General features: G+C 35.8%; 59 protein-coding genes (1 of these 59 running past the window's edge). 12 read left to right on the forward strand and 47 right to left on the reverse strand.

All coding sequences use genetic code 11. The features are described from left to right. Window positions 1-333: 333 nt before the first annotated feature. The 32 genes from DFR58_RS16935 to DFR58_RS17090 form a co-directional block, all read right to left on the reverse strand. Window positions 334-675, reverse strand: a complete 342-nt coding sequence (locus DFR58_RS16935) for a DUF2310 family Zn-ribbon-containing protein (protein ID WP_114299045.1) — start codon at window positions 673-675, stop codon at window positions 334-336. A 112-nt stretch (window positions 676-787) separates the two neighbouring features. Beyond that, window positions 788-1,273 (reverse strand): hypothetical protein, encoded by a 486-nt coding sequence (locus DFR58_RS16940; protein WP_114299046.1) that lies wholly within the window; start codon window positions 1,271-1,273, stop codon window positions 788-790. An 83-nt stretch (window positions 1,274-1,356) separates the two neighbouring features. Then, a complete protein-coding gene (locus DFR58_RS16945) occupies window positions 1,357-2,295 on the reverse strand; it encodes a metallophosphoesterase (protein WP_114299047.1) in 939 nt (312 codons plus the stop codon). Window positions 2,296-2,358: 63 nt separating this feature from the next. Next, window positions 2,359-2,616 carry a hypothetical protein gene (locus tag DFR58_RS16950; protein WP_114299048.1) on the reverse strand — a complete coding sequence of 86 codons (258 nt, stop codon included), beginning with the start codon at window positions 2,614-2,616 and terminating at the stop codon, window positions 2,359-2,361. Next, entirely contained in the window at window positions 2,595-2,978 is a 384-nt protein-coding gene (locus DFR58_RS16955) for a DUF3592 domain-containing protein (RefSeq protein WP_114299049.1), read from the reverse strand. Before DFR58_RS16955 ends, DFR58_RS16950 begins: the two co-directional genes overlap by 22 nt. Window positions 2,979-2,989: 11 nt before the next feature. Further along, a complete protein-coding gene (locus DFR58_RS16960; protein ID WP_114299050.1) occupies window positions 2,990-3,739 on the reverse strand; it encodes a glycoside hydrolase family 25 protein in 750 nt (249 codons plus the stop codon). Between the two features lie 92 nt (window positions 3,740-3,831). Next, complete coding sequence (locus tag DFR58_RS16965; protein WP_114299051.1) at window positions 3,832-4,113, reverse strand: macro domain-containing protein; 282 nt, start codon at window positions 4,111-4,113, stop codon at window positions 3,832-3,834. 15 nt (window positions 4,114-4,128) lie between these two features. Continuing rightward, on the reverse strand, window positions 4,129-4,497 hold the full coding sequence (locus DFR58_RS16970; RefSeq protein WP_114299052.1) for an ADP-ribosylation/crystallin J1: 369 nt from the start codon (window positions 4,495-4,497) through the stop codon (window positions 4,129-4,131). A gap of 33 nt (window positions 4,498-4,530) precedes the next feature. Next, the gene (locus DFR58_RS16975; protein ID WP_114299053.1) at window positions 4,531-5,085 is read right to left on the reverse strand and encodes a hypothetical protein; all 555 of its coding nucleotides are present in this window, start codon (window positions 5,083-5,085) and stop codon (window positions 4,531-4,533) included. A gap of 30 nt (window positions 5,086-5,115) precedes the next feature. Beyond that, entirely contained in the window at window positions 5,116-6,039 is a 924-nt protein-coding gene (locus DFR58_RS16980) for a DUF7638 domain-containing protein (protein ID WP_114299054.1), read from the reverse strand. 60 nt (window positions 6,040-6,099) lie between these two features. Next, window positions 6,100-6,639 carry an RNA 2'-phosphotransferase gene (locus tag DFR58_RS16985; protein WP_114299055.1) on the reverse strand — a complete coding sequence of 180 codons (540 nt, stop codon included), beginning with the start codon at window positions 6,637-6,639 and terminating at the stop codon, window positions 6,100-6,102. A gap of 59 nt (window positions 6,640-6,698) precedes the next feature. Beyond that, the gene (locus DFR58_RS16990) at window positions 6,699-7,367 is read right to left on the reverse strand and encodes an ADP-ribosylglycohydrolase family protein (protein WP_114299056.1); all 669 of its coding nucleotides are present in this window, start codon (window positions 7,365-7,367) and stop codon (window positions 6,699-6,701) included. Window positions 7,368-7,403: 36 nt separating this feature from the next. After that, window positions 7,404-8,267: a TIGR02452 family protein gene (locus tag DFR58_RS16995; RefSeq protein ID WP_114299057.1), complete on the reverse strand. Its 864-nt coding sequence runs from the start codon at window positions 8,265-8,267 to the stop codon at window positions 7,404-7,406. Between the two features lie 23 nt (window positions 8,268-8,290). Next, window positions 8,291-8,851: an NADAR family protein gene (locus DFR58_RS17000; RefSeq protein ID WP_242987692.1), complete on the reverse strand. Its 561-nt coding sequence runs from the start codon at window positions 8,849-8,851 to the stop codon at window positions 8,291-8,293. Then, entirely contained in the window at window positions 8,793-9,695 is a 903-nt protein-coding gene (locus tag DFR58_RS17005; protein ID WP_242987693.1) for an NUDIX hydrolase, read from the reverse strand. The genes DFR58_RS17000 and DFR58_RS17005 overlap by 59 nt, the downstream gene beginning before the upstream one ends. Before the next feature lie 272 nt (window positions 9,696-9,967). Continuing rightward, window positions 9,968-11,113: a hypothetical protein gene (locus DFR58_RS17010; protein ID WP_114299059.1), complete on the reverse strand. Its 1,146-nt coding sequence runs from the start codon at window positions 11,111-11,113 to the stop codon at window positions 9,968-9,970. Beyond that, a complete protein-coding gene (locus DFR58_RS17015; protein WP_242987706.1) occupies window positions 11,114-12,304 on the reverse strand; it encodes a radical SAM/SPASM domain-containing protein in 1,191 nt (396 codons plus the stop codon). 64 nt (window positions 12,305-12,368) lie between these two features. Then, entirely contained in the window at window positions 12,369-12,794 is a 426-nt protein-coding gene (locus DFR58_RS17020) for a hypothetical protein (RefSeq protein WP_114299061.1), read from the reverse strand. A gap of 43 nt (window positions 12,795-12,837) precedes the next feature. Next, window positions 12,838-13,281, reverse strand: coding sequence for a hypothetical protein (locus tag DFR58_RS17025; protein ID WP_114299062.1), 444 nt, complete (start codon window positions 13,279-13,281; stop codon window positions 12,838-12,840). Window positions 13,282-13,425: 144 nt separating this feature from the next. Next, on the reverse strand, window positions 13,426-14,721 hold the full coding sequence (locus DFR58_RS17030) for a hypothetical protein (RefSeq protein WP_114299063.1): 1,296 nt from the start codon (window positions 14,719-14,721) through the stop codon (window positions 13,426-13,428). 171 nt (window positions 14,722-14,892) lie between these two features. Further along, complete coding sequence (locus DFR58_RS17035) at window positions 14,893-16,077, reverse strand: RtcB family protein (RefSeq protein ID WP_114299064.1); 1,185 nt, start codon at window positions 16,075-16,077, stop codon at window positions 14,893-14,895. Between the two features lie 88 nt (window positions 16,078-16,165). Further along, window positions 16,166-17,218 (reverse strand): slipin family protein, encoded by a 1,053-nt coding sequence (locus DFR58_RS17040; RefSeq protein ID WP_242987695.1) that lies wholly within the window; start codon window positions 17,216-17,218, stop codon window positions 16,166-16,168. Between the two features lie 650 nt (window positions 17,219-17,868). After that, complete coding sequence (locus DFR58_RS17045) at window positions 17,869-18,741, reverse strand: WYL domain-containing protein (protein WP_242987697.1); 873 nt, start codon at window positions 18,739-18,741, stop codon at window positions 17,869-17,871. 208 nt (window positions 18,742-18,949) lie between these two features. Beyond that, entirely contained in the window at window positions 18,950-20,239 is a 1,290-nt protein-coding gene (locus tag DFR58_RS17050; protein WP_114299065.1) for a WYL domain-containing protein, read from the reverse strand. Between the two features lie 117 nt (window positions 20,240-20,356). After that, the gene (locus DFR58_RS17055) at window positions 20,357-21,295 is read right to left on the reverse strand and encodes a diacylglycerol kinase catalytic domain-containing protein (RefSeq protein ID WP_207659265.1); all 939 of its coding nucleotides are present in this window, start codon (window positions 21,293-21,295) and stop codon (window positions 20,357-20,359) included. Between the two features lie 2 nt (window positions 21,296-21,297). Continuing rightward, window positions 21,298-22,314, reverse strand: coding sequence for an SPFH domain-containing protein (locus tag DFR58_RS17060; protein ID WP_114299066.1), 1,017 nt, complete (start codon window positions 22,312-22,314; stop codon window positions 21,298-21,300). Window positions 22,315-22,330: 16 nt separating this feature from the next. Next, on the reverse strand, window positions 22,331-24,403 hold the full coding sequence (locus DFR58_RS17065) for a class I SAM-dependent methyltransferase (protein ID WP_114299067.1): 2,073 nt from the start codon (window positions 24,401-24,403) through the stop codon (window positions 22,331-22,333). Beyond that, a complete protein-coding gene (locus tag DFR58_RS17070) occupies window positions 24,400-26,415 on the reverse strand; it encodes a radical SAM protein (protein ID WP_114299068.1) in 2,016 nt (671 codons plus the stop codon). Before DFR58_RS17070 ends, DFR58_RS17065 begins: the two co-directional genes overlap by 4 nt. Before the next feature lie 45 nt (window positions 26,416-26,460). Further along, window positions 26,461-26,970, reverse strand: coding sequence for an O-acetyl-ADP-ribose deacetylase (locus DFR58_RS17075; protein ID WP_114299107.1), 510 nt, complete (start codon window positions 26,968-26,970; stop codon window positions 26,461-26,463). Between the two features lie 19 nt (window positions 26,971-26,989). Further along, on the reverse strand, window positions 26,990-28,432 hold the full coding sequence (locus DFR58_RS17080) for a nicotinate phosphoribosyltransferase (protein WP_114299069.1): 1,443 nt from the start codon (window positions 28,430-28,432) through the stop codon (window positions 26,990-26,992). Continuing rightward, window positions 28,433-29,104 (reverse strand): cysteine hydrolase family protein, encoded by a 672-nt coding sequence (locus DFR58_RS17085; RefSeq protein ID WP_114299070.1) that lies wholly within the window; start codon window positions 29,102-29,104, stop codon window positions 28,433-28,435. A 15-nt stretch (window positions 29,105-29,119) separates the two neighbouring features. Next, window positions 29,120-30,031, reverse strand: coding sequence for an NUDIX hydrolase (locus tag DFR58_RS17090; RefSeq protein WP_114299071.1), 912 nt, complete (start codon window positions 30,029-30,031; stop codon window positions 29,120-29,122). A gap of 161 nt (window positions 30,032-30,192) precedes the next feature. Here DFR58_RS17090 and DFR58_RS17095 point away from each other — a divergent pair, with 161 nt between their 5' ends. The 6 genes from DFR58_RS17095 to DFR58_RS17120 all read left to right on the forward strand — a co-directional run bounded on the left by DFR58_RS17095 (window position 30,193) and on the right by DFR58_RS17120 (window position 37,237). After that, complete coding sequence (locus DFR58_RS17095; protein ID WP_114299072.1) at window positions 30,193-30,966, forward strand: nucleotidyltransferase domain-containing protein; 774 nt, start codon at window positions 30,193-30,195, stop codon at window positions 30,964-30,966. Window positions 30,967-31,047: 81 nt separating this feature from the next. After that, entirely contained in the window at window positions 31,048-32,049 is a 1,002-nt protein-coding gene (locus DFR58_RS17100; RefSeq protein ID WP_114299073.1) for a nucleotidyltransferase domain-containing protein, read from the forward strand. A 432-nt stretch (window positions 32,050-32,481) separates the two neighbouring features. After that, window positions 32,482-33,606: an RNA ligase RtcB family protein gene (locus DFR58_RS17105; protein WP_114299074.1), complete on the forward strand. Its 1,125-nt coding sequence runs from the start codon at window positions 32,482-32,484 to the stop codon at window positions 33,604-33,606. An 8-nt stretch (window positions 33,607-33,614) separates the two neighbouring features. Then, window positions 33,615-34,256, forward strand: a complete 642-nt coding sequence (gene prfH, locus DFR58_RS17110) for a peptide chain release factor H (RefSeq protein ID WP_114299075.1) — start codon at window positions 33,615-33,617, stop codon at window positions 34,254-34,256. 109 nt (window positions 34,257-34,365) lie between these two features. Beyond that, window positions 34,366-35,427, forward strand: coding sequence for an AAA family ATPase (locus DFR58_RS17115; RefSeq protein ID WP_114299076.1), 1,062 nt, complete (start codon window positions 34,366-34,368; stop codon window positions 35,425-35,427). Between the two features lie 4 nt (window positions 35,428-35,431). Next, a complete protein-coding gene (locus DFR58_RS17120) occupies window positions 35,432-37,237 on the forward strand; it encodes a vWA domain-containing protein (protein WP_114299077.1) in 1,806 nt (601 codons plus the stop codon). A 98-nt stretch (window positions 37,238-37,335) separates the two neighbouring features. On the opposite strand, the gene DFR58_RS17125 is transcribed toward DFR58_RS17120, so the two are convergent. The 8 genes from DFR58_RS17125 to DFR58_RS17155 all read right to left on the reverse strand — a co-directional run bounded on the left by DFR58_RS17125 (window position 37,336) and on the right by DFR58_RS17155 (window position 42,794). Further along, window positions 37,336-37,935 carry a hypothetical protein gene (locus DFR58_RS17125; protein WP_114299078.1) on the reverse strand — a complete coding sequence of 200 codons (600 nt, stop codon included), beginning with the start codon at window positions 37,933-37,935 and terminating at the stop codon, window positions 37,336-37,338. A gap of 161 nt (window positions 37,936-38,096) precedes the next feature. After that, a complete protein-coding gene (locus tag DFR58_RS17130; protein ID WP_114299079.1) occupies window positions 38,097-39,089 on the reverse strand; it encodes a hypothetical protein in 993 nt (330 codons plus the stop codon). A gap of 162 nt (window positions 39,090-39,251) precedes the next feature. Then, entirely contained in the window at window positions 39,252-39,986 is a 735-nt protein-coding gene (locus tag DFR58_RS17135) for a hypothetical protein (protein ID WP_147273199.1), read from the reverse strand. Beyond that, window positions 39,932-40,297 (reverse strand): hypothetical protein, encoded by a 366-nt coding sequence (locus tag DFR58_RS17140; RefSeq protein ID WP_114299081.1) that lies wholly within the window; start codon window positions 40,295-40,297, stop codon window positions 39,932-39,934. The genes DFR58_RS17135 and DFR58_RS17140 overlap by 55 nt, the downstream gene beginning before the upstream one ends. A 99-nt stretch (window positions 40,298-40,396) precedes the next feature. Continuing rightward, window positions 40,397-40,972 (reverse strand): HD domain-containing protein, encoded by a 576-nt coding sequence (locus DFR58_RS17145; RefSeq protein ID WP_114299082.1) that lies wholly within the window; start codon window positions 40,970-40,972, stop codon window positions 40,397-40,399. Between the two features lie 238 nt (window positions 40,973-41,210). Continuing rightward, the gene (locus DFR58_RS17150) at window positions 41,211-42,302 is read right to left on the reverse strand and encodes a DUF4139 domain-containing protein (RefSeq protein WP_242987699.1); all 1,092 of its coding nucleotides are present in this window, start codon (window positions 42,300-42,302) and stop codon (window positions 41,211-41,213) included. Window positions 42,303-42,488: 186 nt separating this feature from the next. Beyond that, complete coding sequence (locus DFR58_RS22535) at window positions 42,489-42,617, reverse strand: hypothetical protein (protein ID WP_278278819.1); 129 nt, start codon at window positions 42,615-42,617, stop codon at window positions 42,489-42,491. 12 nt (window positions 42,618-42,629) lie between these two features. Beyond that, on the reverse strand, window positions 42,630-42,794 hold the full coding sequence (locus DFR58_RS17155) for a Spo0E family sporulation regulatory protein-aspartic acid phosphatase (protein ID WP_114299083.1): 165 nt from the start codon (window positions 42,792-42,794) through the stop codon (window positions 42,630-42,632). Window positions 42,795-42,941: 147 nt separating this feature from the next. Between DFR58_RS17155 and DFR58_RS17160 the strand changes: the two genes are divergently transcribed. Continuing rightward, window positions 42,942-43,193 carry a helix-turn-helix domain-containing protein gene (locus tag DFR58_RS17160; protein ID WP_114299084.1) on the forward strand — a complete coding sequence of 84 codons (252 nt, stop codon included), beginning with the start codon at window positions 42,942-42,944 and terminating at the stop codon, window positions 43,191-43,193. Between the two features lie 80 nt (window positions 43,194-43,273). On the opposite strand, the gene DFR58_RS17165 is transcribed toward DFR58_RS17160, so the two are convergent. Genes DFR58_RS17165 through DFR58_RS17175 form a run of 3 tightly spaced genes read right to left on the reverse strand, consistent with a single transcriptional unit; the run spans window position 43,274 to window position 45,823 of the window. Then, entirely contained in the window at window positions 43,274-43,513 is a 240-nt protein-coding gene (locus tag DFR58_RS17165) for a hypothetical protein (RefSeq protein ID WP_114299085.1), read from the reverse strand. 36 nt (window positions 43,514-43,549) lie between these two features. Continuing rightward, window positions 43,550-44,815, reverse strand: coding sequence for a DUF429 domain-containing protein (locus DFR58_RS22570; RefSeq protein WP_114299086.1), 1,266 nt, complete (start codon window positions 44,813-44,815; stop codon window positions 43,550-43,552). A gap of 15 nt (window positions 44,816-44,830) precedes the next feature. Beyond that, complete coding sequence (locus tag DFR58_RS17175; protein ID WP_114299087.1) at window positions 44,831-45,823, reverse strand: helix-turn-helix transcriptional regulator; 993 nt, start codon at window positions 45,821-45,823, stop codon at window positions 44,831-44,833. Between the two features lie 218 nt (window positions 45,824-46,041). On the opposite strand from DFR58_RS17175, the gene dndB reads away from it, so the two are divergent. From dndB to DFR58_RS17200, 5 genes are read left to right on the forward strand one after another with little or no spacing between them, the layout of a single operon-like run. Continuing rightward, window positions 46,042-47,157, forward strand: coding sequence for a DNA sulfur modification protein DndB (gene dndB, locus DFR58_RS17180; RefSeq protein ID WP_242987701.1), 1,116 nt, complete (start codon window positions 46,042-46,044; stop codon window positions 47,155-47,157). A gap of 5 nt (window positions 47,158-47,162) precedes the next feature. After that, window positions 47,163-48,545, forward strand: coding sequence for a DNA phosphorothioation system sulfurtransferase DndC (gene dndC, locus DFR58_RS17185; protein WP_114299088.1), 1,383 nt, complete (start codon window positions 47,163-47,165; stop codon window positions 48,543-48,545). A 1-nt stretch (window position 48,546) separates the two neighbouring features. Then, entirely contained in the window at window positions 48,547-50,571 is a 2,025-nt protein-coding gene (dndD, locus tag DFR58_RS17190) for a DNA sulfur modification protein DndD (protein ID WP_170138204.1), read from the forward strand. Beyond that, complete coding sequence (locus DFR58_RS17195; RefSeq protein WP_114299090.1) at window positions 50,561-50,947, forward strand: DndE family protein; 387 nt, start codon at window positions 50,561-50,563, stop codon at window positions 50,945-50,947. Before dndD ends, DFR58_RS17195 begins: the two co-directional genes overlap by 11 nt. After that, window positions 50,944-52,080 (forward strand): cysteine desulfurase family protein, encoded by a 1,137-nt coding sequence (locus DFR58_RS17200; RefSeq protein WP_114299091.1) that lies wholly within the window; start codon window positions 50,944-50,946, stop codon window positions 52,078-52,080. The genes DFR58_RS17195 and DFR58_RS17200 overlap by 4 nt, the downstream gene beginning before the upstream one ends. Before the next feature lie 4 nt (window positions 52,081-52,084). On the opposite strand, the gene DFR58_RS17205 is transcribed toward DFR58_RS17200, so the two are convergent. The 4 genes from DFR58_RS17205 to dptH all read right to left on the reverse strand — a co-directional run. Further along, window positions 52,085-53,035, reverse strand: coding sequence for an HTH domain-containing protein (locus DFR58_RS17205; protein WP_114299092.1), 951 nt, complete (start codon window positions 53,033-53,035; stop codon window positions 52,085-52,087). 80 nt (window positions 53,036-53,115) lie between these two features. Next, the gene (locus DFR58_RS17210; RefSeq protein ID WP_114299093.1) at window positions 53,116-54,081 is read right to left on the reverse strand and encodes an O-methyltransferase; all 966 of its coding nucleotides are present in this window, start codon (window positions 54,079-54,081) and stop codon (window positions 53,116-53,118) included. Then, a complete protein-coding gene (locus tag DFR58_RS17215) occupies window positions 54,081-55,409 on the reverse strand; it encodes an ATP-binding protein (RefSeq protein WP_114299094.1) in 1,329 nt (442 codons plus the stop codon). Before DFR58_RS17215 ends, DFR58_RS17210 begins: the two co-directional genes overlap by 1 nt. 28 nt (window positions 55,410-55,437) lie before the next feature. Continuing rightward, on the reverse strand, window positions 55,438-57,671 hold the final stretch of the coding sequence (dptH, locus tag DFR58_RS17220; protein WP_242987703.1) for a DNA phosphorothioation-dependent restriction protein DptH. 2,929 nt of this gene lie beyond the right edge of the window; 2,234 of the gene's 5,163 nt are visible here — the last part of the coding sequence; its start codon lies off the right edge, out of view — the gene reads right to left on this strand; the stop codon is at window positions 55,438-55,440.

A 57,671-nucleotide genomic window follows, 5' to 3' on the forward strand; every position in this document is an offset into this window, starting at 1 on the left:
CCGAGGTTTATCCGCTTGGAGCTTACCGATGAATAGAAAAACGGCGAACAATAAAGTCCGCCATTCATCGTATAAGCTGCAGCAAGCGTTGGGTCACTCCTCAGCGTCGCCCGATTTATGCTGCATTAAAATTATTAACACAAATTTGGTGGATTATTCCATTTACACTAAAAAATATTCACACCCTATTACAGCTATCAATTTTCTTCCCAGAGAAGGTTAAATCGCATTTGCGATAAACCTTGGGGAGCCCTCCGCGGTGGCTCCCCAAACCCCTCATCCGCGGTACTTGCTGAGGATTTTGGGCAAAAACCACCCAAAATCCTCAGCAAGTCAGTTTTGATGGTGAATGGAAGGAAAAAGCACAAAATTATTGACAGACCCTAATCTACCTACAATTCTTATCTCAGGCTCACGTATACATAAGTTCATCAACTTCATATAGAACTCGTCAACATATTTATTTGCGTACTTACTATCTAGCGAATCCTGTTCAGGAGCCAATAGGAAGGTCTTATATTTATCGTCTTCAAATATAGTATTGCAACTACTAATAAGAATTTGACCATTCTTTGATAAAGCACCGAAGTACCAATCCTGCTCTCCTTCAAATTCTTCATAGCCATCTTTTTTATATTGCTCGTTTGGAAACATTGTTACTGTAAATAAATACATAATACTCCCCCGTAAAATTTTTATTCTTCATTAAAATACTCTTTATAGGCTTTTCTATCTTCCTGGTTTAAGCCTTCAGTATCACAGATGAAATAAAATCATGGTATACACTCTATTTTTCCACTAACCTACTTATCATGAACCTACCATTTCCTAAGTATGTAACAAATGCTTTCGATCCGAAGTGGTACAAATTTGGAGATATCTCCGCTTCATGCAACAACTCATGGCCATTAAATACATCCCAAACACTTATTCCTCTTCTTTCAAAATGCTTTTCGTAACCCCTAAGCCCACAAACATCTGGAATCTTTGAAGGAACAATAGAAAATAAGTATTTATCAAATACTAAAAATCCACTAATCCCGTTAAGTCGCTTTATCTCTTTACAAGTATCTATATCAAATATAGACAATGATGGTTCAAACGGAATTTCATCGTCGTTTCCAAATCCCCACACTATTAACTGTGTATCACTTATCCAACAAATAGGCCTATCCCATAATCCATCACACCACGTAATCTCCTTCTTAGATAACCCATTCTCCGACTCCCATATGTTCTCTGAAAGCCATTTTCTAGCATCCCATCTGTACAATACTCCAGCAGGATGCCAAACCCAACCATTATCTATAATCCATCTACTATTTGGTGAAATGCTAAGGCTAGAGTGAAAGTAATCTAAGTATCTATCATCTCTGTTCTTAATATCAAACTTTGGGAGCGTTCTCTTTGTGTATAGTTCCCCGGTAATGGTTGCTTATCTTTCCTGAATTCAGTTTTGTTTCCCAACCCTTTAATAGCTTCTGACTTCAGATGAATTAAAACAATCTCTGGTCTGGCGAAAAATCTGACCGGCGGAGTTATTGTTCCCACGCCATTAGTCACCAGCACTTTTGTGTAATCAGTCTCAATAATTCCAGTTCTATATTTCTGACCATATTTTGACGGTATTAACGGAGCCCATAATCCAAATAACGTAACCTGCCCACCGTGAGTATGTCCACTTAGAACCAGATCAATTTTCTTGGTCTTTATCTTCTCAGCATAATCTGGACTGTGGGACAGAAGCATTACAAAATCATTTTCCTTTACATCATTTATAGTTGGGTTGATGTCCTGTCTGTCTTCAAACATATCGCCAACACCGCCGATTTTAATTCTATCGATACTTTTATTAATCCATGCTGCCCTGTTATCCATGATTTCAATTCCTGCATTTTCCATACACTGCCTTGTTAACTCAGCACTTTCCCAGTGATCATGGTTTCCAAGCACTCCATATTTGCCTATGGCAGCTTTTAAGTTACTAAGTTCCTCAAAGCACGGCTCAATATACTTTGGTTCTCTATGAACGTAGTCTCCACCCAAAAGAACTATATCAGGATTCAGTGCATTAATCCTCTCAACTAAATTATGAACTCTGCTCCTTGAAAAATAAGGCCCATGGTGAATATCAGCTACAAATACAAGCCTGACATCATTGAATGAAGCCGGGATATCTTTGCTAGATATTGTTACTTCTTTAGTCTGGAGCCAGAAAGGCTCAATAAAACTGTAAATCAGTGCTGCAAATCCAAGGATAAAAATATATAAAATAATCCTTTTAGTTTTCCTCACAAAATACCTCACATTCTGTTCATATTTCAATCTATATCTGGAATAAGTTTACCCATTAAATGTCTATTTTCTTTCAGCCAATTCCTTTATTGAGTAAGCCTTACTGCACTTTTCGCAGTTAAAATAATACTTTACCTTGTACCTATTCCCATACATATAAGATACCCCATCCACGCCTCCCCATCTGGAGTAACCTACACCTAGGTTTTTTACTTTCTTTTCTTTCTTCATTTTTTCCCCACAAACAGGACATATCTTCTTTCTAAAGAGAAGGTATATCATTTCAGCACCGGAAAATTTCACACTATATGATTTCCCCATTGGTTCACCTCGTTTGGATATTCAGGATTGTAAACTACTTCTATAATTCTGCCAACACTGAATGAAGGGGGATTTGACCCTACTTTCGAAACAAAAGTAATGACCTCTCCACTTTTCGTCTGAAACTTTACTTCAGGCTTATATATTATGCTCGTATGATTATTATTGTCTTTTGTAATATCTTTTTGTAGGCTTATGACTTCTCCCTGTACTGTAATTGCATTATTCAGAAATAATATTCTATTAAAAGCCATGACTATACCGGACAGAACAAAAATAATGCCAAAAACAAAAAATGCTTTAAATATAATTTTTCTAAAAAGTTTAATATTCTTATCCCGTTTTAATGAGACCCTCACCATTTAAGTCCTCCCTACTTGTCTAAAATCAGGCTTTCAAAGTCCTTTTCACTACCTCTAAAGACATTCAAATCAACAAATCCGGTTATCCCGTCAACTCTACCCCTGTTGTTATACTGCCAGATAACCCATACCCTCTTACCCTGTAGCTTAGGATACTTGAAAATATCTCTAATCCAGATTTTATATTCTTTGAAATCCCCTTGAATATACTTCTCATACGCTTCATAAGTCACATATAAAATAGGTTCTTGCTTATAAGCGTCCGTTATTTGCTGAATAAATACCTTGAGTTCCTTCTGAAAAGGCTCCTTTTCAGGGACGCTTTTAGAATTTCCTCCGAACTCAACATCAATGACAGGAGGAAGGTCACCTCTATCGTTTGGAACAGTATTTATAAAGTTACTTGCCTGGTCTAACCCAGAGCTTCCAAAGGTATAAAAGTGATATGCCCCTCTTTTGAGGCCTACCTTTTTTGCATTTACCCAGTTGTCATTGAAGTACTTGTCCTTATAATCATTGCCCTCGGTTGCCTTGATGTACACGAATTTTAAGGTCTCACCTTTCAGCGCCTCCCAGTTTATGGCTCCCTGATGATTGGATAGATCAATGCCCCGTACTGGGAACTCCTTTATGCTTGGGTTGTTGAACCAAATGTACCCATTATAAATCAAGAATGCTACTATGAATGCAACGATAACCACCGCAGCAGTGATAACAGTTAATTGCTTTTTCATTTCATCACCTTTACCTCTTACCTGCATATTTTACTGCCATATCTCTAATCTCTTCTACGCAATCATACTGGCATTCTTCTGCAATGTCATCTGGGAGAATGTTGTTTTCGCACATAACTTCAACTATGTGACTTCTGCAATATGAGCAGGTCGTGTTTTGTATTTGCTACAAAGATGTCCTCCCGCACCTGTACAAACTGAACTCCACCGAGGTGAAAATCCTTCCCTTCCTTAAACCATTTTCTATATTCCTTTTCGGGCTGCTGCCACCTCTTTGAAAGTGCAAGGATAAATCCCTTACCCCATCCTCCGATATCGTTGCAAATATGAGCAATTATTTTTGTACCTTCCTTATTAAGAGAAGTTGCATCACCTTTTAAAAATACTATGTTTTGATTCATAAAAACTCACTCCACTTAACAATCCTTTTCACCAACGTAATTCTCGCCATAATGGGCTTCAACAACTCGGATTTCTCCAAGAAGATGCCTATTAAATTCATCTAGTTCTTCTGCAGGAATCCATAACTCTTTATGAAGTGATGAACCAACAGTTTTCACTTCAAACCTTGTTATATATACATCATCAACATCAAATTCAGTAACAAAACCAGCATATTCAGGAGGACTTTTGACATTCCACTCCAGGGCTATTTGACGTGCATATTCTATATTTAGAACTGGGTAAAAAATTGGTTGTTCAGCAAGCCTGGGTGGAAATTTAATCATTCCGGATTCCTTTATAAGATTGAGTTCTTTAATTCCAACAGGCCTAAAAAGTTTCATATTCTGCAACCTCACTAATTAAATATTTCTTCACTAAATTTTTTTAAAAACTTCTTCTCTTTTATTTAGATAGTTCTCTATCTCTGCAATATCGTCTAATTCAGATAAAAATCCCCATCCCCAGTCAACAAAAATAAGTTTACAAATTCCAGATAGAGCCTTCAATATTTGTTTTGCAGAATCTATCTGCGCTTCATTACGGATATCTAAAGTCATCCAGATATTCTTAACGAAATTTTGTTCTTTATCAAAATCAAAAAACACAACCACATCGTCAGTATCACCATATGCAAAGGTACTTTTGCAAACTTCCCTGTAACTACTATACCCTGTGTAAACAGAATCAAATTTACTTACTACACCTTTAAGAGATGCAGACAACTTTTCGATGGGAATTTTCAATACATCAAGTGTAATAGGAGATTCGTTCCTAATGTACATATCCGTCCAGCCAATCCCATCCGCTACCTGATGTTTCTCACTAAAGTCATTAATCTTTTCTATTTCTTGTTTACAGTAGTTGTAATTCCGAACAGGTAAAATCTCTATTTGACAATAATCATCTTCATGAAAATAAATACTTTTCATTAATAACTCCTTTACTGAGGCACTAAGCCCTCATACTTCTCTTTTAACTTCCGAGTGATAAATTATTCTTTGATAGTCTGTATCTCTTGTGTCCATATCCCCTAAATAAATCCGCTCATGCTCTGGAACTGCTTCATAAGCTTGTTTAAGCTGCTCTCTAGTTTCATCATCCGGATATATAAGGTACTGATAATAAGCATTTCTGCATTTTTCTAAAGAAGTCTCATTTCCACTTAACTCATTGTAAAAGTCCACAAGCTGTTTGTACTTTTCATTAATGTTCACATGACATTGCAATTCATCTGATAATGTGACTTCACCAAAATTATCAAGTATAATAGTTGTCGGGTTATCAAAACCTGTAAAAAAAGTTCCATCTTCAAATAATTCTTTTATACTTTCCAAATTATAGCTAATTTCAAATTCCGAGTTATAACAGGCTATATTTCCGTCTTCGTATAATACTAAGTTTACTAAGTAGTTTTTGTCATTGCGTTTTATAAATATCGTAAAGCCTTTTCCTTCCTTTGTTTGATACCCGAATTCATTTTTTACATAAAAATCAATTGCTGAAGGAGAGTAACGTATCCTACGCTTTTCTAATAGCTCTGTTTCTTCGTTCGATATTTTATATATGTTATTTAATTTTGGATTAAGCTGCTTAATCACGTTATTAACATATTTATAATAGGTCCTTTTGTCATACTTCCACTTTGCCGATTTGATTTTATAACAACCTAATCCATGTATTGATATATTCTCACCTTCTGGAATCTGTGGAATAAGCCAGTTTATACGCAATTTTTCTTCAAGACTTTTTAAATCTACTAACTCCCAGCAATTAACCATTCCATCTTCATAGACATCTAAATTAATGTAGTAATATTGACCGTTCTTTATAATACCGGGAATCCTTGTGCCCTCTATGGCTTTTTGCCTTTTTATTCTTTGCATAATTGAGCTCCATTTCTGATATATTCCTAAAGTGAAAATCTAAATCTCACAGTTTTTTAACTATCCAACCTTTATATATTTGGGATCTATAAAATCAGCTAGCCACACTTTTTCATTTCCTTTATAAAACTCAATTCCTTCATTCCAAGCATCCCTAGCATTTATAATAAGTAAAGCAGGATGGTCATCTCTCCTTTTACCAACTTGTAGAGCCATATCTGTGCCAACAGCCAGGTGAACATACTGCCTTCCTTTAGGAATCAATCCCTTTTCCTTAATCATTGATAAGAATCGCCTTGTTGTTCCATGGTATAAAACTTCACGTGGCTGCAATGGTTCCTTTATTATCTTCTGAGGAATTGAATGCCCGTACAACGCTCTTATTCTTTCGCCCTCTACTTCAAATCTCTTCTTATCACAGTTTTCCACCACATAAATAATATCTTTAATATCTAACTCAGACCATTTCTTTTCCTCATGGAACGAGTATAGTAGTTGCTCAATATTTACCCACCCATGTTCATCAAGCTCCAGCTCATATTCCCATGGCGCATGCCTTAATGCATAAGACATCGCTTTGCTTAATCTTGTATAATCCATTTGTCATCAACATTCCTAAAAACATCATTTTTATCCACTATATTCCATCAGCTTATTAATTAATGGATGCTCCATTCAAGCTCGCGGTAGAACTCTGAATCCTCTCCATAAATTTGCCTTAGCCTTAAAACCGCTAAATTATAAGCTTCACTTATTAAATATCCCTCCAAAAGCCTTCTAGCCCATAGGCAGTATAAGGCACAACAAACCTGATTACATACATGACCGTGAGTAACAAGTGATTGTAAATGCGCATCATCAGTAAGTTCTTCATCTGAACCTTTATGCCAAAGTGCCAAGGGTAGAAATCTCATTAGAGAACCATTTCCTTTTCCCTCTGGAATTATATTACCGGATTCATAGGGAGACTTTCCATTTCTATATGCAATTAATGATCTGGCTGTTTGATTCCCTACGTCGAAAACTTTGTTATCCACTGCCCATAATCCGCAATCGTACCATTTTAGAAGTCTTGAGGCGAAATCATTTATATCCATTCTCCCACATGAAAGTAATGAGTCAAGAAGGCATAGCGCTTGTGCTCCATCGTCTGACCATGTACCTTGTAATACACTAGGGTGTGATCTCATAAAATTCAGAGGTGGTTGATATTCAATTCGTTCAAATTCTGGCAAATCTTCAGGTTCATTGAATTCATAAGGAACCCCCAGAGCGTCACCAATTAATAATCCCCATAAACCGCCTAATATTCTATCTTTTATTGTCATTACCTTTACTCCTTCACACCTAACGTTGGAATTACATTATTTAAGCAAAGCCTGCTCAAATACTCTTATCTTGGCTTTATCTGCAGAGTTATCATATATTGCAAACACAATTTTATCAAAAAGTAATTTATAGCCATCTTCAACCAATACCTTTCTAAAGTATTCTGCAACGTCCTCTGCTTTGTTCCTAAATACCCCACAACCGTATGCACCTAAAACTATGGCCCTATTATTATTTAAGGCAGCAATTAACAGAATCTTTTTAATTCTATTAATCATTACACTATGAATTTTTTCTATGTTTCCTTTTTCACGTTCCCGTACAACTCCAGCATTAACCGCAGGTGCTGTAATAAATGATACAAGGGACGCTTCATTGAGCAATTTGTTATTGTCATCCCTGAAAATCGGCACTTTAGGTGAGTAAATCATGTAATCAGAATAAAGGCAAGTCTTAATGCCCCAATTATAGTCATACATTTCTTTCATTTGAGAAATACATGGATAAAGGCCTGATGATCTTGCTAGACTTTCTTCCTGAGCTTGACTACCGCTTAAGAAACCGCCGCCTGGATTTTTAGCAGATGCAAAATTTAAACATACAACTTCATCGAACCCTTCATCTGCAACAAGTCTTCTTGCTGCACTTATTGTTGTCTCATCAGTTATCTCAATATTAGACATTTTAGGTTCTTTTTCATTTCTGATTTTCTCATGTTCATTCTCGATATTTGCAAAAGTATCAGGCTTATACAGTACAGTGCTGTTTATTGCAATTTTTAGGTCTTCTTTTATATCTACTGTTGCCCCTTTATGGTTTGTATAGAAACCTGATTCTAATATCTTCAATGTTTCAAGAGCAACCTTAGCTCTAACATCTCTATTTTGTGAATTATTCATTGTTAATACCTCCAACAAAACCACTAACTCTCATTTTTGAGAAGATCGTCCCTTAACTGTGTTAGTACTTCACCCAACCAGTTCTTTCCTCTCCATGTCCTTCTGTCTTTAATCCTTGGGTCGTCTTCCGAAAGACCTACACCCCAAATACGATCTACTGGACTTGCTTCCACAATAGTTCCTTTAGTTTCAAAGAGTTTTTGTTTTAGTTCAGGATTTTGTGAAAACTTAGCATAGTTGCCGTCATATACAATCTTTTTGCAGTTACTCTCCCACACTTCTTGCTGAAAGTTTTTTACCTTACGACCAAGAGCCTTATGCTGTGAAGGCATTTTCGCTTTCAGAATTTTTTGTGATATTTCCTCATCCCCAAATAATACGGCTTTCATATACATCATGTATTGTTCAGCACAGTTAAACTCAATTCCATTAATATTGAATTTCGCCATGTACCATTGTGAAAAAGGCGAATGTGATTTCCAGAAATAAGTGAACTTTTCCATCAAATTATTCCTCACTTTCTTGCTATAGGGTTCTCCAACTATGGTTAAATCTATATAATTTTGAGGGCCTATGTCCAGCATCCTTCGTAAATTGGTTTGTTTCAACTACCATATCTGCAATCTTTCTTCTAAACGCAGCAGCAAGAAGTTCTTTACCAAGTATAACCTCGTAGACTTGCTGCAACTCTGATAAAGTGAATAGTTCCGGCATCAGGTTAAATGCTATATCCGTGTACTCAATCTTATTCTTAAGCCTCTCAATTCCATATTCAATAATTTTAGCATGGTCAAAGGCAATTCCATTTGATTCTACTACCTCTCTTGATGTCTGTATTACCCTTCCCTCAACTATTTCAACTACTTTTACAGTTGTAGATAAGGCGTAAGTATCGTTCCAAAGATTAATTGAATACTGCTTTTCAGCGATATATCCTTTTTCAGTAATTGTTTTCTTTTCCTGAGTTATGTTATATCTAATATTGAACCATTTAGCATCATCTGCATCATCTCCTGCAACAATATTTAATTTGGCGCTATCTGCAAGAGCCATATACGAGCAACTGATTACTCTTGTTCTAGGATCTCTGCCAACATCTCCCCAAGTATATAATTGCTCCATATAAACATTATCAACATTTGTTTCAGTTTTAAGTTCTCTTAGCGCGGCATCTTCTACGCTTTCCTGCATAGATACAAAGCCTCCAGGTAGTGCCCATTGTCCCATAAAGGGGTGGTCTCCTCTTTTTACCATAAGAAGTTTTAGCGCTTTTTCCGGAAGCTTTCGATAATTTTCTTCCTCTTCGTTTACAACAGTAAAAATCAACATATCTACGGTAACAGACGGCCTTTCAAACATACTTGCGTCGTATTTTTCCAGAAACTCTTCCTCTGTTAAACCTTGTCTGTTTCTCAATATCTCTTTCAAGTTATCACCTATCCTATATAGAAAAGTAAAATAGCGTTCTTAAAAATTTGTTTTTAATAATATGTTTTTAACAATTTGTTATTATCATAATATCAGGATTTAATTTCCATGTCAATATCAATTTTATGGTTGAATTAAGTAATAGAAAACATCTCCAAACAAAAGATGTAGGCCAAAAACATTATTGGGGCATATAACAAAAGCAGCTAATGTACACATTCTTCACACTCGCTGCTTTCAATATCCTTATTTATTCGATGTATTTCAAGGTATTATCTTATAGATACTCCATAAAATTTAAGCTTTTTCTCAACATCATCCCGGATTCCAGGCGCAACCCGTAGCTCTAACCAGATACGTTCCTTCTCTTTGATACAGGTCAATGCACAAATGTTATCGTCTATCTTGATACAACAAGTGCAATAATGCATGAAATCTACGCGATCGAACATCTCTATTTCAGATACTTTTCGGACAAAGCATTCATATTCCTCTGGTGTGCACTCTTTCTTGCCAGACACGATACCCTTTATTGCTTTGCTTTTTCCACCAATACTTTCATCATGCCATCGGTCTACATCATGTAGGTTGAAAAGAAATAAATTGTCACAAGGTAAAATCTCATTGCCATACTTCCCGGCACGTTTTTGTGGTAATACTAACCCCTCACTAAGCAGACTGTTAATTGTCTTGGCAATTTTTTCTGAAACAAGTGTTATTCTTTCATATGCGTATAAGCTGCATGAATATGTACAACCATCAATAAAACCACCCGCGCAATCTATTCCTCCATCGATGCCTATTTCAGGAAAGCGTTCAGCCATTTTAGAATTTATATAAGCTGCATATTCAAATATAAATCCAGGACCACATCCAAAATCAATAGTAAAATGTTGAACTTTCATATTATTGATAAGTGCTTTATCATTGAAAACTAACCCCTCGGGTTCATAGTTCTCAACTACCTGCTCCTTACCAAAAGAAATTTCAAAGCTTACACCCAAGTCTGGTCCAAAATAAAGAGGACTAACTGTAGGATTCTTGTAATTATATACCCGCTCCTCCGCTCCAGGACGAGTTTTAGATATGTTATATAAATCTTTGCGCACCTCATGATAGAGTTTGTCAGGATGAATACAATTAGTATTAATAAAAAATGATTGAGTAGAAGGTCTTTCAAGAATCTCGCAGAGTTTGTCTATATCATCAGATTTATAACTTTCATTCCTATATTCTAAACTCTTTGAAGAGTTTTTTTGACCTTCAGAAAACGAAAGAGAAATATCCGAACTGCGATCAATTATTTTTAAGTTAATAAAATACCTCAGAACCTCAGATACCAACTCTCGCTGAGGAACTACAATATTATAAGTTGTAGATGAACCATCAATTTCATATCCTTTCCAATATGTGAACAATCAAACCATCTCCTTTTTAATGAATACAGGACAGTTATTTTCTCCTGCATTTATGTCATTGTGTATTCTCTCACAGATTGCCCTGCACCCACGGCAAACATTTAAACAACTGCAGCTTTTGCAGTTTCCATAAATACATTCCTCACCTTTTCTAAGCTTTTCAAGGTCGGGTGAATTTATCCAATATTCCATTATATCCTGCTCCTCTGAAACCAAGCTCATATGACTGCATGGTTTAAATCTGCCACTTGGATCTATCATCATGAATCTACGTCCAGCACCACACCCACAGTTGATAGTATTTATTTGATTGCCGTAAAGGTGGCACAGAATATTTGAGAAGGCAGAATCAATTTTGATTTTTATGCCGCTGATCTTTCTAATCACAGCCACAAGAAAGTTAAAAGCCTCATTAGTCAGTACATACTTCCCATAATCCTCCCTCATCGAAGGCTTATACCGCAAAATATTGATATTGTCAGCCTTCAGTCTTTTAGCATAAGTGACTACGTTTTCAAAGTCATGCACATTATCCATTCTTGCAACCCAGTTTATCCCGAATAACACATTACTCCCAGCTAGTATATCAAGCGCTGAAATTGCTTTATCAAATCCATCACGAGAGTTTGAATTTATTTCTTTTGTAGACCCATTCAGTGATACCTGTATATGGTTGACACCGGACACTTTCAGATCTTCAAGCAGTTCTACTGTCAGTCCATAGCCACTTGTAGTTATTGTACATGCCATTCCGCATGATGTTACCTTTTTTACGAATGTAGGTAAATTCTTAACTAACAAAGGCTCACCGCCACCCAAAGCTATTTGAAATACCCCTAAAGCTTTTGCCTGGTCTATTATACTAGAGAATACTTCAAAAGACATTTCCGTATCCTGTGAAGTATCTTTATAGCAATGTGGGCATTTTAGTGGACAAACTGTAGTTAAATCAATATGTATAGACTCGGGAGCAGCAAAGGATCTCAAGGGTGCACTGACATTTTCTGTTTTTTCAATTTCTTTAAGCAAGCTCTGCATTTCATATCCTGATATATCTGTAGGTGCTAATTCAAGGTCAATTAATCTGGATATAAACTCATTTTGAAGTCCAGTTTCGAGGTAAGCTTTTAAGCTATATAGTTCATTACTAGAAATAGCAGCAGTAATACCATTATCAGCATTAAATACCATCAACGTGCTGGGTTCAGCTCGGCAAATCATAGATATCCCTTCTTCTTTTTGCAAATTCTATATCTTATATACTTTTTCTTCTTTCCCAGCATATAAACTCTTGATTAATCGTCGATGACATAGAATCAATATACTTTTGAAAATCAAAACCATCAAACTTTGAAACTCTTTCATACACTTCGTTGTAGCCTTCTGCCTCAGAAGGAATGAGAACCCCTTTCCCTTCTTTGAAAAGCACAAGAAAAACGTCATCAGCAAATGGACCTTGATCAGTTGTTATAACTGATATCTTAATAATTTCATCCCAGAGAGCTGACTCAATTGACCCATTTGCATGTTCAACACTTAATCCTTCATCATTACAGAAAGCCTTTGACTTGTGTGTTTTTTCGTTATCCACAGTTTGTTTTGTTCCGTTTCCTTCAGATTGATTATTTGCCTTCTCTACATTCTTATTTCCACTAAACAAATTTCTAAAATATCTGAACATACTACACCTTCTCTCAAATTTTACACATCTAAAAAGTTCACAACTATTTAGTGAAATCCCTTAAAACCCTATCCCATTCTTCGATATATCTTTGTTTCCTTACCCTGAACCAAACAGGAAACTCTATACAACAAGGACCTTCGCCTTCCATAATATATACATAGTCTCTTTTATCCCATATCAATATTTGCCAGGATTGCTCTAAATCATCAAAGGGTCTATCTATAGTGCCTAGTGGAATATTTGCAATTTTCATAGTTTCAAGGTCTTTTTCAGCATGATCCCACCACGGAAATGATGCAAGCAATCCATACATTGGGCTAACATAATAAAGATGATATCCAAATGCTCCTCTTTGCTGTACCAGAATACTAAAGTCTTCTATTAGGGGAAATTCCCTCAAGTCTAATTTAACAAGTTCTTGTGAGTAATTATTGCTTGATAGTTTTATTTGTCTTTCATTCTTGTATACCTTTTTTGAACTCATTGTTTCCACCTATAAAAATGTTTATTAATAATCTGTTGCCAATTACGCTTAACTACATCAGCTACCAATCTACACTTATCACACTAATATTTAGCAATTATAATGGTTTTCCGTTTAAGATTTCTTTAGCAAAATCTAAAAGTACTATGTTTTGTTTTCTCTGAAATAATCATCTGCTATTTTTGTCAATTCGCGTCTTATCTTATCGTCATTTATAAGAAAATCAATAAAGAACTGCTCAACTTCTTTATCCCTATAGCAGGAAAGGTATTTCATAACACTTTCCCACATAAATAAATATCTTTCGGATTTTCCCAGCTTTAAAGCAAGTTTCTTAGCTCTATTCTTATCCTTTACAGTTAATGCATTAAAAGTCATATCTAAATCATCTTCGTAATCTCTTCTTTTAAGCGTAAGTAATTCCTCAATTCTTTCATCGGATAAATCTCCAGCCATTTGAATAGAAGCCAGTCCTTCTACAGTTGGAAAACACTTGGCCTTTTGATTGAATTCATCTGCCCATACATAATTATCCCATATGTCATTAATTAGTGCCAAGTATTCCTCAACACCTTTGGTGTCAGGCTTTATCGACTTCATAAAGTTGTCATAAACCTTTTTCCTTATACTTCTGTCGATGTCATCAGCATTTATACTATAACCACCAAACATAGCAAATTCCTTATTCTCCTGTACATATCTTGCCCAACCGTTCATGGGTACAATTGTCATACAGCTAAATTCTTTATCTTCTAAAAGGCAGGCAGTCGCTCTATGGTGTCCATCTAATAATGCACAAAGGTATCCGTCTATGTATATAGCTAATCCACACAATGTTTCGCCATCTCGTAATTTTTCCCTGTAGAACTCAACCTGTTTCTCATTGAAACATTTTGGTGTTTGAGTAGGTAACAAATAAGCAGGATAACCCGCAGAAACATGAAATTTATAATATGTATCGCAGGTGCTCCATAAGCTCTTAGGTTTATTTTTAACATCCCAAAAGAAACCGCCTACACCATTTGTAGGATATAAGTTAATCTTAGATACCATATAAATATTTTCTTCCAGCAACCTTAAAATAGGGGTTATTTCAAATACGTTTTCTTCTAATGTTGCATTGTTGCCTCTTATACTTTTTATCATCTCTAATGTTTTGGGATCAACAGTATCAATTCCATACCCCGCAGAGATAAGCTTTTCACACGTTGGGCAGCAATAATCATCTTCGTGCCACTTTACTAAAGGTATATCATTTAATAAAAGAAATTTCTTTACTAAACCCTTTTCGGTTTTACCATTTACCAATTTCAGTTTTCCCAGCCCCGATTCTATATAAAACAAAATGGCTTCACTATCCCATGGTACATCTTTGGATGCAATATGTTTTAATATATTAATCGTCGGTGATTCTGAAAATAATCTATCAAATATTTTCATTAATGAGTTTTATCCTCCTTTAAATTGATCCCAACTCTCCAAAGTAAATATTACATATCACTTTAGCGAGTATTTATAATGCTCCCACAGGCGAGATCCACGGAGTTTATCTACCAATAGCATACCACTTTTATTATAAAGTGAAGGCTGCTTATTCAGTCTATACACAAATTAATCATCAGAAGCTTTAAAATTATAGATCGGTCTAACTATCTTGCTGATTTCAACAGAATCCTGAATGTTAGCAATGATCTCATCCATAGACTTATAGGCAAATGGGGCCTCATCCAGAGTATCTATGGACAGCGAGGTTGTATAAATACCATCCATTGATTTTTTAAACTCCTCTAATGAAAGGCTACGCTTTGCTTGCTTTCTGCTCATCAACCGCCCAGCACCATGAGGCGCAGATTGGTTCCAGTCAGCATTACCCTTTCCTGTTGCAATAATGCTTCCATCCCTCATGTTTATAGGAATAATTACGACTTCACCTTTTTTTGCAGATATGGCCCCTTTTCTCAGAATCATTTCATCGAGATCGATATAGTTATGTATAGTCGTAAAACTATCTGCCACATTAAAGCCCATTTCACAGATAATCACCTCAGCTATAGCCATCCTGTTGTATTCGGCAAATTTCTGAGCAATACGCATATCAAAGATGTAGTTATCAAAGGTTTGACCTTCGACATAAGCCAGGGCACTGTTCATTTTGGTTTTTCCCTTTTCTATTTCTGCCTGGATTTCTTTAGCTCTTCCTTGTGACTTTAATTCAACAATAATTGAGTCATTACTTTTCCTAATAATCTCTTTTGCTGCTCTGTCCTGATAATATTCGGCAATTTGTTTTCCTAAATACCGACTACCCGAATGCACTACCAAATATATATTTTCATTCTCATCTTCATTTATTTCAATGAAGTGATTCCCCCCTCCCAGGGTGCCAATGCTTAAAGATGCCCTTTTCAGGTCAACGTGTTCCTTACATTTTAAGATGTCAAGGTCTATAAGCTCCTTGTATTCATGCGGTGTTTCACGAACATCAAATCCACTTGGAACATAGCTTCTTATAACCTTATCAAGCTTATCAAAATCAACCTTTGTTTTTTCGAGCATGCTGACAAACATCCCGCAGCCAATATCAACGCCAACCAGATTAGGGACAATCTTATCTTTTATGGTCATGGTTGTTCCAATCGTACATCCTGCACCTGCATGAGTATCAGGCATGATCCTGATCCGACTACCTTGCACAAACTCCTGACTGCAAAGCTCCAGTATTTGTTCAGCTGCCTTTTCTTCCACATTATCAGTAAACACTTTAGCAGTATTATATTTTCCTTTGATTTCTATCATAACCTCACCTCTTATATCACAAATCTCCATTGCTAAAAATTAATTAATAGCAAAGGAGACTGCTAACACTATATTTATAATCTCATATTCAGCATTTTTTGTCACCGACTTTATTAGACAGCAGAGTATTTAGCTGTTCAAGCAGGCTGCCCCCGCCAGTTAGTGAAACATTGCCGATTTTCTCGCAAATTTTCTCCAGGAACTCGAGCTCTTTCAGCCTGTAAAGCGTCTGGTTTTCCTCCATTAGCTTTGCAGTATTTAAAAGGCTCCTTGTTGAGGCAATTTCTTCCCTTCTGGTAATAACATTTGCCTGTGCTTTCTTTTCAGCTATCAGTACAGTATTCAATATATCCTTTACATCTCCAGGCAATATGATATCCTTGACACCGGCAAATAGGAATTCTACACCGAAACTACCGCTTTTCTCCTTCAATTTCTCAAGGACATAACTTCCGATTTCCTGTTTTTTCAAAAGAAGATCATCAAGCTTCAAGGCTCCCACATACTCTCTCAAAATTAACTGCAGAACTATATAAAGCTGTTCCTCAAAGGATTTTATTTCAACAACCTTTAACGGATCTATTATCCTGTAATGGCACACAAAATTTAAGCGTAATGTGATTTTATCCTCCGTCATAATTTCCTGACCGGTCATATCTAACTGTTGTTGCCTCAAATCTACATTCTTTACTGCAACATGCACAGGACTTTTCCAAAAGAAATACCTTCCAGGTTCCAAAGTTTTCTGTATTACATTGTTATAGTAAAGGATGCCTTTTTCATGATTCCCCACTTCATAGAAGCCCACATAAGTCGCAAGTTTAGGACTATTGTAAATGGAAGCATCAATATCCGGTTTTACTTCAGGATTTCTGATGTCCACAACAATGAAATCATGCTTTTTGAGAACATTCCAGTATGCATATTTACCTGATTTAAGTACATCCACAAGCTTACCATCTTCAAAATGAATGGCAATCTCATTATCCTGGACATCAATCACTGTAAGCTCCTTTGAAAGCTCCTGGTCTCCAAGGAACAGATTTATATTTTTACCTGCTGCATCAAAAGCTTTATTTACATCAGACACAACAGCACTATATTTTATAAATGGATTGAGAGAGTGCTTTCCAGGCTTCAAGCATTTAATATAGTTTCCGTCCTGAACAATAAACCTCTTTCATCATTTTTAATATTTACCTTCATTTTGACCCATCCTTTCGATAAACTAATAATTTTTGAACCTTTTTCAAGAATCCTCCCGTAACATCGGCGGAGTGCTGCTTGAGGATATTACTCACAGATCGTTATACATGGCTGCATCTAAAATTTCAGGTTTGCCTGATTACTTTTGATGCAGGATCATGCACAAGGATAGGCTTGTCATATCCGGTATCCGCACACTTCAGAGCTTAAGTTCTGGTGCTTTTGCAAAATATCTACAAAAGCCTGAGGATTCTCTCCAAAGATTCCTGTGAATTTCATCGGTTAACAGCCGATTGCTAAACCATAGCACTCAGATTCTAAGTCTGATGGGGATTCGAACCCCTTTTCCATTGCCTTATGCTCTACCGCTGAGCTAATTACTTTACAGTAATGGAGGAATCGAACCTCCGACACTAAGGTTTTTGAGTTCCAACTTTCCAGGCATACCTTTTATAATAAAAATAAAAGGCACCGCGAGACCATTTAAAAATCTCTACATAAGGAACAGGAACAATATTAGTATACGGGAATAAATTGCCAGTTAACAGACAAAAAGTTTGCAACCTTTGTCTTGTTGCAAACTTTCTAATCATTATATAAACTTATAGATTTTTTTACTCTTTTTACAATCTCATCAGAAATTCTTTGTGGAGAAACAACTCTCACATAGGGTCCCAGTGAAATAATACTTCGTATGAGGTTTTCCTCTTCAAACAAATAATAATTGAGCCGTATTTCATATTTATTTTTCCCTAAGTCTCTCGAAGTCCTCTCCATTCCAGAAAAGCACATAAAGCACCTTTCCATAGCTGCCTTTTTATCTGTTACCTCCAAAATCACCGGTTCTTCTGAATATTTTTGTTCAAACAACAACTTTTTCGCAGTTTCTCTATCTATATTTACTTCTTCATCTACTATTCTGACATCTGACAAGGTAAAAATGTTAGCCATTATAGGACGATTATCATCCAAAGAGTACATAGAGACTCGGAATCGCGCATCCCTCATGGAGTACTCAATACTGACAGGCAACGCTAACTTATTACTGTAAACATTACCTTTCTTATCAGTATTGCTATATCTTATGGGGCGTTCTTGTATGAGTGCATCCAGTATAAGCCTGAAGTTCTTTTCATAGAGCTCCTGCTGAGTAATTTCCGGCAATTTTATTATATTGGTCATTTCAAAATATTCATCTTTTATAGGGGAATCAAAGTCGCAAAGTTCCATTTGAAGTTTCCCAATTGTTTGACTACTTAGAAGCATTCTTATTTCATCTTTCTCCAGAACTGCCTTAAGCCAAGCTTTTTCAAGTTTTGTAAACCTAACCGGAACAGGTGGCTGGTCATTCCGCTTCGCTTCATTGGCTGGCCGCTCTGTTTCACTCCGCTGCTCGCTATGCATCCTACTCGCCATGCATCCCGGTTTCCCCGCCTTTTCTATAGAAGGATAGAACATACCTTCCTTTTCAGTTAAAAGGTTTAGATTCTCACCTTCATTACATCTATTTAAAATAATGTCTGCAAAGGATTGTTGATTCTTCCCGATAACCTTCTGCTCAAATTCTCATTCATCGATTAACTTTAATATTTCGCCTTTCGCTTTCCCATCTGCACATTCATTGATGATTCTGAATACCAACTGAAAGTACCTATTTTTCACTTCATTAAACAATTCCATAGGCTAAAAGCATCTCCTTCCAGTCGTTCAGAAGTCTTTCTGCAAGTTCTGCACTCTCCAAGACCCTAACATACCCAGCGTATCCTCTGATCCAAGGGATAATTTCACCGCTGTCATTGACCTGCAGGCTCACGTGATAGCGTCCATTTTCAATTTTCTCCAAGGTTCCATTGGGAGCTTCGCTCATGATTTTTTCTACAATATACCGTTCATTCTGTTCATCAATAATAACTTCAAGCTTTACATTCTCAGGTTCTTTCCCCTCATCAAGTGATACGCTGGACCAACTGCAACACATCAGCTTTGTATATTCTTCATCAAAGTCCGATCTTTGGAATGCTTCCTCTAAGATTTCTACGTTTTCTATTCTATCAAGTCTTGATACTATACACTTGCCATAATTATTGAAAGAGATCAAATAAAATCTCCCATGTCGCACATCATACCTTATTTTATATGGACTTAAAACCTTACTGCTGTTACGATTGTCTTGGTTCTTTGGCGAATGATAATACAGCTTTACTTTGCTTCTCTGATGAATAGCCTTCAAAATCTCCCATAACACCTGTTCTTCTATTACCGGATGAAAATGTACATGCCTGTAGTTAAAGAAGTTGATATCTTTACTGTTAATTTTCCGCTCATAGCGCATATAATCCTTGAGGGTTTGATCAAGGTAGTAGCCTGCTGTTACAGGAAACATAATGTTTTTATACAAACTGACTGCAGTATGTAATTCTACAAGTTCATCATTATTAAGTGTCTGGAGTATATCCGGAGATATAGAATAGTATTTTGTCCTCTTTACTACTTTGCATGACAGAATACCAATGCTTTCACGCATTTCTGCAAGCTTTCTTTCAATGGTCTTACTGCTGATTTTGTCAAAAGATATCAGGCCTTCATCATTCAGTCCATTTTCTATAGTACTTAGTGAGCAGGAAATGCTTTTTGCCTGAATATACATTAAAATATGAAAGTAGGTCAATATATCCGTCCTTGTAAAACTCTTGGTCATGTATGTATTTATAAGAAAATTATCGGTATGTCTCATGAAATCATATGATAGACTCAAGAGCTTATACCGACCATCTTTTTCAAACTTGATATACTTCTCTTCGACATACTGCTGAATACGACGCATTTCATAGCTGACTTTCCTTGAACTGACATTTCTTTTGTTCTCCAGCCCGTCTCTCGAAAAACATCCATAAAGGAAGCAATCTCTAAGAATATCCCGTATTATGTTGTAATTCTTGATAAAGTCGTTAAACATTCAATATCCCTCACAAAATATATGTCCTAATTCTATCATAAGCAATATTGTAACAGAATTAAACCATAAAAAATACAAAAGGTAGATTTGCCAATCCTGAGCAATTAATTTTGAGCTTTATACCACCAAATGTCCTCTCTTTTCTGCAAGCATAATTGTAGCTTCTATACCTGAATTAAACTGAAGATAATCACTTTCAATACCGTCACTGAATATCACTCCACTCTCAGGCATTTGGGATAATATCTTTAATGGACAGCCTTTAGTTACCTTTCCAAAAACGATATCTGCTTTTGAAGTTCTGCTTGGGAAAGGCTCACGCACAGAAAAATACAAATAATCTATATTCCACTCAAGCTTTCTTTCCTGCTGCATCTTGATTTTTTTATCAGAAATTCTGTTTACAATATTTGTAGCACCTGCAAGTATACTTTTTAGCCACCCAGTTGAACCAAGTCCCGTGGATACTATCACTCCACTTGAAGATTGGTATTCATGCCTATCTCCAAGCTGAATATGATATCTTGAGGACACATGTGTCCTCTGACCGATGAACAGATCATTAACAGCGTAAATAGTCTGACCATCATTTAGTATCGCCTTCGCCATGGAAACCTCTTTGACTTGTCTCCTCATCTTGAAAACATCCTGAATGACCAGCTTCAAGTCAGCAACCTTAAATGGAAGCAGTACGCCATCCCATCTGGCAGGGTCAGGGTTAACTCCAATCAGCAACTGGTTTGTAAGATACTTTAATGTATTTGCCACAAGCCCATCCTGACCCACAACCACTACAATATCATTATCACCGAATATGAAATTGGAAACATATTCCCTGTCAACAACCTGAACCCTGCCAAGCGACTCCAATTCGCTGTGCGCTTCAGATACGACCTTCTTATATTGTTCATCTTCAGTAATATAATCTGAAAAATCACTGCCAAGATGTTCAATATAAAACTTGGCCTGAGCTATGGTATTATACCTAGTAATCAAATCTTCAAGCCGTGTTTTTCGTTTTATAAGGACTATTTTATTCTCTGTCAGTCTGTCCATAATCATTTTGTTCCTTTTAGAAGTTCTTGTAGAAGATCAGGTGAAATATTTAGCTGTCCTATTTTCTCAGCATTTTCAGCTAATCCTTGGAAAGCCATTGCAATTAATTTGTTTGGCTGCATGTTCATATTGGCTAGTGATTGAATAACATTTGGTTCTATACCTTCCAAAGCTTTCATTACTGCTGACAATTCATAAGCCTTTGCATCAGCTTCTGCTTTAGCATTTTGCACAGTTATCTCAATAAGACTCTTTTTCTTCTCTTCCAGAGATGTATCAAAGTTCATTTGTTCTTCTTTTAATTGGTTTTGTTTTTGTTGGACTGCCCTCTCAGCTTCCAATTGTGTTTCCCGGACTTGCTTTTTCTTGTTTTCTATCGCAATTTCAGTATTAAACTCGTTTTCCTTAACACGCCTTTCTTGCTCGATTGAAGCATTTCGCCTTTCATATAGAGCTTCGTCCGCTTTCTTTAAAATTTGTTCCCTTGCCTGTGCCTCCAAGGCTCTTGCAGTCTCCTTATTCGGGAGTATTGCAAGTATGGAAAGTCCCAATATTTCAATACCTAGAAGACTTACTTCTTCATTCTGCTTGATTTCATTAATAATACCTTGTGCCAGCTTTTCACTGGATTTGACTGCATCTCCAAGCTGTAGACTTTCAAGATGCTTCTTTGTTAGTACTCTGACGATATTAATAACTCTTTGTGGCAGTTTTTGAGGATCATCAGACACATAGCCTCTCCGCTTTATATCATAGGTATAATTAAGAAGCTGAGCGATATTTTTTTGATCCACAATCCTAAAAGTTACTTGTCCTTGTACCGTAACAGTCTGAAAATCAGATGTAACCTCTTCAAAGATAAACGGCGCATCTACACTGCCTACAGGGACAACAACAATTGAAGTTGTAGGTGCATAGTAATAAAACGAGACACCTGAGCCTTCCTTTACAATTTTGCCGTTTCTGTACTTCAATACATATTCTGTAGGCTGAAATTTGATAAACCTAAAACCGAACATAGTAGACCCCCTTTTATTAATCACATATTTTTTCAATTACAACAATACATGTACTATCTGGCAGCCTTGCCGGATTTCTATCAGTATCAAAGAATTCAATTTTCTGTGACAAGGCTATTGTATAGCCGTCTTGCAGAAAATGCTTGAACTCTATTATTTTAGCCTCTTTGCCTAACACAGAAAGTATAAATTCCTTAAATCCGCTTGGAGTAAAGTATCCAAACTGCTCGTTCACCTCATGGACGTATGACTTTTCTCCCCATGTATAGGTATATAAAAATTCCATTGCATCGTTTATCGGCATTAGCATCTCATTCTGTCCAACTACAGTGTACTCAATCCCCCTACCCTTGAAGTCCTTTGCATACCTCTCAAGGAATTGCATTCCCTCCTCTGATAGAAACTTTATGATTCTTTTTTCACATTCCGGCTCTGTCATAATACCATCACGTATAATAATCCTCCCACCAGCCGGCAGAACCTCAAATACACTTTTGAATGCAGCAGCTAATGTTTCATGATTAAACTTTCTTCCGTTGTATTCGATATAGGAGAACAGTTCATGCAGGATAGAACAGAAGATTACCGTATCGACACTCCCTATTTCAATATACTCACCTAAATTAAGGGCATCTCCGTATAACACATCCCATTTCCTGTTTTCCAAATGCTTTTTCTTTTTCAAGCTATCCAGTACATTCTGTGCAATATCGACTCCTAAAACCTTTTTCTCCGGATACCTTTCCTCTATAAGGTCCATCAGGGCTCCGCCTCCCGGACCAATATCAATAATACTGGTGCCACTGATGTAATCAAGTATGACTTTCTTGTAGTCTATAGTCTGATTCATAGTTGCAAGATATTTCTCTTCTTCATAAAAGCGGTCATATTTATCCTTTCTCAGGCCGAACAGGTCAAATAGCAGGATGATGGCACTTTCATACAACACATCGGATTTCTCAGCCTCAATACAGAATTCGATAAGCTTTGTGCCGGCCGCTGAAAACCTGAAAGAAAAAAACACAGTATCATCCAAGCTTTCATGGAAGGTTACCTCATGCGCAACGTGCAGGTTATCTTTATAGCTTCCTTCCAATATATCCTGTATTGTGATATCCGCAAGATACTTTTCAATGATCCGTTTTTTATAAATATTAACTCGTTTCTTCCCTTCATGCTGGTAGTAAATAGCCTTCATCAACCATTCAAAGCTGATATGTTTAGCTTTGAATAAATTTACTTCCTGCGTAATGAGCAGAAATGCCTTTATAAATTCTTCAAATGAAAAATCAAATAGCGCAGCCTCCACATACCATAAATCAGCCATTTCAAGCAACTTAGTTATTTTTTCTATGATCCTCGGATCAAAAAGAATCTTTTCATATTCTGCATCAAAATTCTCGCCGTTACTAATAGATACAGCTCTTAAACGACTTATTCTTTCCTTGACCTCATACTGTTTATCAAACTTCCCTTTTATAACATATCCGATTACCTCGCACACCTGTTTGCTTATATCTGTCCATATACCTTCATCAACTGCAGTCACAATACAATAATTGAGTGCCTTTAATATTTCTTTCAACTCGGTAGCTGACATTTTATTGTCTTCAACAAGTTGGTAGAGTGGTTTGTTATCCGTAAGTGGCACCTCTCCTCTTATGTACTGTCCTATCAAGCCATGAGTTTGAATAAGGTTGTGTACTATCCTCTTGATTTCAGGGTTTGATTCTTCAGATTGCTCTAGATAGATTTCTGCAGAGCCAATATTATGGGCAAAGAGGTTGAACCCTTTATTTATCCACTGTTTCCTTTGATGCGCAAGCCCAGATTTGGCAACCTCAGACCATTTTAATGTCTCTTCAATTATATAGGCTTGGTCCTCACTTAGCTTCAAGGTTGCAAGTGCTTTAAGTGTTTTTTCTACATAGTTTAGTACGTAATTATTTCTCATTTCCTCAAGGGAGTTAAGACGTTCAAGATTGATATTGCTCTCTGATGTTAATGCTAGATACTTGAGCCATTTTTCGCTTTTAAGCACCTTCAGATCGCCATTCTTTATTCTTTCTATAGCTGTTAAAGATTTCAATGTAACACCTCACCACGTATACGTTCTATGGCAAATGCCAGTATTTTAGCATGATCGAAGGCAATTCCCTTCGTATCCAGAATATCACATTTCACATTTTTGTTATACAATGAATCAGTTGCTACCCTATCAAGCGTAGCAGTAAGCTTAGTATTTTCATTTGTTAGTACAAGGCTGTATTGCTCTTGTGTTGTATTTCCATTTATTATTTCTTGTGTGGATGTATCGAGTTTCATATATTGAATATCAAACCACTGCGCATCAATGGCATCCTCACCAAATTGCATTTGAAGATTTTTCCCCTCAGTCAATGCTATAAAGGAACAAGAAACAATCCAACCTCTAGGATCGCGTTTCGGTTCACTGAACACTTGGAGTTGTGACAGGCAAACTTCCGATATTCCCGCTTCTTCCTGTAGTTCACGATATGCTGCTTGTTCTACTGATTCGCCAGGTTTTACAAAACCACCAGGCAAAGCCCAATTATTCATGTATGGGTGTTCCCCACGTTTTATCAGAAGAACAGAAAGTCGTTTCTCAGATAAATCATTACACTCATTCATCTCACCATTATTTAAAGCAAATACAGCTATATCAGCTGCAAGAGATGGCCTTTGATAATCTTCAATTCTATATGCCTTTAAAAACTCTTTTTCACCTTCAGAACGTTGATCTGCCTTATTAAAAAGTTCCGTTAGCTCTACTTTTGACTTATCTGAATAAAATAGCGGAATAACACCATTGATATAATCCGCACCTCGTTTTGTCAGGAAAATCCTGTTTCCCTTTATTTCCATTAGCCCTTCCTGTGTAGCAAACTCAACTTCATTCTTAAAATGCTCTAAAAATGAAACACCAAATCTATTATGAAACGCTTCCAAATCTACAAATCCAAAATAAAAAGCAACTGATACCATTTTAGCTATAGATTCTTCCTTCGGTAATCTATAAATGTCCTGTACTGGGAATTGATTATTTTCTATTTTATTTTGATATTTTGCTAACTGCTTACTTGCAGCACCTTCATTATATGCCAGGTAATCCATTCCAAACGATTGCGCCCCCAGTCCCATTCCCACATAGGGAATTCCATTAATCACACGCTTTGTCAGGTAATCGCTTGTTCCGTAATCATCTTTTACTTTACTGAATGTATTTTTACCCTCATTTGCCATATAGCCATTTTCAAGCAATATTTCATATGCCAAACGATACTGACATATTATCTTATACAAAGATACCCCGTCTGCTTCCTTTTCTAATTTTGTTCCTTTGTAACGGTTACGGTACAGTGTTATGTATTCAGGGTTTAAGGAAATTGCATAACGAATTGTATTTTCGAATTCCTCATTACTTTGATGTAGAAAGCCATACATAAGATCAATATTGAATTGCTTAAACCCAGCTTTTCTAATATTTTGCGTGGCTTGTTCATATATATGGGTTGTTCCTTCTCTTCCCAACTCGTTTAGCAGTTTTTCAGAAACGGTTTGAATACCCATACTAATTCTTTTATATCCCATCTCATAAACTTCTAAAATTTTTTCAGGTTCTTTAGCAGCAATAACCGGGGTTGTCTCTATACTGAAAATAACATTATCTTGTATGTTAAATGAATTTGTAATAGCTTCTGTAATTTTCTTCAAATTGCCTGCTGACAATTTTGTTGGAGTTCCCCCTCCCATATCAAATCCTACAATTTTTTTGTCCTTCAATATCGCCTTATACATTTGAATCTCTTTTAGAAGCAACGAAACATATAGATCCTCAGTACATATATCAACATCCTGCAATACAGCATATTCACAAAAATTGCATCTTACCTTGCAAAATGGTATATGTACATAGAGACTCAATTCGTCTGCCTTTGCCCATTCCGAAGTCAGAAAATTTTGTATTTGCGATGGGTCATTAATACGATATTCCATAAATGATTTTGGAGTCAAAGGATATGCTGTATTTGCATAGTGATGATACAACAGTCCATTTTCAAATATTAGATTTGCGTTCATATTCGTCCACCTTCTTCTAAATTATTAGGCTTCCTTTAGTTCTTATTAAAAGCTCCCACAAATTTCTAGATATTTTCTATATGTATCCTCATCGAAGCAAACCATCAACACCTTCTCAATACTTGAATCTGTTTCAAGGAACCTCTTAATCTCATTAATGGCTATCATTGCTGCCTTTTCTACAGGAAACCTGTATGCGCCTGTACTTATTGACGGATAAGCTATGGTTCTTACACCATTTTTAACCGCTAGTTCTAAAGAATTTCTATAGCATGTTGCCAAAAGTTCGTCTTCTCCTTTATTTCCTCCCTGCCAAACAGGTCCTACAGTGTGGATAACCCAATTAGCGGATAATTTGTACCCCTTTGTTATCTTAGCTTGACTGGTTTTGCAACCATGAAGTTCCCTGCATTCCATAACCAATTCCGGTCCTGCCGCTCTGTGGATGGCTCCATCCACACCACCGCCACCAAGTAGTGAAGTGTTAGCCGCATTTACTATCGCATCAACATTCTGCTTCGTTATATCACCTTTAATCACTTCAAATCTATCTATCACAACAAATCCCTCCATTTTATTTTACAGAATACTCTTGCAGTAGTCTTTCTTTCATCTCCCATAAAGGCTTTGACAAGTCGACATAGTATTTATGAGGATTTTCAAACCTTTTGACTTCATCCCATAACGTATCAATCTGCTCTTTGCAATAGCTCTTTATAACTTTCAATTTAGGACTTTCATATACACAAGTTCCTTTATCAAAAATCTTAGTCAAAAGCCTTTTAGCATAGAAATTTGTTACAGTCTTTCTCTTCCATGTATACTCAGGATCAAATAATTCATAAGGCTTGTTCTCATCTATAGTTTCTTCGTTAGTTGTTAGCACATCCGCTATTGCTTTCCCAGTCTCTTTATCAAAAAGCCTCCAAGTATTTTTGAATCCAGGATTGGTAATTTTGCCTACATTCTCGCTAAGCTTTATCTTGGGAACTATTTCACCATTTTTCTCAACAGCCACCAGCTTGTAAACCCCACCAAATACAGGCTCTGACTTGGAAGTGATAAGACGTTCACCGACACCGAACAAATCCACCTGCGCACCTTGCATAAGAATATCCCTGATAATAAATTCATCCAAAGAATTGGATGCTACAATCCTGCAATCTTGGAAGCCTGCTTCATCCAACATTCTCCTTGCTTCCTTTGACAGATAAGTAATATCTCCGCTATCTATTCTTATACCCTTGGGCCTGAAGCCTCTTGGAACTATTTCTTCATTGAATACTTTTATAGCATTAGGAATACCGGATTTCAGTACATTATAGGTATCTACAAGGAATGTGCAATTCTCAGGATAGACCATAGCATAAGCCCGAAAAGCCTCAAGTTCCGTTGAAAACATCTGAATCCAGCTGTGAGCCATTGTACCTATGACTGGAATATCAAAATCTCTCTCAGCAATAGTACATGCTGTTCCAACACAGCCTCCTATGTATGCTGCTCTAGCTCCATAGATAGCTCCATCATAACCTTGAGCTCTTCTTGACCCGAACTCCATAACGTCTCTTCCTTGCGCTGCTCTAACTATACGATTTGACTTTGTAGCTATCAGACTCTGATGGTTTATCGTCAGCAGGACCATTGTTTCTATAAACTGAGCTTCAATAACAGGACCGCTAACCGTTATTACAGGTTCATTAGGGAATATTGGAGTTCCTTCAGGTACAGCCCAAACATCACAGCTAAATTTGAAGTCTTTAAGGTATAGTAAAAATTCTTCACTAAACAACTTTTTGCTCTGTAAGTACTCAATATCCTCATCGTCGAAACTAAGATTCTTTAAGTACTGTATAAGCTGCTCAACCCCTGCCATTATCGCAAATCCACCATTATCCGGCACCTTTCTGAAAAACATATCAAAATATGCAATTTTATCTTTTAGACCGTTCTGTAAATACCCATTTGCCATGGTTAATTCATAAAAATCAGTCAACATTGTTAAGTTCATCTTGTCCATTTATTCCACCCCCGCAACCACTTCTATTCCATTAATCATCATATTATACAATGCCATTGCATTCATCATATCCCCGTTATGTGTTCCAAAATCATAGGTTTCAACCGCATCTACAGGAACAATAACTCTGGCTTTTTTATTTTGCATATTAAACCAAGTCTTTAGTGTTATCGCAAATTGTTGAACACATATATCTGTACAATCACCGGTAACAATAAAAGTATCAATTTTATTGTTTTGTTCAAACCATTTTTGGAATTCCTCTTCAAGGAAGCCGTTTGTAGAATTCTTTGGAATAAGAGTGTAGCCTCCTACTTCTTTGATTTCATCAACAATTTCTCCCTCGTAACTTCCCATAATGCAATGCGCTGGATATGCATCAAATTCTGGTGAAGCGACCGTATGGCAATCTGCAAATGCAAGCTTTGAAATCTCCAATTCATCGCACATCCTTGATAGCTTTGTTATTTTAGGTATTAGTTCTTCAACTCTGGAGCTTTTTAATGCTCCTCCCCTAGCAAAGCCATTTATCATATCAACAATCACAAACGCTGTTTTCTTGCCCTGTAAATCTTTCAATTGAAGTATTGGAAGATTTGCCAGCATATCAAATATCTCTCCAAGAGTTTCAACACTTCTTTTTAAAAAATCATTTTTATTTATCATCCTCATATTGGTCATCTCCTCTCACTCAGAAATATTGGTCCAATTTGGGTTAAACTTGAATAATTTTGAAGGTCTGTGGCCTGCATCCTTGGTATACTCATTCGTTTCAGTCACCATATCGGCAGTCTTCCTTCTGAAGTTAGCTTTTAATAGTTCCGTATCAAGAATAACTTCGTACACTTGCTGAAGCTCAGTCAGAGTAAAGAGTTCCGGCATTAGATTAAAAGCTATATCTGTGTACTCTATCTTGCTGCGGAGCCTATCAATTCCATATTCTATGATTTTTGCATGGTCAAAAGCTATTCCATTTGATTCAATAATTTCTCTTTGTATTTTTGTTACTTTCCCTTCAACAGTTTTTACTGTCTTTACAATTGCAGAAAGGATATCCTCCTCGTTTGACAAACTCAATTTGAATAACCGTTGAAGTATATGCCCTTTTTCAGTTACTGTCTTTTGCTCCTGATATAATTTACAAGATACTGTAAACCATTTTGCATCGTCTGCATCGTCGCTTGCCTTAATATCAAGAGTAGAACTATCAACCAGTGACATATATGAAGCACTTATCACTCTTGTGCGTGGATCTCTGGCTACATCTCCCCATGTATAAAGTTGTTCCATATATATGTCATCAATGTTGGTTTCCTCTTTCAGTTCCCGCCCCGCTGCTTCATCCAAACTTTCATTCATCTGCACAAAACCACCAGGAAGAGCCCATTGACCCATGTATGGATGATCACCTCTTTTAATCATCAATAGCTTTAAAACTTTTTCTGGCAGCTTTCTGTAGTTTTTCTTTTCTTCTTCAGTTACTGTAAAAATCAGCATATCTACCGTTACCGATGGTCTCTCATATTTACTCGCATCATATGTTGTTAAGAATTGCTCCTCGGTAAGTCCCTGTTTATTTATCATTTTATTTTCACCCATTATTATCACCCTTAATTTGTTATTCGCTCAATGATATTATCAATTTGTTAATATCATTATATTACCATTTATATTTTGTTGTCAATATATTTTTATTAATTTGTAAAATTCTCTGTATGTATTATAATTGTTATTAACAAAAGTAATCGAGGTATTAACTTATGCAGGTTGAAATAATGAAAAAACTAGATGTTATTGAAAAAGAGAACAATATCAAAATCCTCTATGCAATTGAATCCGGTAGCAGAGGTTGGGGTTTTGCATCCAAAGACAGCGACTACGATGTACGTTTTATATATATCCATCCCACTGACTGGTATTTATCGATTGAAGATAAAAAGGACTTTATTGAGGTTCCAATCAATGATTTGCTGGATATAAACGGTTGGGATATCAAAAAGGCATTGCTGCAGTATAAAAAGTCAAATCCTACATTACTGGAGTGGCTCAGTTCCCCCATCGTATACACGGAGGACTCCAGTGCAGCACAGAGAATGAGAGACTTATTACCTTACTACTTCTCCCCTGTGCCAACAATTTACCATTACCTTCATATAGCCAGAAACAAGTATGAAGAAATTATGAGTACTGAACAGGTCAAGATCAAACGATATTTTTATATCTTAAGACCTATTCTGGCATGCATGTGGATTGAGAAGAACAATACCATGCCTCCAATGGAGTTCAGCAAGCTAATGGCAGCACAACAACTTGATGGTATCTTGGTCAATGAAATCAATAAGCTGCTTGAGAAAAAGACTTCTGGTTTGGAAATTGACATTGAACCTAAAAGTCCAATTATAACTGATTTTCTAAAAAGAAAAATTTACTATTATGAACAATATCTCAAAACTGTTAGAAAAGAAAAAACATCTGATTATAATTTATTAAATGCCTTATTCCGCGAAATACTTAAGGAAGTCTGGGGCGGTTAAGGAAAGGGGACACACCTTTCTGAACAAGAAGTATTCCTTTTACGTTAAGGAGTTTCCCCAAATAAACAAAGGAGCAACTACATGGATATACAGTCTATAAAAGAAAAGCTAAATTCTAGCGAATATGAGTTTCTTAGAACAGATCCACACCTTGGGAAGAATATATTAATCCTTACAACTGCAGGGTCTATTGCGTATGGAACAAATGTAGACACCAGCGATATTGACGTCAGAGGCGTTACAGTAGAAACAAGTCAGGATATCATGGGCTTATCGAGCTTTGAACAGTTTGAAGACAGGATAACTGACACCGTCATCTATGGCCTTAAGAAATTTATTACTCTATGTTTAAACAGTAACCCAAATGTTCTTGAAATACTAGGAACCAGACCTGAACATCTCCTTATAATAACCGAAGAAGGCAAGCTTCTAAGAGATAATATTGACCTTTTCTTATCCAAGAAGGCTATCCAGAGTTTTGGCAATTATGCAACAGCCCAGCTCAGAAGACTACAAAATGCTCTGGCAAGGGATAACTATCCTCAAGCCGAAAAGGAACAACATATATTAAACAGTATTCTAGGGCAAATGGATCATTTAAAAAGAACCTATAAAAGCTTTACTGATAACGATATCAACTTATATGTTGATAAATCTGAAAAGGAAGAAATGGACACAGAAATATTTATTGATATAAGCCTGAAACATTATCCCCTGAGGGACCTTAAAAATATCTATTCAGATATGAATAACATTGTGAAGGATTACTCCAAACTGAATCATAGGAACAGCAAAAAGGATGAGCTTCACCTTAACAAGCATGCCATGCACTTAATCCGGCTTCTGGTTACAGGAACTGAGATCCTTGAAGGTAAAGGCATAAATACTTATAGAGAAAATGAACGCGAGCTTTTTCTAGATATCCGGAACGGAAAGTATAGTTACAACCAAGTTTTTGAAATGGTTGACGAGTATGAACGTAGGTTCAAATCGGCGGCCGAAAATACTTCTCTTCCTGATGAACCGGATTATAAGCGTGTCGAAGAATTAATGCTAGAGATTTACGGCAGAATATTGTTATAGTGTTATAATCATATTTCAATTTAGTTACAAATATTGACTTATGGTTTTGTCCAAGTATATTATGTTATGGTAAGATTTATATTAACTAATCAGGTGAAAGGAGTTTTTAAAATGACATCAACATTAAATTACGAGGTGCTTAGTTTATAATTGAATATTGGACCAAAAGGGCAATGCATGAGGCGTATTAGTCTCTTTGTTTAGCATGCTTTTTGTGGTCAACCTTTAAAGTAACCTTCACCTGTTAATAAACAAATATACTATTTACAGATTGCACGATGGGTTATCGTGTTTTTTTATTGCTTATGTGAGGGGACACATCTTATAAGAAATGTCCCCTTTTGATTGCCGTGGTTACTGTATCACGGTATTTTTATGCCCTTTTAAGGATTAAGGGGCATGTTGAATGTAGAAGGAGAGAACAAATTATATATGAATAATGTAACTATCATTTCGTCTGAAAAGAATTGGCTTGAGCAAAATGCAGTAAACCAACTTAATCAGATTAGTAACCTGCCTGGTGTAGTTAGAGCAATTGGATTGCCCGATCTTCACCCCGGAAAGACTCCTGTAGGAGCAGCAATTATTACTGAAGGTATAATTTACCCTCATTTAGTAGGTAATGATATCGGCTGTGGAATGAGCATGTTTATGACAGAAATAGAAAAGAGAAAGGTCAAAGTTGATAGACTGATAAAAACGCTAGAGCGTATCGGAAACTTAAAAGAAATTGCATTGCCTGAAACTGGAGATGAAAATCTGTCCCTTTCTCTTTTGGGAGAAAGACCTTCTCCCTTAGGAGCAAGTCTTGGAACTATAGGGGGCGGCAATCATTTTGCAGAGCTTCAGGAAGTTGAAACAATATTTGCTGAAGAGAAATTTAGAAGCCTTGGCTTTGATAAAAATCAGATAATGCTTTTGATACACAGTGGATCAAGAGGATACGGCCAGACTATCCTCGATGAAAGTATAAGGGTTTACTCTGCGCAAAACGGTTTATCTCAATCTTCAGAAGCTGCCAAGGAATACTTATCAAAGCATAATGACGCTGTCAATTGGGCTTCCCTCAGCAGGGATTTAATTGCATATAGAATTCTTAAGGCATTCGGAGTAAGTCCTCAAACAACCAAGCTGATAGATTGCTGCCATAATAGTGTGAGTGTAAAAGAATCAGATAGTAAATTGCTATACATTCACAGAAAAGGTGCTTCTCCTGCAGATCAAGGTGCTGTTATCATTCCAGGCTCCAGGGGCTCACTCACATATTTAGTGATGCCAAAAGACAATACCGAAATCTCAGGCTATTCATTGGCTCATGGTGCAGGTCGAAAATGGGAACGAAGCATGTGCAGGTCAAGACTTGAAAACAAATATACTAAGGAAAGCATCAAGTCTACTAAACTCAAAGGAAGAGTTGTTTGCAATGATACCAATCTGCTTTTCGAAGAAGCGGCAGAAGCCTACAAAAATATTGATACTGTAATTCAAAGTCTAATAGATTTTGAATTGATAAACGTTATTGCAACCTTCAAACCAATACTAACATATAAAGCATAGGAGGAAATATGTGGATACAAATTAGTTCTGGAAAAGGTCCCGATGAATGCGAACTTGCGGTAAGCCTTTTCTTGAAATCATACCAGAATGAATGCAGTAGTAAAGAAATAACAACTAACGTCATAGATGCAACACCAGGAAATATATCCGGCAACTTGAAATCGGTACTCTTGTCTCTAGAATGCCATGAACAGGAGGAAATTATTGAAATTATAAGTGGTACCGTTCTATGGATTTGTAAAAGCCCATACCGACCTGCCCACAAGAGAAAAAACTGGTTCATAAATATAGAGGTATTCAAATCCTCAGAGAAACTTAACTTCTCTGAAAAGGATGTAAGGTTTGAATCAATGAGAAGTTCGGGTCCAGGAGGTCAAAACGTCAATAAGGTAGAAACAGCAGTGAGGGCAACTCACCTTCCTACCGGTTTCACTGTAACAGCAAGTGAGGAAAGATCACAGTATATGAATAAAAAACTTGCCCTTGCCCGGTTATCAAATCTTATCAAGGCAAGAAATGAGGAGAATTCGTCAAACAATAAAATGATAATGTGGATGCAACACAACACACTCGAGAGAGGCAACCCAATTAGAGTCTATGAGGGTTCGGGATTTAAATTAAAAACAGATATACGCCATGTACCTCGATAAGTAATTTAGCTATTGTATGCGAGGCACAACATCAAGGATGTGTATTTTTAACATATTGAATTATTTAAAATCTGAAATGTTAAAAGACACCGAAAGGAATAGGTAATACATGAATATTTCAATCACAGTTACACAAAAAAAATTATCAGAATTGCTTTTAAATATAGCAGTAGTACGACCAGTCTTTATTTGGGGGCCACCGGGCATCGGCAAATCTACTCTGGTACAGCAATTTGCTGAATCACTGGGTCTTCCATGTGTTTCACTGCTCGGCAGCCAACTGGCACCCGAGGACATTATAGGTGTACCCCAAATTATTAATGGTGTAAGTCAATTCTGTCCTCCAAAGATGATAGCAAGGAAAGATCCTTACTGTCTCTTTCTGGACGAACTGAATGCTTGCAGTCAGGAAGTTCAGAAGGCATTTTACAGTCTGATTCACGAACAAAGGATCGGAGAATATGAGCTTCCTAAAGGATCTATCGTTATTGGTGCCGGTAACAGAGCACAGGATAGTGCCATTGTTAAACCCATGTCCTCTGCACTGATTAACAGAATGATGCATGTACAGCTTAAGGTCTCCCACCATGATTGGTTGGAATGGGCATCAGTAAGTGGTATTCATCCTTATGTTATTGAATATATAAATTTACGTCCAGATCACCTTTGGACACAGCCACCAAAACACGAGGAACCTTTCTCCACTCCACGTTCCTGGCATATGCTAAGTGATACTTTAAACGAGTATGGAGAGCGAGTAACTGATGATGCCCTTGAGATATTGACATACAGCTGCCTTTCACCTCACCACGCAGGACAGTTTAAGGCTTTTATTAAACAAATAAAAGACAGGTACCAGTTGTCAGCAATCATGGATGGTGAAGAGAAATGGCCCTACAAACCTGAAGACAGGGATATACTATATTTTCTGTCACAATCCTTTCGTGCGCAACTTATCAAGCAGCTTCCCAATGAGAAGGAAGTAATGAATGAAAAACAGAAAAAGCTTGCGCATAAATCTAAGGCATTGATTAAAGAACTTGCATCCATTAGTCTTGAAATGGCACAGATGGTTGTATCAAAGCAAGGTGAAGACGAAGGCTTGCCTGGCTGGTTTATGGTTGATATCGTCCGTGACCTTCCAAGGCTGGTAGAAAGGAAAGAAGCATAAAACTATGGGAAAGAAAAAGATTGCTCCTCAAAATGATATTGCTTATGAAAAATATGTTCGAGGGTATAACATAATAAAGCAGCACCCTATGTTTTCACCTCTTCTTTCTCACGTTCACGATGTTCGGAGGAAGGGTAACTTATGCCCTGAGAATGGTTGGGCAGTAATAACCAGAAACGGCTATCTTCATGTTCATCCTACAAGACGCGGGGACCCCCTGGAATGGGCTTACGTCATCGCTCACTGTCTGCTTCATTTAGGGCTTGGTCATTTTCATGATAAGGATGACACTATTAAGTGGAATACAGCCTGTGACTGTTTTATTGCCAGATTCCTGTCAGATATGAAACTGGGCCGAGCGCCATCAGATCTGCAATACGCTATTGATTTTTCTGCTCCTTCAGAGGAAAGGCTTTATAACGATTTTATCGAAAAGGGTATCCCCTCTTCACTTACTGGTTTTGGCACAGCAGGGTTGACCTGCGGTGATATGATTATGGCACAGGAGAAAACGGATTGGTCGGGACGAAAAATTGACTGGGTTGACTGTTTTGCCAAAGGTCTTTCAATGGCAGTAACAAGTGCAATTAATGTTGCTGCAGGTCATGAACCTTTTCTTGGAGCAGATAAGGAGTGCCTGACCCCTGCAGTTAGAGCAAAAAACTGGTTTATCAGCAGTTATCCTCTTTTAGGTGCTTTAGCGGCAAGCTTTACAATCATTGAAGATCCTGTTATCTGCACACGTATGGATATCTCAGTTGCAGCAGTTAATGCGTATATGAGAGAAATATATATGAATCCTGCTGCTGGACTGGATCTTTATGAATGTCGCTTTGTTATGGCACACGAATTGTTACATGTTGGTTTAAGACATCAGGCAAGATGTCAAGGCCGTGATCCTTATTTATGGAATGTCTCATGTGATTACGTGATTAACGGATGGCTTGTTGAAATGGCGCTTGGAGAACTTCCTAAAATAGGCACCCTTTATGATCCAGAATTGAAGGGTTTATCCGCTGAAACAATATATGACCGAATTGCTGTCGATATCAGAACATTTAGAAAACTGGCCACATTAAGAGGAATTGGGCTTGGAGATATACTTGAAAAAGATACTCCTGGCTGGTGGGCAATAGGCAATGGAGTAAGTCTTGATGATTTTTACCGCCGTTCCCTAAGTCAGGGTCTTTCCTATCACGAGGAACAGGGACGTGGTTATATACCAGCAGTACTCATTGAAGAAATACGAGCTTTAAGTCAGCCTCCTGTTCCCTGGGATGTCGAACTTGCTCAATGGTTCGATAATTATTTTTCCCCTTTGGAAAAAGTTCGTTCGTATGCACGCCCTAGCCGCCGTCAGTCATCGACTCCGGACATACCTCGACCTCGTTGGATACCTGCTGCCGGTTCTGAAGAAGGTCGGACATATGGAGTTATACTCGATACTTCGGGTTCAATGGATCGTTCATTACTTGCAAAGGCATTAGGCACAATTGCCAGTTACAGTATTTCACGAGATGTACCTTTTGTCAGGGTAGTTTTTTGTGATGCTGCTACTTATGACCAAGGATATATGGCTCCAGAAGCTATAGCTGAAAGCGTGAAGGTAAAAGGCCGTGGAGGTACAATACTCCAACCCGGTATTGATCTGCTGGAAAAGGCTGAAGACTTCCCTAAAGAGGGTCCGCTTTTGATTATTACTGATGGCTACTGCGAACCATTAAGGATACACAGGGATCATGCTTTTTTAATACCCAAGGGGAACAACTTACCTTTCATGCCAAAGGGAAAGGTTTTTAGATTTAGTTAGATCCAATATTCTTAATCAAATTAACAAACCCAGGTAACTTTTTACTTATATTCACACTTAAAAATTTATAATTGATTTTTCAATGGCACAATGTAATTCTAATCGTCATCATCTCTACCTTCAGTGCAAAGCTCATCTAAGTATCCGTCATCAAGAGCTGAACCTCTATTTTTATATGGAACCGAACGTGGTCTACCCATTTTATAATGTTTGCATGACTTTGGACCATAACAAAATGTTTCAAATCGATATTTTTTTATATCTTTATCAAAATCCCATTGACTTTTACTTAATATTCTTGCCCCTCTTTCCTCATATGTCTGTATAGATGGAGGCATCATTACCCATGGTGGCGGTAATGCTTCAAAATTTTCATTTACTCTTTCCAAAAGTTTTAAAGAACCTACTTTATAATAATCTGCAAATTCTCTTTCTTCATATTTTTTTGTCCATGCTGTTCCTTCAAGTATATCTCCTACCCGATATAATCCCTTTAACTGCTGTTTTTCAGAAATTGCTACTGTAAACTGTTTTTTAGAATCACAACTATACCCTTCAATAAAAAAATTGTACCCTAAATGATAATGGGTTCGATTATCTGTGAGATATCTCCAAACTCTCGTTCGAGGTTGAATAGATACAATTTTTCCTTGCCAATTTACTTTTGAAGAAGTATTTTCAGAAATAAGATTTATCATTCTCTATCCTTTACATATAACATTTTATAGGTATTATACCAATTCTCCATTAACTGTCAAATGCCTACTATTAGCCAAACCTGAAGCTTGCATGATAAATTTTTATATAGATAATTGGAAGGTGTTAATCAGGTTATCTTGTGTATATTATAGCTGCATATTTATATTGCGTTAGTGTCTTTCTTATAATACTGTAATTCTATTGAGTATCCTTCTACTGAAACACCAAATTTGTTCTCAGTTTTAATTTCCTTATAAAAGCTTTCAGGTAGTGCTTTTGAACCTAAAAATAGAAATTCCGAAAACTGTTCTTTTAAATAAGTAAATCTTCCAACTTTTATTATGTTATTTATTAACCCATTTATAATATGTATCATTGCAGCCCTAAAGTCCAGTGGTGTAAATACAATGTTTTTTTGCCATACCCACCTATCTTTTTTTTCAATTTTAGTAATAAACTTTAAGCTTTCGCCATGTTCTTCAATCTTATCATCTTCACCCTGTCCTAGTTTGAAACCCCTTTTTCCGGTAGCGATATTTAGACCATGTTTATAAGCATTGTAATCATACACTTTTAATAGCTCTCTTGATGCCCATTCTATCCATTTCTTTAATACTCCTGCAGCTTCTTCTTTACTCAGTTTTTCATCAAATTCCTTTAATTCACTTAATTCTGTAGTACCATAAAAAACATAGAGGAATACATCATCTTCTGAAAGCTGTTCATGCCTGATATTGAATCTTCTCTCAGAAAATTCCGCCAATTTTTTCTTAAACTCAACAAAGCTGGTCTCTCGTGATATTTCAAACCATGGACATTGTTTCAAAGTTGAATGAGCCATAAAAAGTCTTAAAAACGTCTCAATACAATGGTAGTAAGTTGTAGCTAACTCAAGTTTAGCATATTTCTCAATCTCATCAATTTCTATTTTATTATTACCTTTAACCTCAAAAGCACCTATCTTTACGGGTTCATCATTATTCATTAAATCTAAAAAACGGCCAGGGTTACTAATCACCCTTCCAAGAACTAACATTTTTAGACCAAAATAATCCTTAGAATAGTCGCTATAAAATTCCTTATTAAGTGAATATAATTGTTCAATAACCAAACCTTCATCTGGGCCAGTCTTCCTTTTATTGTTTTTACCCATAAAACACCTCTATATCTTCATTGCCTTTTAAGCTTCCCATTATAGACAAAATCATCATAATCCCACTTCATAATTCTCTGGAAAACAAAAATCATGGTCTTCATCCAACATATCTATCTACATATATTTCCAATAAAATTACTCTCATTTCCCAAAATCCACTCACACATTTTCAAGCTTCTTTAACACCCTCTTCTCAATCTTGGTTTTTCTCTTTCCAAAATAATGCTTAATCTCGCCAAAAGGAATCCATATATCACGCTCTTGAATACGATCATAAACCAAATCAAGGATGGCTTCTGTATCGCTCTTTGATGATGGAAACTTATTGTTGTTTTTATAGAAGCTGTTACATTCAATAAAAAACCATTCTGCAATCAATGCTTTTTGCTTCTCCTTAAGCTGTGAAAACTTCTTATTGGTCTGCAATAGCTTGCCATCTACAAATTCATGATTTTTGAACTTTCTTGTCTTGGGCGGCACGCTTCCACATTCATCATCACTTGAAAACCACCATAATTCTACAGCCTCTTCATCATCAAATTCACCATATTCAAGAAATTCAAGCAATTCTTCCTTTGGCTTTCTTTTTGAATTACTTCTATTTACTTCATCTCTTTTCAATTCCTCTATATATTCAGGGGTAAACTCATACCCCATCATTTGCAGATCCGCCACAGCACCAAGAGGTGAAAGCGCAAAATGCTTTCTATATCCTTTAACAATATTTTTACCTGTATATGTTGGAATCCAGGCTTTCGCCATTTGCAATCGCCGCTCTCTTGGGGGTGTTTTCTTTAAAGCCATGTTATTAATACCTATCCGCTTCCCACATAATTCAATTACCGAGCTCCATTTAAAACATCCATGAGTGGCTCCCAATCCTTTACTGCCCATATTTTTTCGCATTCCTGCCGCCATTCATCCCACGGTTTTAACTGCATTTCACCTTTTAATTCTTTAAAAAGGATGAAAAAACCTTCTCCAGGCATTCCTGTTGAGCTATTTACAACAATGGCAGACAACAAAGGAAGACCTGCTTGTGAGCACGCCTCTGAAATCACACCTATGGGTCCACCAGTATTTCTGGGAGCAATTGCATTCCCAAAGCAATCTGAGAGTTCTTTGTAGCTTACTAACTTACCATTAACAGCATATTGAATTAGAAGTTTTGCAACATCAACAATAAACCGGGAATTATATGACATATCATTTGCAACCTCACTTTTTCTTTGTTTCCGTCCATTCTCTATGTTTTCTCATTGGATCTACCTAAAAAATCTAAACTTATATCCTAATTATTGCAATTATTTCTCCACCACAAATCCGCTCCAACTGTCAGCATATTGAAGAAGAAGTGTCAGTGGTTCTTCACGGGTAGCGCAAGAGCGATTGTCTTCCACATACTGTCCATCATGATAGACAATAGCCTGTACCTCTTCTTCAGTAAGACTGATATACTGCAATGCTAAATAAATGCTCCTGACTGGCACACTCAAATATGTAAGTTCAGAGTTAAATCGGTAAGGAAATTGAGTCTTATTCCCATTCTGATTAGGGCTCTTGTTTTGCTCATTTAAAAGGTATTGGGGTTTTCCAGGCATACCAACTTTGCCTAAATCATGCAATAATGCAACGATAACACAGCTTTCATCTGTGATTTCCGGCGCAATGGCAGCTTTAATCTTTAACATGGTTTCAGCAACATTGACAGTATGCTCCAAAAGCCCGCCTTCCTTACACAAATGATACTTGGTACTTGCAGGGGCTGTCAGCCAAGCAGTTTCATTTTCCATAAAAGCTACAAGCCTGCTAAATTGCTCCTTACGGACCACTACAAGTGCCTTTAAAGCATTATATCTTTCCAATACACTGTTCCCCATAAACCAAGCCCTCTCATAAGGTTTTCTATCTCTTAATAACTACCTCAGTACGCCGGTCAATTTTAAATTCAAAATTCACCTTTATTTCACAATCTACTGGAACATTAACCAAAAACTCTATCAGACCCGATGTTTTCTTTGTATAATCATGGGTTGATCAAACCATCTCCCATACTCCCCAGGCATAATGCTCAAAATGCACCTCTGCAGGCTCATCCTTGTGATTTTTTATGACATATTAATACTTGTAATGCTCAAAGCCATCCATCTTCTTACGATCAACTTCCCCACAGGTAAATGTGATGTCAAAGGCGTTCCCAATAGTCAATTTAATATTTTCATCTTTGGGCGTATGACCTATACTATCTTCACCGATAAATTCCAGAGAGCTGTCAGCCTCATCCGCCTTATAAAGCTTTATTTTTCCTTTTGGCATAGCAATACCAAGGCCACACTCCTTTGAGTTGGCAAATTCTATAACAACATTCACTTTTTCATCACGGGTGTTGAGCTGATAATATCTTTTATATGGGATATCCAGACCGTTCAATATATTTATTTGCTTGGTCTGGTTGTTCTTGAGAGTGGTTGGATGCAGCAAGGTGTACATATGATAGTCAAAGAAGGTCTTTTCTTCGGCCTGCGGAGCTGCAGCCGACTCACAAACATACATGCGGTCTTCCATTTCATAATCATCTTTACTAATCCGGTTCACATCACCGGCAATGAGCTTAACTTTCGCATTTTCAAATGTAGCGCCGCTTTGATTCTCAATTTCTGCCCACCCGGCAATATTCAAGGTTTTTTCCAGAAGCTCAATTACATAATTCGCATTCCAGTTAAAGCCCTGGCTGAGGTAGGATACCTTCACACTTTCTGCACTTGACGGTGAAATTTTCCACACAAGAGCCGGCTTCACAATTAGTCCGGAAGGCAAGGACGGAAGAATAATTTCTGCTTGAGCATCTATGTATATTTCCTTTGTTGTGCAATCCTCCAAAACACACCTTCCGGCTCCTTCAACAGATAAAAGACGGCAGCTTTTTTTGTCGCCGATCTTCCTATCCTTTAAATATACTTCCTTGTCTATGTATTTTCCAAGAAGCTTGTCCCTGTCAACAAGGTCATAGTCATAATTGAACTCCAGGATATTCACTCCGTCAACCAGGAGGGAATCTGTTTCTATCTGTTGTGCCACATCAGCAAATATAAGCTCTGTTTCAGTTCCTGAAAGATTAATGTTTCGAGTTTCTTTCACTGCACCAAAGCCGCCATTATAGATAGTCAAGGATATATCTTGCATATCATCTGCAGTAGACATTTTTTTCATAAATTTTCCACACCTCCGCTTTTATTGTATCATAATATGAGTACAATAAAACGGACAGTAGTAATTATTGCAAGAATATTTTTCCACCTCAGTAATTACTGGACCAAACATATCATACAAAAAGCCTTTTACACAGAGCAGAAAGAGAAGTGGTTTGATTAGCTACCCTTTACATTTCTATTTGACTTACCTTTTTCGCCTGTCAATATAAATTAGATACGCAAAAAGAGCCGCTATCCCAACAACGATGAGTGAACCTTCAAATGGGTGCTGCTTAAAATTCTCTATTAACTGAAGAGTCTCTTCATAATGCAAAACCCAATCCTCCTAACCGACGTTTTTTATATACTCTAGAATCAGATTGTCCATCTTCACACTGATATTCATAAGTGCCTCATAGTTACAATCATTTGACCCCATGTTAGCCGTAACAGTATTCAATAAATCTCTGATTTCTTCAATCTCAGCTTTAAGCTCAATAACTTTCTTCATAAAAACCACCTATTTAGCAATCCTGCCCTTTTAAAGGCTCAAATGCTTCCATCGTAAAAAATGTTAAATGTAATACTTTAGAACAATTATAAACAAACTAAAGGATATAATCAATACAAAAATGTTCTACTTTAGAACGAGGTTACCATGAAAATATATTGGCATAACGGCTCAAAAAACATTATAGGGAAAAGAGTTCGAGAGGCACGGCTTAAAGCAAATCCGCAGATTACCCAACAGGATCTGTCAGCCAGACTTGAAGTTTTGGGTTATAATATTGATAGGGTTTCAATAAGCAAAATAGAATCGGGCGACAGATTTGTGGCCGACTATGAGGTGGTTGGATTGGCAACAGCATTAAATGTAAACATAGACTGGCTGTTATCGGACTTGAAATAATTCTTGCTATACATACCTGCCATTTCTCCAATGGAAGTATTACTGGCATACGCCCGGGATACCAGATGGCTTCTGTGCCATTACACCTCTGTCTTATCAGACTCTTTACGTTTCTGTTTCAGCAATGACTTTCTCTGACGTTCCTCCTGTATTTCTCTGATCCATACACTTACAGGAGCTTTCCACTGTTGGTTTTTGTTAGGAATATTTTTGATCAAGCTTTTTGGATTTAGACCAAGTTCCTTGGCAATTTTGATATCCTCATTATTCAACCTGCATTTTTTCTTGGCTTCCTGCCAAAGTGCATCACTGTATGCCATGAATTATTTACCTCAATCCTATACTTATTTCTCCATTTATTCAGCACAAACCATTTGCATCAAAATTCCCCGGCTATCACACATTGGTTTTTCGGGAACAGTTCTGAAACCATTTTTTATACCCAACATTCCGGTCACAGCCAGGCACAATGCATCAATGCAGTCTTCAGATATCTTACTGAGCCTTGGATGTCCATGAATATATTGGACAAAATCTGCTGCACGATCATAGTACTGCTCAAGTACAGTAAAGCGTGCGTATTGCCCCTCCTCTGTATGCTTGCTCTCATATATCGGCTCCTTGTACGGTCCTGTGGATTGCAGCATGGCAAAACATATTTCAGGATGGCTCTCTTTTATTTTTTCCTTAAACTCCGGCACTTTTTCCAGAAGCTCATCAATTTCTCTAATATTATTACATATGGCAAAGGACTGCTTACTCAGGCCTTTACCCAACACCTGTTTATTTATACTGCTTGCTTCAAAGTAGTCTTCAGTATAGACTGATTGTCTGCAGGGTGTATTAAATATACAGGATGATCTGCCTGCAATAATTTTTCTCGCCTCAGCATCAGGCCTTATTTCATCAATACTCTCAGGCAGCCCGATGGGCATATCAACCAGAATGCTATCACTGTCACTGTATTTTGAACAGATTTCTACAATACTTTTATAAAGTTCAACTTCAAAACCTTCTTTAGTAATGTTAACTGCAACCCAACCAGCCCTGCATCCATCAATACCAACACTGCTAAAGCCTCTCTGCTCTTGAGTAAGCCGATTAAAAATATAAATGAATTCACTTTCAACGTTGACAAAATCTCTTTGCGAGAAATTGTGTTCCATATGCTTTTCAGGTGGAATATCAAATACTGGAATACCCATTAATTCGATGAATTCAAAATACAATAGTGCATCGTCAACATCCTTGATCTGGTGCTTTTCTTCCTCAGTCAGATCACCAAGCCCGTATTTTTCATAAATCAAACTTTGCAGCTTTTCTTCAATAATGAAATATTCTGACAGTTGCCCTTTTACAGGCCTTGTCAGATCAGAAATATAGCTTTCGCTTGCATCATGAAGAAGACACCCTAGCTGTATCCTTTTAGAACAGCCGCGGCTTTTGGCTTCCTTATAGCAATTTATTGCATGCTGAGCGACAGAGTAAAAATGCTTGAAGTGACCGTTGGCTCTAGTCATCAAAGATAATGAATGTGCGATATCTTCAATTCTGATGTCCTCCACAATCGGTCTTAACGGATAAAACCTGGTTTTTGTATATGTTAATATGTAATCTGACATTGTTAGCCCCTCAAATCAATATGAATTCATTATTTCCTGCAGATTTTCTTTATATCTTTTTACAACGCTCTCCGGCGACAGTATCTTCACCTTATTGCCAAATTGGAACACCCAGGCCAAAAACGTAGAACTGACAGCCACATGCGTCCGGACCGCGAAGCTATTTTCATCGACTTTTTCAATGGATACATCTTTACCGAAACGGTCTATCACAACATTTACAAGAGAATTGTCAAACTGCAGCTTAACCGCTACTTCCTCTCCCCCAAACATATTAAAGACCTTTTTCGAATACTCGGCGATATCCAGGCTTTTTTCACCTATAATTTCTGCCAGCGTCCGGCGAGGTTCTTCCAAGAGTTTTATTTCTCCCATTCTGTCTACACGGAAGTGAGTTAAATCAGAATTCTTTGGATAATGGGATATCAAATAATAGTTTTCGTCCACCCAGGAAAGTGCATAAGGACTCACGACATAAGCTTGTCCAGAATTCCGAAATTGTTTCTTTTTATCAAGGTTATACTCAAAATACTTGAAAGATATCTGCCGGTTTTCGGATATTGCAATATGTAAGGTATCAACATTGCAGTAAATCAGCTCATTCATAGTCTTAACCCTATTTGCTACGTACACCTGCCTCTGAAGCTTTCTGGCCTGATGCACACTCGTGAGGCTTTCAATTTTCTTTATCAGCTCATTACTCTTTTTGTGAGTAATAAATTTTGAAGATTGTACAATATCAACCAGAAGCTTGAGCTCTGGCAGTTCAAATAGCCGATTGGCAACAAAATAGTCAGTGGTTTTTGTTTTCCTGGTGGCAATGTCGATGCCATATTGGTGCAGAGCTTCGATATCGTCATATATTGACTTCCGCTCGGCAGTAATACCATAGCGTTCAAGTTCTGTAATCATCTCGTTTAATGTTATAGTATTATCTTCGTCGGTCGCTTCGAGAAAGATTTTCATCAGGTAGAGAATCTTCAATTTTTGGTTGGAGCTTTTTGCCATAATATACCTCTATTTCATTTTTACTATATAAATTTTACCTATAGTAAAACTATAATATCACAGGATGTGTCCAATAAAAAGGATAGTAATATATATATTTATAACACCTAAAACTTTAGTATAATGAGGTAAATTTTTCCCTAATATTATTGACTTTACAAATATGCAGAATTATAATGTAAGTAGTTTTTAAATATTACGTACGTAGGAGATTTATATTGAATACTATTGATAATAACTATACATATGCATTCCCTGCGATTAGAGGTTTGCAGGCAAAAAAAGAATATTATGTAACCATGTTTCCTTTAAAACTAGTTACAAAAATTTTTTTTAACGACCTACAGGAGTTGCCGCCTGAATATCGGGCACAAAGAGTAATCAATAGATCTAGATTACCTGAAATCGCAAGATATATTATTGACAACCCTGAGGACTATGTATTTTCATCTTTAACTGCATCAATAGATGGCGACTTAAAATTTATACCTTTTAGTCAAGAGTCTCAATTTAGTGATCTTGGCAACCTAATTATTTCTATGGACTCGAAATTTTTGATAAATGATGGTCAACATAGACGAGCAGCTATTGAAGAAGCTATACAACATCGTCCAGAATTGGGTAACGAAACAATTTCAATTGTATTCTTTAGAGATGAAGGGTTAAGAAGAAGTCAGCAAATGTTTTCTGACTTAAATAAACATGCAGTTAATACAACAAAGTCTATTGGTATTTTATTTGATCATCGTGATCCTATAAGAAATTTGACACTTGAATTGATTGAAAGCATAGATCTTCTAAGAGATTTTACCGACAAAGAAGGCAACTCAATCCCTAAATTTTCCCCAAAAATATTCCTTCTCAGTAATATATATGAGGCAAATAAGCTAATACTTTCAGATTTTAACAAGAATGAAATTGAAAGTACTGAAAAAGAATTCATTTTTAAGTATTGGTCATTAATATGCAACAATATTAAAGAATGGCAACAAGTAAAAAATAAACAATTAAACGCTTCTGCATTGAGAGACAATTATATACATTCATACGGAATAACCCTTGAGTCTTTGGGAGCAATAGGCAATTTCTTGCTTAAAAACGGGAAACACTTATTAACTGAGGACTTTATAAATAAGCTAAATAACATTAACTGGAGCAGGCAAAATCTTGAAGATTGGAAGGATAGAGCTATTGGACCGAATGGTAGAATTACTAAGAATAAACAGTGCGTCGTTTTAACTGCAAATATTATTAAGAAAAGGCTTGGCCTTGCGTTAACACAAGAAGAAAATATTATAGAGTCAAGGTTTGAACAAAACAAGAGGAGAAAATAATATATATGTTACATAAATTAAACAACTTTGTAAAAGAAATAACAGAACAGATAAAGTACGTGTATCTTTACGATATGCGTCCCTGGGTTATTGGATACAGTGGCGGGAAAGATTCTACTGCTGTAATTCAGATAATATTTAATGCTCTCTGTGAAATTGACCCAGAAAAACGTAACAAACCAGTATATATAATATCATCTGATACTATGGTGGAAACTCCGTTAATCATATCATACATAGAGAATACACTTAGGTCGATTCAAGAGAAAGCTAGTGAGTTAAGTCTTCCTATTTCTTGTCACAAAGTATCACCTGAAATAAATAAAACTTTTTGGGTAAGCCTTATAGGCAAAGGTTATCCCCCTCCAAGACAAAAGTTTAGGTGGTGTACGGACAAGCTAAAAATCGCACCTGCGAACAAGTTCATTTTAGATAAAGTCTCAAAATTTGGGGAAGTAATAATGGTATTAGGCGTAAGAAAAGGTGAAAGTCAAGCTAGGGATCAAGTTCTAAGGTCCCATGAAATAGAGGGGAAAATTCTGCAAAGACATACAACTTTAACAAATGCTTTTGTTTATGCTCCAATACAAAATTTTAGCACTGACGACGTATGGGATTACTTATTAACGACCCCTTCTCCATGGGGTGGAAATAATAACAAGTTATTGGAACTATACCAGAATTCTTCTGGAGAATGCCCTTTAGTTACTGATCAACTTGATAAATCCGTTAATACTCCATCATGCGGTAATAGTAGGTTTGGCTGCTGGATATGTACTGTAGTAAAAGAAGATAAAGCGTTGATTGGGTTCATTGAAAATGGTGAGGAATGGTTAGAGTATCTTCTCATTTTCAGAAATTGGTTAATCGAAATTAGAGAAAATGAGCAATACAGGGATAACAAGAGAAAAGATGGTAGTGTTTATTATTTAGGTGAAGGTGAAGATAAGAGAAAAGGGTTAGGTCCTTTTAACTTACATGGAAGAAAAGCAATATTAAAAGAACTTTTATTATGTCAAAAAACCCTAAATGAAGATAACCGCACACCTCATAGATTAGAACTAATTACAAGAGAAGAGCTTAAAGAAGTTAGAAAAGTTTGGTTGCAGGAAGGTGATTGGGAAGATTCTTTACCTGATATTTATAAAGAAGTATATGGCATTGAATTAAACTGGGAAGTTAATGAAAGGCCACTATTTAGTGAAAACGAGTTAGAAATATTGGGAAATTTATGTTCTGAAGAAGGTGTTTCTGTTGAAATAATCAAAAAGCTTATAACAGTTGAATCTGAGTATTATGGTTATAAGTATAGAAATGGTATTTTAAAAAACATTAATTCTATCCTTAACCAAGGATGGATTCATTCTGAAAAAATTGAGGTGCTATAAATTGTTAGTTAACAGTATTATCCTGAAAAACTTCGGTATATTTTATGGAGAACATACAATCGATCTTGCCAGCGGTGATAATAAAAATATCATACTTATTGGTGGTGAAAATGGTTCTGGAAAAACTACTATATTAGATGCAATTAGAGTAGCACTTTATGGACCATTATCCCTTGGATATAAAACACCTAATGAAAGTTATTTAAACAAAATAAAGGAGCGTTACTATAATTCTTATGCTGCTAAAGAACCTAATTCATCTTCTCATGCTGGTATTGATATTAATTTAACGGAAGAAGGCGTTATCAATAACTATAAGGTTATGAGAATTTGGAATATAAAAAACAGTACTATAAAAGAAGAGTATAGTGTTTATAAAAATGGAGATGAACTAGATAAAAAAGATATTTTTGATTTCGAAAACTACATAAGGAAATTTTTGCCTCCAGCCTTATTTAATTTCTTTTTCTTTGATGGTGAAAAAATTGCAGAATTGTTTAATACTGATGAATTTGACTATAGTTTAAAAAATTCTGCTATGACTATGTTTAATCTTGATTTGTTTGAAATCTTAAAAGGTGATTTAACCAATTACATTAAACAAGACAATATATTTTCTTCTCTCACAGACGAAGAAAAAAAATTCACAAACTTGTCACAGGAATATGACACCTTATTAGAGGAAGTTAAATCAAAAAAAGAATCTATACTTAATCTTGATAATAGAATAAGTGATAATAAACAGTTAATCGAAAAATTAGAAAAAGAATTTAGGATTCATGGAGGCTTATTATCCAAAGAGCATGACTCAATATCAAATAAGATAGCCTTTTTAGAGGATGACAGAAAAAAAGTCTATGATGAACAAAAAGGCTTTTATTCTGATATACTTCCTTTTGTAATAACAAAAGACCTTCTAATAAGAGTATCTGAACAACTGGAGCTAGAAAAAGATCATAACGACTATATATCCATTAAACAGAAGCTAGACCATAATACAATAACAACAATTTTGAAGGACTTTTTGCTAGAAACTAAACTTATAAATATCGAGAATGAAAAAATTATATTTAATAAACTTGTTAATCATTTAGATGTTTCAATAGATAAAAGATTGAAACCCTCTGTTGATAATTTAAATGTAATTCATAATATATCAACCAGTGAAGCATTAGATGTACAAAAATTTATTGATATCATTAATTCATATGATTCAAGTTTCTGTGAGAAATCCCATGCAAAAGTAAATCAGATTACTACAGATATTATTAATCTGCGAAAAAAGCAAGAATTGAATCTAAAGGACAATGAATTTGATAAGATTTTAAACCAAATTAAATTATTAAATGAAGAAATTACAAAGCACGAAGGGCATAAGCAATTTATCCTTTCTGAAATAATCAATTTAGAAAACAAGCTTACACTACTTCAAGCACAGAAAGATAAGGTATATAATGTTATTATCAGAGCAAAAAAAGATGAAAATATTTTTGACATCACTCAGAAGATAAACACTGTAATTGATAGATTTGTTAACCTAGTATCCGTGGAAAAATTCCGTGAAATTGAGAAGCATTTTATTTATATGTTTTCTCAGCTTATAAGAAAAAGCAAATTTGTTGTAGGAGCAAAAATTAATAAAGATACTTTCCACCTAGATATTATTGATAACACAGATAATGTTATACCTAAAGATAATCTGTCTGCAGGTGAAAAGCAAATATACATATTATCTATGCTTTGGGCCATTCTTAACTCTTCAAAAAGAGAGGCCCCATTAGTATTTGATACCTTACTAGGAAGATTGGATCATTGCCATAAAGAGAACATTATAACGAAATTATTACCTCAGTCTGGTAAACAGGTTATTATTCTTTCCACTAATACAGAGATTGATGTAAGCTATTATAAAAAGCTCAAACCTCATATAAGTAAGGAATACGTCATATCATATGATAACAATATGAAGACTGTATCAATTCATAAAGGATACTTTTTTAAAGAAGGTGAAGATAATGAATTTTAGAATGCGCACATCAAAAGAAACTATGGAAATCTTAAAAGAAATGCAAGATATTACTCATATCACGCCTAATATACTTGCAAGGCTTGCTATTGCGTTGTCTTTAAGAGATAATACCCCAATTGGCGATAAAGATAGAAATAATCACGGTCTCGAATTTCACCGACATATATTAACCGGTAATCATGATTTACTTTTCAAGTGCCTTATTTCTCAACACTGTGGCCGCTATCTAAGTGATGAAGAATATTTTCCAACTTATATAAACAGGCATCTTGATCGTGGGGCACCTGAGTTAAAAAAAATTTACAATTATTCAAAAAATACTGAGAAATTTATGATAAATCTCTCAAAAATCAATTCAGGAGTACTTTTATGATTTATTTTGATAACAGTGCAACAACCGAAATTGATCCTGAAGTAGTTGAATCCATGCTTCCATTTTTAAATGAAGAATACGGCAATCCGTCAAGTAAATACTATACTTTAGCAGAGACTGCAAAAAAATCTGTTGAAGAAAGCAGAACTAGTGTCGCTGAACTAATAAATTCTAGGAATGATGAAATAATTTTCACCAGTGGTGCATCAGAAAGCAATAATTTTATTCTTAAAGGAATAAGTGATTATCTGTATTATGAAAAAAAGCTTGGAAATCATATTATTACATCAAAAACGGAGCATAAGTCAGTGCTTGAGACATGTAAGTGGCTTGAAAAGAGAGGGTATAAGATAACATATTTAAATGTAAATAAATATGGTCAAGTGGACAAAGATGAACTTGAAGGGTCGTTGACAAAGGAAACGATCTTAGTATCATTGATTTGGGGCAATAATGAGTTAGGTACTCTAAATGAGATATCTTCTCTTTCATCTATGTGTAAAGATAGAAGTATACTTTTTCATTCAGATGCAACACAGGTGTTAGGTAAAATAGATATAGATGTTAAATCTATTCCTGTAGATTTTCTATCTTTTTCAGCCCACAAAATTCATGGTCCCAAAGGGATTGGTGGGTGCTTTATTAGGAAAACCAAAATTGGAACAAAGCAGAAAATAACACCTCTCATACACGGGGGAAGCCAAGAATTTGATTACCGTGCCGGTACTCATTCTGTCCATAATATTGTTGGGTTTGGAAAAGCCTGCGAAATAGCTAAGCGTGAAATGAATAAAAACACCTTAGTATTAAAAGATCTGGAAACAATTCTCATTGACCAGATAAGAGCTATATATCCATCTTCACAAATAAACAGTCATTTGACGCATAAAATTCCTGGAGTAATAAATGTTACTTTGCCCGGAATTAACAATGAAATCTTAATTAGAAAACTCCGTAATGATGTTGCAATTTCTACAGGGTCTGCTTGTTCTTTAGGCGAACCAAGCTATGTTCTAAAAAGCATTGGACTTACTGAATCAGAAATCTATACTACCATAAGGATATCTTTATCTAAGTTTAATACCTTGAATCAGGTTAATTCTTTTATAAATCAATTAATATCAATTCAGTGATATATTAATTTTTCTTTTTATCTTTATGGATGCTTTGGAATATTTTCACTAGAGCATCTATATCTATTATTTCATCAAAACTTCCTCGATTAATTTTTGTCACATCAGCATTTTCGTATATTGATACAATAAAATCATAAAAATCCGAATTATAGCTCACAAGTTTATTAACTGTTTCCCAATCTAAAATATCTTTTGTCTTAGCAGGTAAAAGTATCTCTGATAAATCCGGATCACTTGTATCTAATCTGATTATTCCTATTCCGAATGCATTTGATAATCTCTTTAGCTCAGACATAAAATCTTCATCAGTATCTATCTCAGCTGCCACAAGATACCCTTCATTAGCCCAAGATGAGTTTGAAACAGCTTGAAAGTAAGACTCCCTAATATTGAAAAAGCCCAAACTCCTTTTTACTTCATATGAAAATAATTTTACACCAAATTCTCCCATCTTTTTCGAAAGATCAACCACTTCTTTCTTCCATCTTTTTATTGGAAAATAAACACCAACCATATCAGGGTGCAACCATTGCGCATGAGACTTTTTTGACTTTTGATGCTTTACGGACTTTGGAAGAATGTCAGTACTGTCACAATAATATGCAAGCAATGGGTACAAATCTTCTTCGCTATATTTTAGCTTCGGTTCTTCCTCCTCAACTTTTCCTTTTTCATCTTCAATAACTTTTTCTATATCTTGTTGTGAACCCAAAGAACGCAGATAAAATTTAATTGGTCTAGATTCAATCAATATAAAATCAGTTTTACCATTATCAACAATATCATTCTTAACCTTGCGACCAAGAGTGTTCCATGCATCTTTACCAATAAAACCATGCCTTCCGTCCAGTCCCTGTTTTTGAGCTATATCCCAAATTTCACGCGCAGTTAACGGACGTTTTGTTTCAAAAAGTATTTTTTTTGCTAAATCCTTTAGAGTAAATTTACTCATCCTCATCACTTCTCCAATTATAAAAGCCTAAAACACTGAGGAATTATGAATTAATTCTACAGTGTTTGAATGTATTATTTTTATCCGGTAAACCTAGATTCCATATAAAATGGGTAATACCTATACAGTTCCATATATATTTTCAAATCTTCTTCCCTTAATCCAAATAAATTAATGTCAGACCAATTCTCACATGGTAATTGTGTATTAATCTTTTGCAGCTCTTTATATGTAAGGTTAGGTAGGTAAATATCATACGGGTGAGCTATGTTATTATTGAAAAAGAAATCGTAAAAATTGGTATTGTTAAATATTTCTTCGTCCCTTTTTCCAATGAAAACACCTCCTATAGTTACCATAGGAGAGCCATCTTTATATGTAAAATACACTAATTGTTTAAAAATCATTTTCTCATTATCATCAGAAATACTAGCATTTTTTTCTATTAAAGCTTCTTGTATTTTATTATTTATCATCTCATTAACCAGTTGATGAAATAGCTTGTTTACAATTTGATTTTTTTTAGTCCCCATAGGTACGTCATCTTCAAATTCCTTTTTAAACACTTCAAATCTATCATCGGTCTGATCATCAGGGCTATAATTTCCATTACAGGTAACAAGCAAAACACTATGAGGTAATAAATTAAGAACAATATTTTTTATATCATGTAAATTCGATCGAGAAAATATCTCATCATAATCTAACCAAACGATTGACTTTGTATTCCAATTAATATCATTAATTGCATTAGATGAACTTTTAAAAACCATATTTATACACTTAAATGGTTTGTTAAATTCAAATCTATTTTGTTCTTGTTCACTTGACGCATTTCCTTCAATGCTGTACATCTTACTGATTCCTAATTCCTTATGAAACAGAGTAAAATCTACAAAGTATTTTGACCCCATTCCAATATATTGATAATCCCTAAGTGGAGAAAACACTTCTAACTTTCTAAAAATATCGCAAAAAAATTTTCTTTCAATACTTTTAGCAGGCCTTAGGTAATAATTAATGTTTTGTCTTTCTTGTTTACCCATTAATCTATTTCCTCCATGTCACAATAGTAATCAAAAGTAAATCTTCCTACATCAGCATTTGACGATAATTTCGCTGACTTTTTTACCTTATCCACCATTTCTCTTTCTTTATAGTAAGTTATTGTAACAAGGTTACTGATTTTTCTCTGAAGTACTTCACTTATCACAAATTTCTCAGTTAAATCAGATGTTTTTATGTCCTTGATATCTACTTTTTTTGTATTTTCTAGTAATACCTTATTTACATCATCGGTTATTTCTTCAGTTTCATCTTCGCTAACTTGTTCTTCCTTTAATGTTGCAAACTTCCTAATTGATTCAAAAACAATCTGCATCAACTTTTTCATAATAGTTTTTGCAGAAATAAACACTTTTGATTCAGGATCAACTCCAGTTTTAGTGGTATTCCAAGGTAATTTGTCTGGATTACTTGATTCAAAATAAACAAATCCTCTAAAACGCGCATAAGTAGAATGAGAAATTGGTATCCCATCTTCGCCCCACCCGGATAAACTAGTCTGATCTGAAAATACAACCAGACGATTATTGCAATATAAGTACCATCCTGCATGTTTAGGAAAACCAGTATCGCCTATTCCCGCATAAACCTTTATTACAACATCATCTACTATTAGCTCTTTATAAGCAGGTTTAAAATTTTCATCGAAGTAAAGTCCATCAAAATAATATTGGAGCATTGTTCTGTTAATGCTAATGAACATCTTTTTCTCAATAGCTTTTGAATTGTATACCTCAATATGCTTTTGCAGCTCAGTAATGAAATTAACTGAATTTAACTTATCCTTAACCTCTGTATTTAAGTCGGTAATATAAATAGTTGTTCCTACTTCTGCATTATCGCAATTCGTTTTCAAATCTGAGAACTCGAAATTCCACTTATCAGGCTCCTGAACCCATTTATCTACATCAATATTAATTTCAAAGAATGTAGTCTTTGTTGATGATTTTATATTAATTTTTCTCCCCAAGCGGAATAGAGATCGTTTCATACCAATACCAAATCTGCCAATAGAAAAGCTATTTTCCTGAATATAATCTTTGTAATCAGAAGGCCGTCCGAACCTAAAAGCTACTTTCTCAGCTACCTTAGGATCCATCCCTCCACAATTATCCTTAATAATAAACTCATCTTCTTTGATTTCTAATTCTATTTTATATCCATCAAAATTATCATCAACAACAAATCTTCTAGCAGCATCAATACTATTGTCTACCAGCTCTATTATTGCCTCTTTTAGCCCAATATCACGAGTTATCATATAAATAAAAAATTCTTTAGTAGGCGTAGCTAATATTTCTGTTGACATCCATTTACCTCCCTTAATAGTTCTGTGTTTACACAAATTCCTGCGTTAACTCCCAAAATGCTTTATCTTTCATATGTATTGGATTAATTCCGCCGCCAAGCTTCACAATACTATAATGTTTTTCTAAATTCTTAATTTTATTAAAAATATTCTCCTCTTCAGTTTTTGACTGAGTATTGAAAATATATCTAACATCTTTGTTGCTTATATCGGTTACATTATGAACAACCCAAGTAAGTATATAATTTGCATATTCATTATCTGTAGTTGAAAAATGGCTTAAAAGTTGTGTAGATAGAATAGATCCTACACCAAACTCTCTTCCCTCTTTAAGGATTTTTTTGAGAGACTGAAAATCCTCGCTCAAAAAGTTATCAGCTTCATCAACTAGTATCATTTTTGTAATTTCTCTGTAATTACCTTTTATTGCACTGTGTCCACCCATTTGCATTTGTGAGTAAAAAACATCTAAGGTAATTGCAACTACAAGGTTTTGTATGCTTTTATCATATCCGGAAAGGTTAATAACTGTTACCCCGTCAATTACATCAAATAGAGTTTTTGTCTTACTATGATCCGGCTCAAAAATTTCAAATTCATATAATGCATTTAGTGCAGAATATAAGCTGTCTGTTTTGATATTTTCTTTTTCCGAATAAATCCGGTACACATCATGTAATGTCGGTGCCGAAGCCCCCCAAGTACTTGAATCTGCCTTCCTTATACCTCTTGTTTCATAAGCCTCCATAATTACGTCCTTTAATGTTGCCTGCTGTATAGGTCCAAGGTGAAAAGCCGTAGAAATTGTGTCCTTAATACTGTTTGCTGTATGTAAAGGTAACAATGGTTTGAAGTCACCCGATTGATATAATGCTAGTGGGTTATACGGTAAATGATACAAATTATAAACTTTAGCATTTGTTACCTTTTTAAAATCCTCTTTTATGTAATCACCCTTATAATCGAAGATAAGTATGCCTATCTTTGTTCCATTTACATTATCTTTAGAATTCCAATGAAGTTGTGCTATTAGAGACTTCGTAAACTGAGTCTTCCCAGTACCCATAGTCCCTATAATTCCAGTATTTGTATGCATAGTTTTATCTGTAGATGTGGGATACCACAAGACAGGACTCTTGTTTTCGGAATTCTGACCAAACTTAATGTTCATTGGCACTGCTTCAACTATTTCTGCCTGTTCAATTTCTTTTGATTGAGTAACTGCTTCTTCTTGAGACTTATCTGCAACAAGTGAGTGATTATCCCCTCTTTCAATACCGTACTCACATTTATGGTAGACATAATGTAATAAGTTATCTTTATTAATATCTGATTCTCCGTTAATGTAACTATCTTTTAATTCCTCTGTATTCTTAACAGTGTATTGGTAACCATCATCTTCTGAAAATTCAAACTGTAAAATATCATCTTGCTTGATCACACTCTTAAAATAGACGTCTTTTTTAAACGAAATGATCGCCCCATGTCCTATAATACTATCTAAATCACAGCTAATTTCATAGTTATCGTTCAAAAGCTTAGCTCTAACTTCTGTGTCAACTATCAAGTCCCAATTTTGTTCAGGCCAAACTTCATAAAGCTTCATTTTCTCGGCACTGACAATTGCTAATTGTGCAAGAAAATTCCTATATATCCGCTTAGTAAACTTTCTGTTATCTACTCCTTCTTCCTCAGCCATTTCAATTAGGTTATTAAAAAACAATGCTCGTGTTTGTTTTATTTGTTCTTTTGCTTTACTAATAACATTCGCATCGTTTTTACCTATTTTTACTTCAATTGGATAAAAATACACTTTAATTCGGTGCTCAATATTTTCAATTCCAACGAACATAAGATCATCGCAATATGATCCCGGTGCGCCCAGATTCTTAGCCGAAAAAAGTCCATCACTACTTTTCAAACCTGTCCCACCAGAAACTCTCAAAATTTCTTCTAATGATATTGGAATCCATATAATATTTTCATTATAAAGGTATGCTAGACCAATCTTTATTGCAGACAATATACTTAATTTCTCCCTTGGGAATTGCCGGTTATTAGAAATTAACCTTAATAACCAGTCTCCATTAACTGCGTTAAAGACATTAATAAGTTTTGGAGAAGACTTTTCTACATCATGAATCATCTTACTTTTAAGATATTCTTCTATAATAACTTGGTATTGCTTTGATTTTCTAGTAACTGTGATTGCATCATATCCACTCGATGAACTATATTGATCGCTATAATGAATAATTAATA

Origin of the sequence: Anaerobacterium chartisolvens, assembly GCF_003337415.1 — a bacterium.
Classification (GTDB): domain Bacteria; phylum Bacillota; class Clostridia; order Acetivibrionales; family DSM-27016; genus Anaerobacterium; species Anaerobacterium chartisolvens.

Coding starts and splice junctions, on each gene's coding strand:
- DFR58_RS17015 (WP_242987706.1), bottom strand. CDS start 12,304: ATGGTATTTAATGCTGATAATGGTATTACTGCTGCTATTTCTAGTAAT.
- DFR58_RS17045 (WP_242987697.1), bottom strand. CDS start 18,741: ATGTTCTATCCTTCTATAGAAAAGGCGGGGAAACCGGGATGCATGGCG.
- DFR58_RS17195 (WP_114299090.1), top strand. CDS start 50,561: ATGAATTTTAGAATGCGCACATCAAAAGAAACTATGGAAATCTTAAAA.
- DFR58_RS17085 (WP_114299070.1), bottom strand. CDS start 29,104: ATGAGGATGATAAATAAAAATGATTTTTTAAAAAGAAGTGTTGAAACT.
- DFR58_RS17080 (WP_114299069.1), bottom strand. CDS start 28,432: ATGGACAAGATGAACTTAACAATGTTGACTGATTTTTATGAATTAACC.
- DFR58_RS16990 (WP_114299056.1), bottom strand. CDS start 7,367: ATGACAATAAAAGATAGAATATTAGGCGGTTTATGGGGATTATTAATT.
- DFR58_RS16985 (WP_114299055.1), bottom strand. CDS start 6,639: ATGGATTATACAAGATTAAGCAAAGCGATGTCTTATGCATTAAGGCAT.
- DFR58_RS17060 (WP_114299066.1), bottom strand. CDS start 22,314: ATGTTCGGTTTTAGGTTTATCAAATTTCAGCCTACAGAATATGTATTG.
- DFR58_RS16980 (WP_114299054.1), bottom strand. CDS start 6,039: ATGCAAAGAATAAAAAGGCAAAAAGCCATAGAGGGCACAAGGATTCCC.
- DFR58_RS17165 (WP_114299085.1), bottom strand. CDS start 43,513: ATGGCATACAGTGATGCACTTTGGCAGGAAGCCAAGAAAAAATGCAGG.
- DFR58_RS17035 (WP_114299064.1), bottom strand. CDS start 16,077: ATGATAGAAATCAAAGGAAAATATAATACTGCTAAAGTGTTTACTGAT.
- DFR58_RS17025 (WP_114299062.1), bottom strand. CDS start 13,281: ATGAGTTCAAAAAAGGTATACAAGAATGAAAGACAAATAAAACTATCA.
- DFR58_RS17200 (WP_114299091.1), top strand. CDS start 50,944: ATGATTTATTTTGATAACAGTGCAACAACCGAAATTGATCCTGAAGTA.
- DFR58_RS17140 (WP_114299081.1), bottom strand. CDS start 40,297: ATGTCATATAATTCCCGGTTTATTGTTGATGTTGCAAAACTTCTAATT.
- DFR58_RS22570 (WP_114299086.1), bottom strand. CDS start 44,815: ATGTCAGATTACATATTAACATATACAAAAACCAGGTTTTATCCGTTA.
- dndC (WP_114299088.1), top strand. CDS start 47,163: ATGTTACATAAATTAAACAACTTTGTAAAAGAAATAACAGAACAGATA.
- DFR58_RS17000 (WP_242987692.1), bottom strand. CDS start 8,851: ATGCTGGACATAGGCCCTCAAAATTATATAGATTTAACCATAGTTGGA.
- DFR58_RS17030 (WP_114299063.1), bottom strand. CDS start 14,721: ATGAAAATATTTGATAGATTATTTTCAGAATCACCGACGATTAATATA.
- DFR58_RS16950 (WP_114299048.1), bottom strand. CDS start 2,616: ATGGGGAAATCATATAGTGTGAAATTTTCCGGTGCTGAAATGATATAC.
- DFR58_RS17130 (WP_114299079.1), bottom strand. CDS start 39,089: ATGGGTAAAAACAATAAAAGGAAGACTGGCCCAGATGAAGGTTTGGTT.
- DFR58_RS17145 (WP_114299082.1), bottom strand. CDS start 40,972: ATGGGGAACAGTGTATTGGAAAGATATAATGCTTTAAAGGCACTTGTA.
- DFR58_RS16935 (WP_114299045.1), bottom strand. CDS start 675: ATGTATTTATTTACAGTAACAATGTTTCCAAACGAGCAATATAAAAAA.
- DFR58_RS17135 (WP_147273199.1), bottom strand. CDS start 39,986: ATGGGCAGTAAAGGATTGGGAGCCACTCATGGATGTTTTAAATGGAGC.
- prfH (WP_114299075.1), top strand. CDS start 33,615: ATGTGGATACAAATTAGTTCTGGAAAAGGTCCCGATGAATGCGAACTT.
- DFR58_RS16960 (WP_114299050.1), bottom strand. CDS start 3,739: ATGCAGGTAAGAGGTAAAGGTGATGAAATGAAAAAGCAATTAACTGTT.
- DFR58_RS16995 (WP_114299057.1), bottom strand. CDS start 8,267: ATGAATAATTCACAAAATAGAGATGTTAGAGCTAAGGTTGCTCTTGAA.
- DFR58_RS17160 (WP_114299084.1), top strand. CDS start 42,942: ATGAAAATATATTGGCATAACGGCTCAAAAAACATTATAGGGAAAAGA.
- DFR58_RS17090 (WP_114299071.1), bottom strand. CDS start 30,031: ATGGGTGAAAATAAAATGATAAATAAACAGGGACTTACCGAGGAGCAA.
- DFR58_RS17055 (WP_207659265.1), bottom strand. CDS start 21,295: ATGGACAGACTGACAGAGAATAAAATAGTCCTTATAAAACGAAAAACA.
- DFR58_RS17020 (WP_114299061.1), bottom strand. CDS start 12,794: ATGTTCAGATATTTTAGAAATTTGTTTAGTGGAAATAAGAATGTAGAG.
- DFR58_RS17155 (WP_114299083.1), bottom strand. CDS start 42,794: ATGAAGAAAGTTATTGAGCTTAAAGCTGAGATTGAAGAAATCAGAGAT.
- DFR58_RS17175 (WP_114299087.1), bottom strand. CDS start 45,823: ATGGCAAAAAGCTCCAACCAAAAATTGAAGATTCTCTACCTGATGAAA.
- DFR58_RS17100 (WP_114299073.1), top strand. CDS start 31,048: ATGGATATACAGTCTATAAAAGAAAAGCTAAATTCTAGCGAATATGAG.
- DFR58_RS16955 (WP_114299049.1), bottom strand. CDS start 2,978: ATGGTGAGGGTCTCATTAAAACGGGATAAGAATATTAAACTTTTTAGA.
- DFR58_RS17120 (WP_114299077.1), top strand. CDS start 35,432: ATGGGAAAGAAAAAGATTGCTCCTCAAAATGATATTGCTTATGAAAAA.
- DFR58_RS17215 (WP_114299094.1), bottom strand. CDS start 55,409: ATGTCAACAGAAATATTAGCTACGCCTACTAAAGAATTTTTTATTTAT.
- DFR58_RS17205 (WP_114299092.1), bottom strand. CDS start 53,035: ATGAGTAAATTTACTCTAAAGGATTTAGCAAAAAAAATACTTTTTGAA.
- DFR58_RS16975 (WP_114299053.1), bottom strand. CDS start 5,085: ATGAAAAGTATTTATTTTCATGAAGATGATTATTGTCAAATAGAGATT.
- DFR58_RS17070 (WP_114299068.1), bottom strand. CDS start 26,415: ATGAACGCAAATCTAATATTTGAAAATGGACTGTTGTATCATCACTAT.
- DFR58_RS17050 (WP_114299065.1), bottom strand. CDS start 20,239: ATGTTTAACGACTTTATCAAGAATTACAACATAATACGGGATATTCTT.
- DFR58_RS17210 (WP_114299093.1), bottom strand. CDS start 54,081: ATGGGTAAACAAGAAAGACAAAACATTAATTATTACCTAAGGCCTGCT.
- DFR58_RS17095 (WP_114299072.1), top strand. CDS start 30,193: ATGCAGGTTGAAATAATGAAAAAACTAGATGTTATTGAAAAAGAGAAC.
- DFR58_RS16970 (WP_114299052.1), bottom strand. CDS start 4,497: ATGAAACTTTTTAGGCCTGTTGGAATTAAAGAACTCAATCTTATAAAG.
- DFR58_RS17125 (WP_114299078.1), bottom strand. CDS start 37,935: ATGATAAATCTTATTTCTGAAAATACTTCTTCAAAAGTAAATTGGCAA.
- DFR58_RS16965 (WP_114299051.1), bottom strand. CDS start 4,113: ATGAATCAAAACATAGTATTTTTAAAAGGTGATGCAACTTCTCTTAAT.
- DFR58_RS17105 (WP_114299074.1), top strand. CDS start 32,482: ATGAATAATGTAACTATCATTTCGTCTGAAAAGAATTGGCTTGAGCAA.
- DFR58_RS17115 (WP_114299076.1), top strand. CDS start 34,366: ATGAATATTTCAATCACAGTTACACAAAAAAAATTATCAGAATTGCTT.
- DFR58_RS17150 (WP_242987699.1), bottom strand. CDS start 42,302: ATGAAAAAAATGTCTACTGCAGATGATATGCAAGATATATCCTTGACT.